Origin of the sequence: Streptomyces sp. NPDC013187, from assembly GCF_042899705.1 — a bacterium.
GTDB classification, from domain to species: domain Bacteria; phylum Actinomycetota; class Actinomycetes; order Streptomycetales; family Streptomycetaceae; genus Streptomyces; species Streptomyces hawaiiensis_A.
Window position 1 is genome coordinate 277256 of sequence record NZ_JBIBAF010000011.1, and the last position, 45614, is coordinate 322869.

A 45614-nucleotide genomic window follows, 5' to 3' on the forward strand; every position below is an offset into this window, starting at 1 on the left:
ACAGCACCGAACACGAAGGGGGAACGGCTCGATGAGCAGCCGCGCAGCGGGGGACACGGCATGGGTGCTCGAACCGGTCCTGGAGGTGCCGCACGTCGTGGCCGCCGCCCTGCTCACCCGGGACGGACTCGTCACCGGTTACACCGACGCGCTGTCGCGGCCGTCGGCGGAGCGGGTAGCGGCCATCACCAGCACCGTGCAGGGCGCCTGCCGTACCGCGGCGGCGGCGTTCGCCGACACCGACCGGGCGGAGATCCGGCAGGTCGTCATCGAATCGGACCACGGCTATGTGCTGATCGTGCCGACGGACCACGGCACCTGCGTCGCCGCGTACGGCGATCCCGAGGTGCGGCTGGACCTGCTCGCCCACCGGGTGCACTCGCAGGTCGCGCGGCTGGGCGAGAAGGCGATGGCCGCCGGGCCCCGAGGTGCCGACGGCGGCACGCCGGCATGACCGGCCGCCGAGGCGGCCGTCCCCTGGTTCCCGCGTACCTGTCGACCGGCGGGGTGGCGCGGCCCAGCCGTGCGCATCTGGAGCGGCTGTCGGTCCTCACCGGCAGTGGTGAGCCGGCCCCCGCCGAACTGCCCGCCGCCCAGGCGGCCCTGCTGGAGGAGCTGGAGTACGGCTCGCTGACGGTGGTGGAGGCCGCTGCTCTGCTGCGGCTGCCGGTCTCCGCGGTGCTGGTACTGGCCGCCGACCTCCTCGACCGCGACCTGGTGCTGGCCCGTGCGCCGATCCCGCCCGCCCGGCGCTTCGACCCCGACCTGCTGAAGAGAGTGGCCGATGGCCTCCGCGACCTCAAGCACCGTTGACGCCGAGCCGGGGGGTGCGGGCGTCCACCTGCCGGACAGCGCCCAGGACTTGGTGAAGATCCTCGTCACGGGACCGTTCGGGGTGGGCAAGACGACCCTGATCCGCTCCGTCTCCGAGATCCGGCCGCTGCACACGGAGGAGCAGCTCTCGGAGGCGTCCGCACAGGTCGACGATCTCGCCGGGGTCCGGGACAAGTCCACCACCACGGTCGCCATCGACTTCGGCCGGATCAGCCTGCCGGGCGGCATCGTGCTGTACCTGTTCGGCACGCCCGGCCAGGAACGTTTCCGGCCCCTGTGGGACGACGTCGCCTACGGGGCGCTCGGCGCGCTCGTGCTGGTCGACGCCCGCCGGATCGACGCCTCGTTCGACGTGCTGGGGCTGGTGGAGGAGTCGGGCCTGCCCTACGCGGTCGCCTTCAACACCTTCCCGGACGCGCCCCGCCAGCACACGCCCGAGCAGCTGCGCGCCGCCCTGGACCTGGAGCCCACGACTCCCATGGTCACGTGCGACGCGCGGGAGACGGACTCCGCGGTCGACGCCCTGCTCGCGCTGGTACAGCACCTGATCGACCACCACCCCCCGGAGCCCCGGTGACCCACCCCTCCCCCGCCGAGCAGGCCTTCTCCCTCGCGGCGCCCGTCCGCCTCTGGGAGGACGGCTTCGCCCGTGACCCCCACGCCTACTACGCCGCCCTGCGCGCTCACGGCCCGGTCGGCTGGGCGGAACTCGCGCCCGGCGTCCCGGCCTACGTCGTCACCGACCGGCGGGCGGCGCTGGACCTGCTGCACGACACCGAGACGTTCTCGCACGACCCCCGGCCGTGGGAGGCGACCGTCCCCGACGACTCGCCGGTGCTCGGCATGATGCGCTGGCGCCCCAACACCCTGTTCGCCGACGGCGGCGCCCACCTGCGCTACCGCACCTCGCTGATCGACGCCTTCGATCTGGTGGAGCCGCACGATCTGCGGGCCCGGGTGCACCGCGCGGTGCACCTGCTGGTGAGCAGGATCGGGCCGCGGGGCGAGGCCGATCTGGTGGGCGATTTCACCCGGCCGCTGATGGCTCTGGTGTTCAACAGCCTGTTCGGGCTGCCCGACAGCGCCAGCGACCGGCTGGACACCGCCCTGGGCAAACTGATCGAGGGCGGCGCCCAGGCTGCGGAGGGCGAGGCCGAGTTCGGCGGGTACGTGCTGGAGCTGATCGCCGCCAAGGCCCGGCGGCGGGGCGACGATCTGCCGAGCTGGCTGCTGGACCACCCGGCGGGACTGACCCCCGAGGAGGTCACCTGGCAGGTGTTCCTCACCCTCGGGGCAGGGCACGAGCCGACGGCCAACCTGGTGTCCAACGCGCTGTCCAGGATCCTCGGCAACCCGGCCTACTACTCGACGCTGACCAGCGGCGCCCGCCCGGTGACGGACGCGGTGCTGGAGGTCCTGCACCACGAGACGCCGCTCGCCAACTACGGCATCCACTACGCCCGCACACCGGTCACCCTGCACGGCGTGTGGATCCGCGCCGCGGTGCCGGTGGTGATCTCCTACGGCGCGCTCGCCCAGGCCGCCGAGCAGGAGCGCGGCGCGGAGCGTCACCCGTCGGACGCCTCCCACCTGTCCTGGTCGGCGGGCCCGCACGCCTGTCCGGTCAAGCAGCACACCCTGCTCATCGCCACCGAGGCGATCGAACGGCTCACCCAGTGGCTGCCCGACCTCGAACCCGTCCTGCCCCGCGAGCGCCTGACGTGGCGGCCCGGACCGTTCCACCGCTCGCTGACGGCCCTGCCCGTCCGTTTCAGCCCCCGCTCCCCCGATCAGCCAGGAGGACGACCGTGACCGTGACCGACCGCATCGCCCTGGACCCGTTAGGCGCCGACATCGCCGCCGAGAGCGCCCGGCTGCGTGCCCTCGGCCCGATCGTGCCCGTGGAGCTGCCCGGCGGCATTCCGGCCTGGGCGCCGACGCGCTACGACACGCTGAAGGAGCTCATCCTCGACCCGCGGGTCAGCAAGGACCCGCGGCTGCACTGGCGGCTGTGGCCCGAGATCGCCGAAAAACCGTCCTGGGCCTGGATCCTGGGCTGGGTCGGCGTGGTGAACATGCTCTCGACCTACGGACCTGACCACACCCGGCTGCGCAAGCTGGTCGCGCCCAGCTTCACGCACCGGCGGACCGAGGCGATGCGGCCCCGGGTGGAGGCGATCACGGCGGAACTGCTGGCCGCTCTGGAGGGCGCAGACGGCGAGGTCGTCGACGTCAAGGAAGGGTTCGCCCATCCGCTGCCGATGCGGATGATCTGTGAACTCATGGGTGTGCCCGACGAGTTGCGAGAGGACACCGGCCGGCTCATCGCGGCCATCATGGACACCTCCGACCCGAGCCCGGAGCACGCGGCGTCCGTGCAGCGGCAGATCTGGACGGTGCTGCCGGCGCTGATGGCCCACCGGGCCGCGCACCCCGGGGACGACATGACGTCCGAGCTGATCCGGGTCCGGGACGAGGACGGCGACCGGCTGAGCGACGAGGAGCTGCTGTACACGCTGCTGCTGGTGATCGGCGCCGGTTTCGAGACCACCGTGAACCTCATCGGCAACGCGGTGGTCGCCCTGCTCCGCCGTCCCGAGCAGCTGGCGGCCGTCCGGTCCGGGGAGATCGGCTGGGACGCCGTAGTCGACGAGACGCTGCGCGCCCACCCGTCGATCGCGTCGCTGCCGCTGCGGTTCGCCGTCACCGACCTCGCGGTCGGCGATGTGACGATCCCGGCCGGCGACGCCATCATCACGACGTACGCCGCCGCGGGGATGGACCCCGAGCACTACGGGCCGGACGCCGACCGCTTCGACGCCACCCGCGGTGCCGACGACCATCTGGCGTTCGGGATCGGCGTCCACCGCTGCATCGGGGCGCCGCTGGCCCGGCTGGAAGCCCTCACCGCGCTGCCGGCGTTGTTCGACCGGTTCCCCGGTCTGCGCCTGGCCACCGGCGACGACGGGCTGCGGCAGGTGCCGTCGTTCATCGCGTTCGGCTGGCAGAGGATCCCGGTGCGGCTGCGGGACTGACGCGCCGGGGAGGACGCCGCCTCGCCGGGCAGCGCGCGGGAGCGCGACCGGTCCCCCGTTCCGGTCGAGCCCCCGCGGTGAGTTGAATTTACGTCCCTGTCCGAGGCCTTGTGAACCGTGTCGATGCCCGCTGCACGCTCAACGGGGCTCACCCGTGCACAGCTGAGTCCGGATGGCCCGGTTTCGTCCCGCCCGGATCCGGCCAACCGGTTGCCACGGAGGCAGACTGGCTCACTCCGGGCCCTGCAGGACCGGCAGGTCGAGGTCGCCCACGATCAGGTGCGCCAGGACGACCTCGTACAGGTCGGTGCCCGCGGCGAGCAGCTGGCGTTCCAGGACGGGTTCGGCGCTGCGGACGTGTTCGCGCACGGTCTGGGCGTGCACACCCAGGGCCTGCGCGGCCCGTTCGGCGTTGCCGCCGACGGCTATCCAGGTGCGCAGCGTCCGGCGCGGATTGCGGGCGTCGGCGTCGAGCCGCCCCAGCAGATCCTGACCCCAGGTGCGTACGGCGGGGCCGGACAGCAGGTCGGCGAGCCGCAGATCCGGCTCCCCGGCGACGCCGTCGGCCGGTGCGTCGGGCAGTCCGATCCGGGTGTTGATCGCCAGGTGGACCACGGCCCGGACCGTGAGGTCGGCGAAGTCGGTGCCGAGCAGGGCCTCGACGCGTTCCATGCGGGCGCGGACGGTGTTGCGGCTGACGCCGAGGACCTTGGCGGCGTTGACGGCGGTGAACTCCAGGCCGAGCCGGGTGGTGGCGAGGAGCTCGGCGCGGGTGTGGTGCGGCAGGGTGTCGAGGGGGCGCAGCACGCGGGACGTCCACCCGCGCAGCGCCACCGGGTCCATCAGGCGTTCGGGGTGGGTGCGCTCGGCGTAGACGGCCGTCTTGTCGGGCCGGAAGTGGGCCACGGCCAACGCGCTGACGGCCTGCCCGTAGGCGGTGGCGGTCTGGGCGAGGCTCTGGCGGACGCTGCCGCCGAGGAAGAGGTCCGGGTTGCGTCCGACGAGGGACCGCAGGGCGTCGCCCGTGGTCTCCCTGGGGCCGACGACGATCACGTGCCCGTCCATGGCAGGGCAGCGCACGACCAGGGCGTCCTCGCGGGTGCTGTCCAGGCACTCCTCGGCGACGCGGTCGCGTACCTCGGGAGCGGATTCGACGACGTACACGCACGCCGTATCGGCATCGAGCAGCCCGGGCCAGAGTCCGGCGGCGACGCGGCGGGCGGCGATGGTGTCCTCGACCATCAGCAGCTGCAGGATCGCCAGGCGCAGATCGGAGGTGGCCCGGCGCAGCCGGTGCCCGGCCGCGGTCGACTCGCTCGCCGTCAGCAGCAGTTCGATCACCTGGGCGGTGTGCGTGACGACGCCGGAGGCCCGCCGGTCGAAGGGGTCCTGCCGCGAGACGGCCAGCACGCACGCGTGGGACGGGTGCTCCACCCTGACCAGGCGCAGGTGGCGCTCCCGGCTCTCCCAGGCGGCGGAGGCGATCCGGCCGGCGGTGATGTCCGCGACCAGGTCCTCGTCCAGCGGAAGCCGGTTTCCGGCGATGAGGTTCCCGGCGGCGTCCTGCAGGGCCACGGTCGCGCCCACGGCGCCGGCGAGCCAGGCGACGACTCTGCGGACATCGCGCCCGGCCGGACGCAGGTGCTCGAGCAGTTCCTCCGCCCAGTCCGGATCCGTGCCGGCCTGCGCCTCACGCTGCCGGTTCCCGCACTCTCGGCCAGCCACTCGGCCTTCCCCTCGCTCCTCGCGCCGCCTCCGGCACACCGGTCGGGGACGTTACCTCAGGTCCGCAGGGCGATCCTCCCGGCCCGGACGTCGGACGGCGAGGGGCGGGTGCCCCCGGGCCCGGCCCCCTCCTGCGCCGCCGCCCCGCGCCGGCGGCATAAGCTCGACGGATGGCGAAGTACTACGACGTGCACCCCGACAACCCGCAGGCCCGCACCATCGGCCAGATCGCCGACAGCATCCGCGCCGACGCTCTTGTCGCCTACCCCACGGACTCCTGCTACGCACTGGGCTGCCGTATCGGCAGCCGTGACGGCATCGACCGGATCCGCACGATCCGCAAGCTGGACGACCGGCACCACTTCACCCTCGTGTGCCAGGACTTCGCCCAGCTCGGCCAGTTCGTGCGGATCGACAACGACGTGTTCCGCGCGATCAAGGCGTCGACGCCCGGCAGCTACACGTTCATCCTGCCCGCGACGAAGGAGGTGCCGCGCGTGCTGCAGCACCCCAAGAAGAAGACGGTCGGGGTGCGCATCCCCGACCACGTCGTCACCCAGGCGCTGCTCGCCGAACTCGGTGAGCCGCTGCTGTCCAGCACCCTGCTGCTGCCCGGCGAGGAGGAGCCGATGACGCAGGGCTGGGAGATCAAGGACCTGCTCGATCACGTGCTGGACGGAGTGGTCGACTCCGGCGACTGCGGTACCGAGCCGACGACGGTCGTCGATTTCTCCGGCGGGGAGGCCGAGATCGTGCGGCACGGCGCGGGCGATCCCTCACGGTTCGAGTAAAGCGCGCGCCAAAGGCCGTTCACGGTTCAACCGTGTGTCGGGGGTGGGCGAAATGCCCCGGGACGGGCGTGTCACGATGACCATGATCCGCCCGGTCACGCGGACGGGTTGCAGGCCCCCACCCCCGCAGAGAGGCAGCCCAGCCATGAGCGCCGTACAGGGAACCGCCGTCGACATCCCCACCGAGGACGGCACCGCCGACGCCTATCTGGCCCACCCCGCCGACGGGGCCGCCCACCCGGCGGTCCTGCTGTTCATGGACGCCTTCGGTCTGCGTCCGCAGCTGCGGTCCATGGCGGACCGGCTGGCCGCCGAGGGCTACACGGTGCTGGCGCCGAACGTGTTCTACCGACACGGTCGCGCGCCTCTGTTCGACCTTCCCGAGTTCATCGACCCGGGTGCGCGTCCGGAGATATTCGAGCGCATCGTGCCGGTCATGCAGGACCTGACGAACGAGCGGGCGATGCGGGACGCCGGTGCGTACCTGCGGTGGCTGGCCGAGTCGCCCGCGGTGGCCGACGGTCCGGTCGCGCTGACCGGTTACTGCATGGGCGCCCGCCTGTCGCTGCTCACCGCGGGCACCTACCCGGAGCGGGTCGCGGCGGCGGCCGGCTTCCACGGCGGGCGGCTGGCCACGGACACCCCGGACAGCCCCCACCTGGTGGCCGGCAAGGTCACCGCCGAGCTGTACTTCGGCCACGCCGACCAGGACCACTCCCTGCCCGAGGAGCAGATCGAGCGCCTGGAGGACGCCCTGACGGCGGCGGGCGTGCGCCACCGGTGCGAGGTGTACACGGGCGCGCCGCACGGATTCACGCAGGCCGACACCGCGTCGTACCACCAGGAGGGCGACGAGCGGCACTGGTCGGCGCTGCTGGACCTGCTGAAGCGCACATTCTGACCTCAATCGACTCCTTGGTGACACGAGTTGACGACCTACCGACGGTAAGGGCTTGCTCTCCCGTGATCCCTGCGCGTAGACCTTGCTGAACACCAGTCAGGACTCTGGGGGGAGTTGACTCTTGGACGGTACGGTCGACGGGTTCCGCTACGGTGCGGTGACCCCGGTGGCGGCCTATCTGATGGCCTGCTTGGGAGGGGCGCTCGGGCTGCGGTGCATCGTGCGCTCGCTGCTCAACGCGCAGTCGTGGAAGACGGGCTGGCTCGCGTTAGGCGCCGCCTCCATCGGGTGCGGCATCTGGACGATGCACTTCATCGCCATGATCGGCTTCCATGTGGAGGAGACCCGGGTTCGGTACGACGCGGCCACCACGGTGCTCAGTCTCGTCGTGGCCGTCGCCGTGGTGGGCGTCGGCGTGTTCATCGTCGGCCACCGCGGCACCAGCGCTGTCACGCTGGCCGTCGCGGGGGCGGTCACCGGACTGGGCGTGGCGGGCATGCACTACCTCGGCATGGCGGCGCTGCGGCTGAACGGCGACGTCGGCTACGACCCGGTCGGTGTCGCGCTGTCCGTGCTGATCGCCGTCGGGGCCGCGACCGCCGCGCTGTGGTCGGCCGTCACCATCCGCGGGTTCCTCATGAGCCTCGGTGCGAGCCTGGTGATGGGCGTGGCGGTGTCCGGTATGCACTACACGGGCATGGCCGCCGTCAGCGTCCATGTGCACGACGCGACCGGCGGGACGTGGGCGGGCGAGTCGCCCACGTCCCTGCTGCTGCCGATGCTGCTGGGGCCGGTGGTCTTCCTGCTGCTGGCCGGAGTCGTGGTGATGTTCGATCCGCTGCTGGTGCTGGGCGAGCGGACGTCCGCACGGCAGGACACGCCGACCGCCGGCTCCGCGGCGCCACGTCGCCCGGCATGGCGCACCACGGCCTCGTCCACGCGCGAGCGGTGAGCGGCCCACCCACCGGCGGGGCAAGATCGATTGCTACGGTGCACCGGTGTCCGACTCCTCACGCGATACCGCCGAAGGCGCCGGCTGGGGCACCAGCGAACGGGGCGCGTACACGCGGTTGATGCCGCCGAAGTCCGAGAAGATCTCCTGGCTGAGCCCGAAGATGCTGTGGCTCGCCCGCAACGGCGTGCTGGCCTCCTGGTTCGGGGACCCCACCGGCCGGACGCGCAGCCGGTGGGTGGCACAGCGGGCGGCCTCCGGCGCACCGGCCGACCGGGTGATCCGCCGGGACGACCCGGACCGGTTCTCCTTCCTGGTCATCGGTGACACCGGCGAGGGCGACGACCCCCAGTACGCCGTCGTGCCGGGGTTTCTCAAGGCGGGTCAGGACACCCGCTTCGCCGTGCTGGCCAGTGACGTGATCTACCCGGTGGGCGGTGCGGACGACTACGGCACCAAGTTCTTCCGCCCCTACCGGGACTACCGGGCGCCGATCTACGCGATACCCGGCAACCACGACTGGTACGAGGATCTCGGCGGTTTCATGCGCGTCTTCTGCGACGACGCCCCGCCCCTGCCGCCCGAACCCCGGCCGCGTCCTCTCACCCGGGCCTGGCTGCGGTCGCTGCTGTGGCACCGGCCGCGTCCGGACGCGGGACAACGCCTCGCCGAGGCACGCACGTTGCGCGAGGCGCCCGAGCAACAGGCCGTCCAGCCGGGCCCGTACTGGGCGGTCGACGCCGGCCCGCTGCGGATCATCGGCATCGACACCGGTCTGCTCGGCACCCTCGATGCCGAGCAGGGCGCGTGGCTGCGCGAGGTGTCCCGGGGGCCCCGCCCGAAGATCCTCGTCACCGGCTCTCCCTTGTACGTGGACGGCCGGCGCGAGCCCTGCGCCATCGAAGGGGGCGGCACCGTCGACGACATCGTCCGCGACCCGGAGCACCACTACGTGGCGGCGATCGGCGGCGACATCCACAACTACCAGCGCTACCCGGTCCGGCTGGCCGACGGCCGCACGCTCCAGTACGTCGTCGCCGGCGGGGGCGGCGCGTTCATGCACGCCACCCACACGATCCCGCGCGTCGACGTCGCGGGCGTCACCGAGCAAGACTTCCGCTGCTACCCGCTGCGCGGCGACTCCCTGGCCTTCTACAGCCGGCTCTACGGCCGCCGGCTGCGGATGCGCCGCTTCTTCACCCTCACCGAGGGCGAGGCGACGGCTGTGATCGCCGAGCGGCTCGGCATCAAGCCCACCCGCACCCCGGGCGCCTCGGCCCGACTCACCCGTCGCGTCCGCCTGGTCGCCGGACTGCTCGGAACCAGCCGTCGCCCCGACCGGGCCAAGCGGTTCCGGCTGCCCGTGCGGAAGATCTACACCTCCCTGTTCTCGCCGAGCTCGGCGACGTACGACCCGCCGTTCTTCAAGTGCTTCCTGCGCCTGGACGTCTCCCCGGAGGCGGTCCGGCTGCGCTGCTTCGCGGCGACCGGCAACCGCGCCCAGGAGGTCGCCCCGCCGGTCGAGGACGAGGTGCTGATCCCGCTGCGCTGACCGGGCGGAACGGGAACAGCGAGGGCCGCTCCCGGGTTGGAAGCGTCGTACACCATTGAAAGTTCAATGAGGGAGGGCTCGTGCCGCCGACCCCACGACCGCTGCGCAAGCTGGGTTTTCTGACCATCGGGCTGTTCGACCCGGCGGACCCGCGCCCGGGCCACGAGTCCACCCTGGAGATCATCGAGCTGGGCGAGCGCCTCGGCTTCGACAGCGCGTGGGTGCGTCACCGGCATCTGCAGCACGGCATCTCCTCCCCCGTCGCCGTACTGTCGGCGGCCTCCCAGCGCACGCGCCGTATCGAGCTGGGCACGGCGGTGATCCCGCTCGGGTGGGAGAACCCGCTGCGGCTGGCCGAGGACCTGGCCACCGTCGACCTGCTGTCGGGCGGACGCCTCAACCCGGGCGTGAGCGTGGGCCCGCCCATGCATTTCGACCAGGTCAAGGGCGCGCTCTACCCGGACACGGCCGACGCCGAGGACTTCGGATACGGGAGGGTGGAGCGGCTGCTGGACTTCGTGCGGGGCAAGCCGGCGACGGACTTCAGCGGCGTCGAGGGCTTCGAGGTCTTCTCCGACCGGGTACAGCCGCACTCCCCCGGCCTGGGCCGCCGTCTCTGGTACGGCGGTGGCAGCCTGCGGTCGGCCCGATGGGCCGGTGAGCACGGCATGAACCTCCTCTCCAGCAGTGTCGTGAAGGCCGAAGAGCCCGAAGGTCCCTACGACTTCGCGGAGGTCCAGCTCGCGCAGATCCGCGCCTTCCGGGCCGCCCATCCCGACGGCGAGGCCGCCCGGGTCTCGCAGGGCCTGGTCGTCATCCCCACCGACTCCGCCTCGCCCGCCCAGCGTGCCCGCTACGAGGAGTACGCCGCACAGCGCACTCCCCGCACGGCGACGCCGCAGGGCCCGGCGCGGCTGCTGTTCGCGCCCGACCTGGTGGGCACCTCGGCCGAGATCGCCGAACGACTGCGCGCGCACGCGGCGTTCCGGGAGGTGGACGAGGTGGCGTTCGCCCTGCCGTTCTCCTTCGAGCACGAGGACTACGTGCAGATCCTCACCGACATGGCGACAAAGCTCGGCCCGGCCCTGGGATGGCACCCGGGCACGTAGGGCCTGTCGGTGCCGTCCTCGGCGAAGAGGCTCGGGGACTTGAGCTCGGGACGTGGGCTCGGGGACTTCCAAGCCAACGCGGGAACTTCCAAGCCAAGGGGAGCACGTCGTAGGCGCCCAGTGCGCCCCGGCGGCGCCCACCCGGGCCGCCGTCGGACCCGTCCTGGCAGGTGCCGTGAGCATCTGCCGGAGTCCCATGTCAAAACGTTCATGCAACCCTTCGCGCACCCGGGTCGCATCATCGGTCTGCGTCGTCGCCGACCGAACGAGAGCCGGCGCACCACCCGATAGATTCGGATTTTGCATATTATCCGAGCTTCGCAAAGGCTCTTGCCTTGGTCTCACGCTCTGCAGCTAGCTGGTGATGCGTCCGCTTCCCGGCCGGGTTCCCGATGAGCCCGTCGCCGACCGGCGGCACCTGGGCCCGTTCCCGGCGCTGTCGGTCAGGGAGGCGTTCTGCGAACCTGCACATGAGGAGTGGTCATGAAGAAGGCATACGAGGCACCGACGCTCGTCCGGCTCGGTACGTTCCGGAAGCAGACGGGGCTCCTCGGGCGCTCCGGCAACGACCGGCTGATCCTGAGCAAGAACTGACGACCGACGGTTCTTGACCCGACGTCATGACTGAACTGCACGAAAGTGCGGGGACGGGCCCCGGCGACGCGCACTTCGCGGTCTTCACGGACCGTGCGGACGCGGCCGCCGCGGCCCGCTCCTTCGCCCGCCCCGGAACCCGGACCCTCGCACACGCGTCGGGCCGGCCCTGGCTGGTCGGCCACTGGCACGACGACGACATCGTCACCGCGAGCGTCGGCGGCGCCTCCCTGGCCGTCGTCGGCTGCTGCCCCATCGACGCCGACGAACTGCGGCGCCGGGCCGCACGGTTGCGTGAGCTCACGGAGCTCGACGCACTGGCCCGGTCCCTCCCCGGCAGTTTCCACCTCGTCGGTGCCCTCGACGGTCGGCTCAGAGTGCAGGGCACGGCCTCCGGACTGCGGCTCGTCTTCCACGCGGAGATCGACGGCGTGCGCGTGGCCGCCACCCGCGCCGACACTCTGGCCACCGTCCTGGGCCTGGAGCCCGACGTGGAGGAACTGGCCGTCAGGCTGCTGTGGCCCGCCCCGTACCCGCTGTTCGAGACCTCGATGTGGCGGGCGGTCACCGCCGTTCTCCCACAGGACGCCGTGGTCATCGCCGCGGACGGCCGCAGCGTACGGCACACCCGGTGGTGGACACCGCCGGAGCCGGTCCGGCCGCTCGCCGATACGGCTCCCCTGATCCGGACGGCACTGGAGGAGGCCGTCGGCGCCCGCACCCGTCAGGGGGGCGTGGTGAGCTGCGATCTGTCCGGGGGCCTGGACTCGACCTCCGTCTGCTTCCTGGCCGACCGCTCGCCCGCCCGCGTGCTGGCGAGCACGTGGCCCGGACGGGATCCGGCGGACACCGACCTGATCTGGGCCGAGCGGGCGATGGGGTACCTGCCGGACGTCGAGCACGTCGTCTGGGACGCCGACTCCTCACCGCTGGTCTACGAGGACCTGCTCGGCATCGACGACCTCCTCGACGAACCCACCATCGGCGTCATGGACCGTTCCCGGGTGCTGCACCACCTGCCCGGCCTCGCCGCACGCGGCAGCCGGTTGCACCTGACCGGCATCGGCGGCGACCACGTGGCATGGTGCTCCGAGGCGTACTACCACCGGCTGCTGCGCACCCGTCCGCTGTTCGCCCTGCGCCAGTTGCGCGGATTCCGGGCGCTGTGGCAATGGCCGCTCGGCGGCACACTCCGCGCTCTCGCCGACTCCCGGCCGTACCGGAGGTGGCTCACCGACGCCGCCGGTGACCTGCGGGGCCCGTTGCCCCCGTCCGTCGCGACGGGTCTCGGCTGGGGCATGGCCCCGCGCCTGTTCGACTGGGTGACTCCCGAGGCCGAGCGGATGGCGCGCCGGGCCCTGCTCGACGCGGCGGCGACGACCTCTCCGCTGCATCCGGACCGCGGGCTCCACACCGACCTGGAGCAGATCCGCTCGTGCACCCGCGTCATCCGGCAGTGGGACCGGATGGCGGCCCGCGCGGGCCTGCCGATGGCCTCTCCCTTCCTGGACGACCGCGTCATCGAGGCGTGCCTCTCCGTACGCCCGGGCGAGCGCGTCACGCCCTGGCGGTACAAGCCCGTCCTGAGCGCCGCGATGCGCGGGATCGTGCCCGAGGAGTGCCTGCAGCGCAGCAACAAGGCCACGGCCTCCATGGACGCCTCCAACGGACTGCGCGAACACCGTGCCGACCTCTTGGCCCTGTGGGAGGACTCACGGCTGGCGGAACTGGGCCTGGTGGACGGCGCCGAGCTGCGCCGCCTCGCCCGGCGGCCCGCCTCCCCGGGGCTCTCCGACGCCATCCTCTACTCCACGATCGCCGCGGAGGTGTGGCTGCGCGGGCTCGCCCGCGGCCGCGCCCATGTCCCGCAACCCTGACCGGCACCCCGTCGGACAGCCCGTCAGACACGTCAGAAAGGCCCCCACATGCCCCTGCGGTTCGGCGCCAACGTCTCCACGGCCGAGACCGACTACGGCACGGTTCTGCTGGACGAACAAGTCGGTTCCTACTGGGAATTGAACCCGACGGCCACCTTGGTGGTGCGGACGCTGCTGGACGGCGGCGAGGAGGCGGACGCGGCCGCCGCCCTGGTCCGGGAGTTCGACATCGACCGGGCGCAAGCCCTCCAGGACGTCGAGACGCTGGTCCGCGAGCTGCGTGAGGCGGGGCTCGCCTCATGACGACGCCCAGCGCGCTGGAGCGGCCCACCGGTGTGTCCCTGGCCCGGCGCCTGACCGCCCGCCTCGTCCTGCTCCCCGCCGTCTGCCTCGCTCTGCTGCCGCCCCGCCACATCCGCACCGTGCTCGGCGTCCTGCGGCGCGGCGCCGCACCGGCGACCACCGGGCAGGCCCAGAACGCACGCGACGCCATGTGCGCCGTCAGCCTGCGTTGCGCCGGGCCGAAGGGGTGCCTGCCACGCTCCCTGGGAGCGGCACTGCTGTGCCGGCTCGGCGGAACGTGGCCGACCTGGTGCACCGGCGTACGGGTCACCCCGCCCTTCACCGCGCACGCCTGGGTCGAGGCCGAAGGCCTGCCCGTCGGCGAGGGAGTCCCGCAGGGCTATTTCGCCCGGCTGGTGGCCGTCGCCCCGCTGCCGGGGCCCGCCGACCGATGACCGGCGCGACCGTCCCGCACGGCGGCCGGCCCCCGGCCGCCGGAACCGAATCCGAGACCGAGACCGAGACCGAGACCGAGACCGACAAGTCCGCTACCGGCAAATCCGCTACCGACAGATCCACTCTGACTGCGGTGGCCACCATGTACCGGCTCACCGCCGGGCATCGCAGCGCCATCGCCGTGGCCAGCGTGCTGACCCTCGTCGGCTCCGCCCTCGGGCTGGCCCAGCCGCTCGTCGCCAAGCACGTCGTGGACGCGAGCGGCCGCGGACAGGTGATCTGGCCGCTGCTGGCCCTCCTCGGCGCGCTGTTCGTCGTCGAGGCGGGGACGGGGGCGGCGGGGCGCTTCCTTCTGGAACGGATGGGCGAAGGCGTCGTACGCCAGCTCCGGCACGGGCTGGTGGGCCGGCTGCTCCGCCTGGAGATGAGGGAGTACGACCGCCACCGGAGCGGTGACCTCATCTCCCGGGTGACCGCCGACACCACCTTGCTGCGGGAGGTCGTCTCGCAGGCCCTGGTCGATCTCGTGACGGGAAGCCTGGTCGCGGCCGGGGCGATCGCCCTCATGGCGTGGCTGGACCCGCTGCTGCTGCTCCTGGTCGCCGTGACCGTGGCGGCGTCGGCCGTGGTGGTCGCCTCACTGCTCACGGGCATCAGGAACGCCTCCGAACACATGCAGGGCTCGGTCGGTGCCGTCGCCGCCGATCTCGAACGCGCCCTGAGTGCCCTGCCGATGGTCCGTGTGCACCGGGCCGAGGAGCGGGAGGCGGCCGGCATCGGCTCCCGCGTGGACGCGGCCTACGGCGCGGGGGTGCGCACCGCGAAGCTCGCCTCCGTGATGAGCTCGGCGGTGGAACTCGCCGTGCAGGGCTCCTTTCTCATCGTCCTGGTCGTCGGCGGCCTGCGCGTCGGCGGTCACGCCGGTTCCCTCGGTGACCTCGTCGCGTTCCTGCTGTACGCCTCGTACCTCGTCCTCCCACTGTCCTCCGTCTTCCGCGCGGTCGGCCTCGTCCAACGCGGGATGGGCGCCTACCAGCGCATCGACGAGGCACTCCACCTCCCGGTGGAACCCACCGCACCACGGAACCCGACGGACCACGCACCGGCACCGCAGCCGACCGGACCGTCCGGGACTCGTGAACAGCCCGTCCTCGCCCTGCGCGACGTCCACTTCGGCTACGAACCGGAGCGGCCGGTCCTCCGCGGTGTGTCGTTCACCGTCCCGCAGCGCCGGCACGTGGCCCTGGTGGGCCCGTCCGGAGCCGGTAAGAGCACGGTGTTCGCCCTGGTCGCGAGGTTCTACGAGCCGAATGCGGGCACCTTGCTCTTCGGCGGGCGGCCGGCGACCGAACTCACTCGTGGTGACTGCCGCCGGGGCATCGCCGTGGTCGACCAGAACACTCATGTGGTCCACGGCACCTTGCGCGACAACATCACCTACGCCGTGCCCGACGCCACGGATGCGGAGATCCGGCGCGTCGTCGAACTGGCCCGGCTCGAAGAGGTCGTCGACCGGCTGCCCGGCGGCCTGGCCACCGTCATCGGTGAACACGGCTGCAACCTCTCCGGCGGCGAACGTCAACGTGTCGCCCTCGCACGGGCGTTGCTGGCCCGGCCCGCGCTGCTCCTCCTGGACGAGCCCACCTCGCACCTCGACGCGATCAACGAAGCGGCGCTCACCACGGTCATGAAGGACGTCGCCCAGGAGTGCGCCCTGCTGGTCATCGCCCACCGTCTGTCCACCGTGCAGCACGCCGACCACATCGTGCTGCTCCAGGACGGCCGCACGGTTTCCGGCGGGCGTCACGAGGAGTTGCTGGCCGGCAGTGCCCTCTACCGCGAGCTGGCCGCGAGCCAGATGCTCCGGGCGGGCGGGGCGTCCCGGGGCGGTTGAGGACCACGTTCACCGACGAGCGGCCAACACAGCCGCGAGGCCCTCTTGCAGGTCCTGGACGAAATACTCAGGAACCTCCAGCGACGGGAAATGGCCCCCTCGTTCGGGCGACCCCCATCGGACGATCTGCCGGTACCGCTCCTGCGCCCAGGGGCGCGGACACCTCTCGACGTCGCGGGGATACACGGTGATCGCCGACGGGACGTCGACCCGCAGTTCGGGATCGAGCGAGTTGTGGCTCTCGTAGTAGATGCGGGCCGCCGATGCGCCGGTCCGCGTCAGCCAGTACAGGGTGACGTCGTCGAGAACGCGGTCCCTGGAGATCGTCTCGAACGGGCTGTCCTCGGTGTCCGACCACTCGGCGAACTTGTCGAGGATCCAGGCGAGAAGCCCGACCGGTGAGTCGACGAGCGAGTAACCGATGGTCTGCGGCCGGGTGGCCTGCTGCTTCGCGTACGCCGCGCGGTGCCGCCAGAAACGGCGGGTTTCCTCGGCCCACTCGCGCTCGACCGCGGTCAGCCCGTCCGTCGTCAACCCGGGTGGTCCCTCCGCGAACGTGGTGTGGATGCCGAGAACGTGCGCCGGGAACCTGCCGCCGAGAACCGTGGTGATATTGCCTCCCCAGTCGCCGCCGTGGGCCACGAACCTGTCGTAGCCGAGCCTTCCCATCAGTTCCACCCATGCGGCCGCGATCTTTTCTGTTCCCCACCCGGTGGTGGCCGGCTTGTCGCTGTGACCAAATCCTGGCAGCGAGGGAACCACGACGTGGAACGCCGGCGCGTCCGCCTTTCCCGGATCGGCCAACTCGTCGATCACATCGACGAATTCAGCGATACTGCCCGGCCAGCCGTGCGTCAGGATCAAAGGAGTGGCGTCCGGGCGCGCGGATCGGCGGTGCAGGAAGTGGATTCCCAGATCATCGATGGTCGTGCGGAACTGGCCGATGCGGTCAAGGCGCTCTTCGAACGACCGCCAGTCGTATCCGGTGCGCCAGTAGTTCACCAGATCGACGAGGTCGGCGAGCGGAACGCCTTGTTCCCATCGGCGAGGGTCGGGCGCGGCGCGGTGGACCGTCTCGGCCTCCGGCAGTCGCGCCGCGGCCAGTCGGGCGCGCAGATCGTCGAGGTCGGCGTCGCTCGCGTGGGCTTCAAACGCTTGCACGTCGCTGGTCGGACGGAGCATGAGACCTCCAGGCCATCGCGGAACCGGCTTAGAAGGTTCTAGCAGCCCTCGGAGTCATGCCGCAACCTGCTAAGGTGGTTCCATGCGTGGTGAGTTCCCTGACTTCCGCCTCGGCAGCGTGCTGGCGACCAGCTTCACAGGGACCCTGTCGGAGCGTCACGGCAACGCCGTGGAGCGCATTCCCACGCCGCGACGACTCGTCGACTGGCTGACGGTGAACGGCCTCGCCGTGGACTCCTGCACCACTGCACAGCTCGACCTCGCCCGGGAACTGAGGGAGTCGATTCACGCCGCCGCGACAGCGGCCGCAGTGCAGGACCCTCTCCCCGCGTCCGCTGTGCATGTCATCAATGACCGCAGCGCTCAGGGCCGGGCCGCGGCCATTCTGACGCCCGAGGGCGAGCGGCGATGGCAGCTCAGCTCGGCTTCCTGCGTGGAGGACGCTCTCGGCGTGATCGCCGCCGACGCGATCGGCATCATCGCCGGCGAACGAGACGGAAAACTGGCCTTGTGCGCATCACCGACCTGCCGAGCGGCCTTCTTCGACACCAGCCAGAGCCGCACCCGCAAATGGTGTGACATGAACACGTGCGGGAATCGTCAGAAGAAGGCGCGGTTCATCGCCAAGCAGCGCAACAACCCCGAACCGGCGGAGTGATCGTTCCTCGCTACGTCCCTGTGGGTTCCAGGCAGCCCGCCCCCGCCCGCCGACGAGGGCGCATCACTGCCCGGTCCACCGGCCCGCACCGGGCCGCGGTCACCAACGGCCGGGCGCGGTCCCGGTGATCGGCTCCGACGGCTTGCCGTCCACCCCGACGGGTACGTCCCCGGCGAGCATGACGCGGTGCATGATCCGGGGATGATCGAGATGGGCGGTGTCGCCGGGGGCGAGGTGCATGGTGGCGCGGTTGTCCCAGAACGCCACGCTGCCCGGCTCCCAGCGGAACCGGACGGTGTGCTCGGGCCGGACCGCCTGCTCCAGCAGCATTTCCAGGATCGCGCCGCTCTCGGGCCGGGAGAGGCCGTCGATCTGCTCGACGTAGTAGCCGTTGACGTACAGGATCCGCTCCCCCGTCTCCGGGTGGACGCGCACCAGGGGGTGCAGCGAGGCGACCTGCCGGTCCAGCAGATGCCGGACGTACGCGTCGTCGCCGGGCCGTGGCTGGTAGCCGACGCCCAGCCGGTGCTCGGCCCGCAGCCCGTCGACGAACTGCCGCAGCGGCGCGGAGAGTCCGGCGTACGCCGCCGCCAGGTTCGCCCAGGTGGTGTCGCCGCCGTAGGGCGGTACGGTCTCGGCGCGCAGGATGGTCGCCGCGGGCGGGTCGACGCGGGCGCCGTGGTCGCAGTGCCAGCCGCGCAGCAGGGTGTGGCGGCGGCGCCGCAGCCACTCGTCGTGCTCCATTCCGAACCGCCCGCCCAGCTCCAGCCGGTCGGCGGTCGTCTCGATCTCCGGGAAGTCCGGGGGCGAGGCCTTGCCGCGCCGCGGCAGCACCACCGGCTCCCCGAACCGCCGCGCCAGGGCCACATGCCCGGTGTGGTCCAGCCGCTGCCCACGGAAGAACACCACCTTCCACCGCAGCACCGCCGCCCTGATCGCGGCGACCACGGTGTCGTCGAGGTCCGCCGCCAGATCGACCCCGCCGATCTCGGCCCCGATGTACCCGGCGACCGGTTTCACCTCCACCCCGGCGTCCCGCACTGCCTGGTCCGTCATCGGGCTGTCCGTCGTCATGAGCGCTCCGCTGGTCGTGGGCGTGGTCCGGCCTTCCCGAAGATCGTGACAGTGATCTGCGTCGAGGGCGACCATGCCGTGACCGGCCGGTCGCGGCTGCCGGACAACCGGTCCGCCCTACATCCTGAACTCGCGGATCACGGTGTTCCGGAACACCGCCCCGCCGTCGACCGTGTAGAGCGCGAGCCCCGTGTCGACCAGGTACGGGAAGGCCGCCGACGAGTGCACGTACCGGCCGTCGTCCACGAACATCTCCACGGAGGTGCGGTCGACCAGAATGCGCAACCGCACCTCGCGCCGAGCCGGGTCGAAGGGGCTGTGGCTCTCCTGCCACCTGCCCGTCATGTCGGGCGACACGGTGGGGCGGCGGTTGAGGTAGGCGTAGTCGCGGTGGACACCGGCGTCGATGTGCCGGACGCCGTCAGGGGAGCGCCTCAGCTGCACCCCCGCCCCTGTGAGCCGGTCCCAGGTGACCTCACAGGTCAGCTCGTAGGCGGTGCCCCGGTAGTCGAGGAGGCGGGTGCCCTCGACCTCCAGGTCGCCGAGCCGCACCGTGCGGGAGACGTACCGGTCGAGCGCGGCGACCGGCCGGGACGCCAAATAGTAGGTGCCGTCGCCCGCGCGCTTCAGTGTGATCTCACGGACGATCGAGTCGGTGCCGTTGAAGCCGTCACCGTCGATGGTGGGCGTGATGTGGGCGTAGTCCCAGTTGTTCAGCCAGCCGATCGCGTAACGGGCCCCTTCGTCCAGGGTGCCGTCGGTGCCGCGCTTGTCGAAGGTGACGGCCCCGTACCAGTCCCAGCCGTGGTCGAGCCACTGCGGATCGGTCGCGTCGGCGGTGAAGGTGCTGCCGTCGAAGCCGCCCGTCCAGTACGCGTAGGTGTTCGGCAGGCCGGTGGCCTTACCGTTGGCGCTCACGCCGAGCACCCACTTCACGGTGCCGTCCCCGGCGCGGATCCGGAACAGGTCGGGGCACTCCAGCACCCCGATGCCGCTCCTGATGAACCCGCTCGCGTACGTCCAGGCCTTGAGGTCGGCGGAGTGGTAGAAGCCCACCTTGTCGTTCTCGGCGAGCGCCATCACCCACCGGCCGCGTTCCTCGTCGCGGATCACCTTCGGGTCGCGGAAGTCACGCACGCCGGGGTTGGGCAGCACCGGGTCGGTGCCGTGCGGGGTGAAGGTGCGTCCGCCGTCGGTGGAGTAGTACAGGTACTGCGCCTGGTCGGCCGGGCCGTCGTGCGGTGACATCGTGGCCAGCACGACGACCGCGCCCGCCCCGAAACCGGCCGTGTCGTGCGTGTCGACCACCGCCGACCCCGACCAGACGTCGCCGCCCGGCGTGGTGTCCTTGGGCACGGCGGTCCCCCGGTCCGTGAAGGAGACCAGGTCGGTGCTGGTGGCCAGGCGCCAGGCGGTGCCGATCTCACCGGCCAGGTAGTCGGCGTTGTGCAGGTAGTAGTAGTGATAGCTGCCGTCGATCCAGACCGGCCGCTGCGGGTCGTTCTTCCACTGCTCGGGGACGGTGAAGTGGTACCCGGCCCGGTAGCTCGCCCGGACCGTCCTGCCGGGCCCGGCCTCGGCCCGCCGTGCTGCCGGCAACACGGCGCCCGCCGCGCCCACGGCCGACCCGGCGAACAGCGTCCTCCTGGTGATCCCGCCCATCACACACCTCGTTCGTCTCGTCGGAAACGGCGGCTCATGGGATCAGGACTCTCGGACCTAACTCGTTAAAGGTCAAGCGGTCGCACGCCTTGACAGGCCCGTTCCGCCCTCACATCATCTGGGGCATCAACCCACGGCTAACACGAGTTAGGCCCCACACGATGACCAACTCGCACCTCACCCGCCGCGCCCTGCTGCGGTACGGCGCCTATGGCACGGGAGCCGCCGCCCTGGCCGGCACCGCCGCGAGCTGGGACCGGCTCACCGGAGCCGACATCCCCGGCCGGGACGACGGCTCCCTCGTCGTCGCCACGCTGGGTCCCGCCTACGGGCCGGAGGCCATCCGCGCGCTCAGCGAGGGCTTCGCCGAGCTGCACCCCGACATCAAGCTGCGGATCAACGCGGTCCAGGCCGTCGACTGGTCGGACTTCTTCGCGAAGATCCTCACCCAGGTCGCCGCCGGCAGCGCCCCCGACCTCGTCTACGTCGCCACCGAGGGTGTGCAGCTCTTCGCGCAGCGGCTCGGGGTGGCCCTGGACCACTGGGTCAAGCGGGACGCGGCCGAGCTGAAGGAGTACTTCGCCGACGTCCATCCCTCGCTGGTGGAGTCGATGATGTACGAGGGCAGCCTCCACCAGCTGCCGGTGGAGTTCAACGCGGCCGACATGTACTTCAACCGCCAGGTGCTGCGCCGGGCGGGGGCGGACTTCCCGCCGGCCGACTGGACCCGGGACGACTTCACGGCACTGCTGCGGGACATGAAGAAGTCGAGCGGCGCCCGCTTCACGCCGTACTTCTGGACCAACCGGCTCTGGGGCGGTGTGGTGCCCTGGCTGTTCGCGAACGACACCAACCTGCTCGCCGAGTCCAAGGCGCCCGGCGGCGACTGGCTGTGGAACGGCTTCTATCCGGCCGCGCAGCGCAAGGGCCGGGGCGGGGGCTTCCGGTGGACGACGCCGCAGGCCTCGCACGACCGGGTGGAGGAGGTCTACGACTACCTCGCCTCCCTGATCCAGGACGGCCTGTGCACCCGCCCCGAGGGCGGCAACGGCCAGAACCTCATCGGGGTGTTCTCCACCGGCCGGGTCGGAGTCACCCCGGCGGGCGGCTTCTGGGCGGGCGGCCTGCACCTGGCCGGGATGGAGCGGGACGGGTTCGACGTGCAGTACTTCCCACGCTGGCGCACCCAGCGCATGCAGTACGGAGCGGCGGGCTACGCCCTGCTGCGCACCTCCAACATGCAGGACGAGGCGTGGGAGTTCATCAAGTACGCGGCCCGCAAGGACACCCTGGAGCGGCTGTTCGCCACGAACCAGACGACCCCGGCCCGCCGGTCCCTGCTCACCGCCGACCGCTACGCGCAGACCGGCCCGGCGCACTGGCCGGTCTTCTACGACACCCTCGACCGGTTCCCCGACACCGGACCGATCCCGGCGCCGCCGCAGGTCGCCGAGGTCGAGCAGGTGCTGCTGAAGCACACCGGCACCGCCCTGGCCTCGGCGCGTTCGGTGCGTCCCGCGCTGCGCCGGATGCAGGGCGACCTGGAGAAGGCCATGGAGCGTGACGTATGACGAACACCCAGATACCACCCGCGCGCGCCGAACGCCCCGCGGCCCCGCCCGTCCCGGCGCCGAAGGGTCCCTCGGCCCGTGACCGCGGGACCCGGCTGCTGGCCACGCTGTTCCTGGCGCCGACGATCGTCGGCATCGTGGTCTTCACGGTCGTGCCCATCGTCGGCTCGGTGGTCCTCAGCCTCTTCCACTGGAACGTCATCGACTCGCCGTCCTACGCCGGGCTCTCCAATTACGGCGAGGTGTTCGGCGACGAGACCGTGCTGGTCTCCTTCCGTAACACGCTGGTGTTCATGGTGTTCGCCGTGGCGCTGCAACTGCTCGTCGCGCTGGCCCTCGCCCTCACGCTCAACGGGCGGATGCCGGTGTGGCTGCGGTCGGTGTTCCGCTCGGCGTTCTTCTTCCCCCTGGTGCTGTCCGCCGCGTCGATCTCGGTGGTGATGAAGTACCTGTTCAACCAGGACTTCGGGGTGATCAACTGGCTGCTCGGCTTCGTCGGGATCGCGCCGGTGCCGTGGCTGACGTCGGAGAACGCGGCGATGGCGACGGTGGTCCTGGTCTACGTCTGGCAGCAGTTCGGCTTCTCGTTCCTGCTGTTCGTCGGCGGGCTGAACAACATCCCGAAGGAGATCCACGAGGCCGCCGCCCTCGACGGAGCGACGGGCCTGCGCAAGCACCTGGCCGTCACCCTGCCGCTGTTGTCGCCGACGCTGCTGGTCACATCGGTCGTCGGCATCATCAACGCGCTCCAGGTCTTCGAGCAGCCGTACGTCCTCACCAACGGCGGTCCCGGTGACTCCACCCGCACGGTCGTGATGGTCATCTACGAGACGGCGTTCGAGCAGCTGCGCTTCGGGGAGGCGTCCGCGGTGGGTGTGCTGCTGTTCGTGCTGATCATGGCGGTCACCGCCCTCCAGTTCCGGCTCAGCCGGCGTTTCGTCCACTACCAGTGAGCCGGGTGAGTCCTCCCATGAGCCAAGCAACCCTCTCCTCCAGCCGTGGGCGGCACGGCCTTGCGCCGTGGGCGCGGATCGCCGGACTGGCTGTGTGCGCGCTGCTCACCCTCGGTCCGGTGGTGTGGACGGTCTCCACCTCGCTGCGCACCCCGGCCGAGGCGTTCGACCTCCCGCCGCAGCTCATCCCGTCGAACCCGTCCACCGAGGCCTACCGCGGGGTCTTCGACCAGATCGACGTCTGGCTGCTCGCGCTCAACTCCACTCTGGTCACGGCCCTCATCGCGGTCGGCCAGATGATCACGGCGGGCCTGGCCGGATACGCCTTCGCCCGGCTGGAGTTCCGCTTCAAGAAGCCGCTCTTCGGTCTGGTCCTGGCGACGATGATGGTGCCGTTGCAGGTCACCATCGTGCCGGTGTTCCTGGTGCTGAAGTCGATGAGCCTGACCGACACCCTGCTCGGGCTGATCATCCCGGCCTTCCCGACCGCGTTCGGCACGTTCCTGATGCGCCAGTACTTCCTCGGCATGCCCAAGGACCTCGGCGAGGCGGCGATGCTGGACGGGGCCGGGCCCTGGCGGACCTTCCGGTCGGTGTACGCCCCACTGGCCGCGCCCGGCCTCGCGATCGTCGGCGTCCTGGCCTTCAACTACCACTGGAACGAGTTCTTCCGCCCGCTGATCCTGGAGACGTCGGGCCAGAACTACACCCTGCCGCTGGGCCTGGTCTCCCTCCAGGGCAACCTCGGCACCGGTTCCATCTCCGTGGTGCTGGCCGGTGTCGTCCTCTCCATGATCCCCGCCGTCGCCGTGTTCGTCGTCGGCCAGCGCCCTCTGCGGGAGGGCATCACGTCCGCAGGAGTCAACCGTTGAGCCTCGCCGCTCCCCCGCAGGACCCCAACGCCCCGCGCTTCCGGGTCCGCCCGCCCGCCAACTGGATGAACGACCCCAACGGCCCCTTCCGCTGGCGCGGCCGCCACCACCTCTTCTACCAGCACAACCCGGACGCCCCGGTGCACGCCAACGTCCACTGGGGCCACGCCTCCAGCGCCGACCTCGCCCACTGGGAGCACCATCCGATCGCCCTCACGCCCACCCCGGGCGGCCCGGACGAGGCGGGCTGCTGGTCGGGCTGCGTGGTCGACGACGAGGGCGTTCCGACGGCCGTCTACACCGGGGTGGACCGCGATCACACCGGGCTCGGCACGATCTGCCTGGCCCGGGCGGCGGACCCGGACGACCCGGCGCTGGCCGATTGGACGCCTCTGCCCGTCCCGGTGGTCACGGGCCCGCCCGATGGCCTCGATGTGGTGATGTTCCGCGACCCCTTCGTCTTCCGGCACGACGGGCGCCGCTGGGCCCTGGTCGGCGCGGGCCACGCCGACGGCACCCCTTCGGTCCTGCTCTACGACTGCGACGACCTGACCGACTGGCGGTTCGCGGGTGTGCTCCTCGACGGCCACGACCCGGTGGCCAGGGCGGCGTTCGGCGGCCGGGCGACCGGCTGGGAATGCCCGCAGCTGTACGAGGCGCAGGGCGGCGAGCGGGTGCTGGTGGTGTCGCTGTGGGACGGGCACCCGTGGACCACCGGGTACCTCACGGGCCGCCTCGACGCGGACCTGCGCCTCACCCCGCGCACCGGCGGCCTGCTCGACCACGGCCGCGACTTCTACGCGCCCGCCGTGCTCCAGGAGCCGGACCGCGTCCTGCTGTGGGGCTGGTCGTGGGAGGCACGTGAGCAGGGCGAGGCCGACTGGGCCGGTGTGCTGAGCGCACCCCGTGTCGTCGACGTCCATCCGGACGGGGCGCTGCGCGTGTCCCCGGCGCCGGAGCTGCGGAGGCTGCGCGCCGCGGAGCCGTTCGTGACGGCCCCCGGCCGGGCCGGGCTGCCGGCGGCCTACGACCTGACGGTCACCGCCCGCGAGCACACCACCGTCGGTCTGCTGCGGTCGGCCGAGGGAGCCCGGCTGACGCTCCGGCTGGACCCGGACGCGGGCACCGTGACGCTCGACCGCGACGACTGGCCCCGCAAGGAGGCAGGGGCACCGATCGTCGTCCCGGTACCGCCGGCCGAGCAGCTGACCGTGCGCGTCCTCGTGGACGGCTCGCTGTACGAGCTGTTCGTCGGCGACCGGGCCACGGTCACCGAGCGCGTCTATCAACGGACGGACGACGTCAGGGAGTTGAGCGTGACGCCCGGCGCGTCCGTCACCGGGTGGGCGCTGGTCCCACCGACGCGCGGCTGATCACCGGGCAGGCCAGGCGCCGCACCGTCGCGGGCGGTGTCCGGCCGGTGCCGATGGCGTCGAGGAGGAGACGCGCGGCCGTCTCCCCCATGGCCCGGTGGGGCAGGGCGACGGTGGTGAGGGGCGGCGCGAGGTGGGCGGCCATGTGCTCCTGGTCGTCGTAGCCCACCACCGACAGGTCGCCGGGGACGGCGATGCCGAGGCGGGTCGCGGCGTGCAGGACGCCCGCGGCGACCCGGTCGTTGTAGGTGAAGATCCCGGTGGGCCGGACCTCGGGCGGCGCGCCGTCGAGCAGGCGCGTGGCGCCCTCGTGGCCGCTGGAGATCTCCCCTCCGGTCCGCACGACCCAGTCCCGGGGGACGGTGATGCCCTCGGCGCGCAGCGCGTCGCGGAAGCCGCGCAACCGCTCCGCCGAGGCGATGTCGTCATGCCCTCCGACGATCGCGACCCGCCGGTGCCCCTGCTCCAGCAGCAACCGGGCCGCGCTGCGCCCGCCGGCGCGCTCGGCGGGGATGACGGCGGGCAGTGAGCCGTCCTCGGGCAGGCAGTTGGCCAGGACGGAGTGGGTGCGGTGCAGGCCCTCGGGGACGCGGAGGCTGCGCAGGGACATGGCCGCGTAGATGATGCCGTCGACGCGCCGGTCGAGGAGTTCGGCGACCGCCGCGTCCTCCTTGGCCGGGTCGCCGCCGGAGTCGACCGTGAGGACGAGGTGTTCGCGGGCCCAGGCGGTGTCCATGGCGCCGCGCAGCAGCCGCCCGGCGAAGGGCGAGGAGGCGATCTCGTCGGTGACCAGGCCGATCACGGCCGTACGGCTGCGGCGCAGGCCCCGGGCGACGGGGTCGGGCCGGTAGCCGAGCTGGGCGGCGGCCTGCCGGATGCGTTCCTGGGTGGCGGGCGAGAGATTGCCGACGGCGCGGCCGTTGAACACGAAGGACACGGCGGTGTGCGACACGCCGGCGAGCCGCGCGACGTCCCGCGAGGTGGCACGCCCCGACCCCGTCACCGGCTTCTCCTCGGCGCTGCCCATGCCGTCCGCCGTCCTCATCCCCCATGTGTCCGGTTGATCATCACTCACCTTATCCGTGACGCTGGAGGGGCGACACAGCCGTACGCACACTCGACGGGAAGGTCCCACGGTGATCAGCATCCCGACCCATACGCTCAACGACGGTACGACGCTCCCCGCCCTGGGCCTGGGCACCTGGCCGCTCGGCGACGACGAGGCGCAGCAGGCGGTGCTCTCGGCCCTGGAGGCCGGCTACCGCCTGATCGACACGGCGACGAACTACCGCAACGAGACGGGGGTCGGCCGCGGTGTGGCTTCCGGGGTGGTGCCGCGCGAGGAGGTCGTCGTGACGACGAAGCTCCCGGGCCGGCACCACGGCTACGAGGAGACCCTCGCCTCCTTCGAGGAGTCCCGGGCCCGCCTCGGCCTGGAGTACGTCGATCTGTACCTGATCCACTGGCCGCTGCCGCGCGTGGACCGGTACGTCGACTCCTGGAAGGCCATGATCAAGCTGCGTGAGGAGGGGCTCGTCCGCTCGATCGGCGTCTCGAACTTCACGGCCGGGCACATCGAGCGGCTGGAGCGTGAGACCGGGGTGCTGCCCTCGGTCAACCAGATCGAGCTGCATCCGCTGCTGACCCAGGACGAACTGCGCGCCTTCCACGCGGCCAAGGGCATCGTCACCGAGAGCTGGAGCCCGCTGGGCCGGGGCACGCCCCTGCTGGAGGATCCCGCCGTGGCGCGGATCGCCGAGACGCACGGGGTCTCGCCCGGGCAGGTCGTGCTGCGGTGGCACACGCAGCTGGGCGCGGTGCCCATCCCGAAGTCGGCGAACCCGGAGCGGCAGCGCGCCAATCTCGACGTCTTCGGCTTCGAGCTGGACGAGGACGAGATGCGGGCCGTGGCGGACCGGGGGCAGCGGCGGGTCGGCGGTGACCCCGAGGTGCACGAGGAGTTCTGACGGGTACCCGGGGGCGCGCGAGGCGGGAAGGAGTCGCACGTGGCTGACCGGGACCGGCTGCGGGACTACCGCGGCAAGCGCGACTTCGACCGGACCGGGGAGCCCCGCGGGCGGGGTGCGTCCGCCGGGGACGAGCCCCGGTTCGTGGTGCAGATCCATGACGCGAGCACGATGCACTTCGACTTCCGGTTGCAGGTGGACGACGTGCTGAAGTCCTGGTCGATCCCGAAAGGCCCCTCGGCGGACCCGAAGGACAAGCGGCTGGCCGTGCCCACGGAGGACCATCCGCTGGAGTACGAGCAGTTCGAGGGCGTGATCCCCCGCGGCGAGTACGGCGGCGGCACGGTGATCGTCTGGGACCACGGCACGTACGAGCCGCTGAGCCACGACCGCGCGGGCCGGCCCGTCGACTTCGCGGAGTCGCTGGAGCGCGGGCACGCCACGTTCCGGCTCAGCGGTTCCAAGCTGCGCGGCGAGTACGCCCTGACCCGGTTCCGCGGCGGCCGGGGCGGCGACGGCGAGGAGGCGTGGCTGCTGGTGAAGCGGACCGGGGACGCGGCCCGTACGCGAGGGGCTCCCGATCCCCGCCGCGCGCGCTCGGCCAAGTCCGGCCGCACGCTCGCCCAGGTCGCCTCCGACGCGGCCGGGGAGTGAGGTCAGAACAGCGGGGTGAGCGCCTGTTCGCACCAGATCGTCTTGCCCCGGGTGGTCTGCCGGCTGCCCCAGCGCTGGGTGAGCTGGGCGACCAGCAGCAGACCGCGGCCGCCCTCGTCGTCCTGGTGCGCCCGCCGCAGGTGCGGGGAGGTCGAACTGCCGTCGGACACCTCACAGATGAGGGTCTGGTCCCGGATCAGGCGGAGCTGGATGGGCGGGGCGCCGTACCGGATGGCGTTGGTGACCAGTTCGCTGACGACGAGTTCGGTGACGAAGGCCGTCTCGTCCATGCCCCACGCGGTGAGCTGGTCGGTGGCGGCCTGCCGGGTGGCGGCCACCTCCGCGGGGTCCGGGATGACGTCCCAGGTGGCGACCTGGTCGGCGCCCAGCGCCCGGGTCCGGGCCAGCAGCAGGGCCACGTCGTCGCTGGGCTCCTCCGGCAGTACGGCCTTCAGCACGGTGTCGCACAGGGCGTCCAGCGAGTCGGCGGGCACCGTCAGGGCCCGGCACAGCTCGTCGGTGGCGTGGTCGACGTCGCGGTCGCGGTCCTCGATGAGCCCGTCTGTGTAGAGGGCGACGACGGAGCCCTCGGGCAGCTGGAGCTCCGTCGCCTCGAACGGCAGCCCTCCCACGCCCAGCGGGGGCCCCGCGCTCATGGGGATCAGCCGGGTGGATCCGTCGGGCAGCACCAGGGCGGGTGCGGGATGCCCGGCGGCGGCCAGGTTCAGCCGGCGCACGACGGGGTCGTAGACGGCGTAGAGGCAGGTCGCGCCCAGCTCGGCGACCTCGTCGCCCTGGTCGTCCGAGGCGAGATGGGTGACCAGGTCGTCGAGGTGCGTGAGGAGTTCGTCCGGCGGCAGGTCCACGTCGGCGAGGGTGCGGACGGCCGTGACCAGCCGGCCCATGGTCGCAGTGGAGGGGATGCCGTGCCCCACGACATCCCCCACGACCAGCGCGACACGGCTGCCGGACAGCGGGATCACGTCGAACCAGTCGCCGCCGATACCGGCCGCCGAGCCGGAGGGTAGGTAGCGGTGCGCGACCTGGACGGCGGCCTGGCCGGGCAGGCCCCTGGGCAGCAGGCTGTGCTGGAGGGCGAGGGCGGTGGTGCGTTCGCGGGCGAAGCGGCGGGCGTTGTCGACGCAGACCGCGGCCCGGCTGGCGAGTTCCTCTGCGAACACGGCGTCGTCGTCGGCGTAGTCGTCGGGCTGCGCCACGCGCACGGCCACGGCGACGCCGAGCGTGGTGCCGCGGGCACGCAGCGGTACGGCCATCATCGAATGGACGCCCATGCGGTAGGGACGTCCTTCCGGGGCGCGGGAATTGCGCTCGGCGACCCAGCGCATGAACGCCGGCTCTCCCGCCTGGCTGATGATGGCCCGGCCCTCCCGCATGGCGCGGGCGATCGGCGAGAACGAGGGATAGACGTCCACTTCTCCCACGTGGACGGCCGCTTCCGGAGTGCCCTCGGTGACGGATCCGTGGGCGACCCGCCGCAGGGTGATCTCCTCCGCGGACGCGGCAGGTGCCTCGTCGGCCCCGAGCACCCAGTCGAACAGGTCCACGCTCGCGAAGTCCGCGAACCGGGGCACCACGACCCCGATCAGTTCCTCGGCCGTGCGGACCACGTCCAGGGTGGTGCCGATGGCGGCGGCGGCCTCGTTCAGCAGGGCGAGGCGCTGCCTGGCCCAGTACTGCTCGGTGCTGTCGAACGCGGCCAGGGCGGTCCCCACGAGTTCGCCGTCGGCGTCCCGCACCGGCCACATCTCGGTGACCCAGGCGTGCTCCCGGTTGAGGGCCGGTGCGCCGGTGTAGCTCTCGTACCGCAGCGGCCGGCCCGTCTCGACGACGTGCCGCAGGTGCCAGTTGAAGCCGCGGCTGTGCTCCGCCTCCTCCACTGTCTCGGGGAAGTGCCGGCCGAGCAGCGTCTCCTCGGACACGCCCATCACATGGCACGCGGCGTCGTTGAGCCGCAGGTAGCGCTGCTTGACGTCGAAGACGGACATCGACATGGACGCCTGCTGGAAGGCACGGCCGGCGAGGGACGTCTCCCCGGGGCCGGGCGACGCGGCGGTGATCACGTACCCGCTCGCTTCGCCGTCCGGGCCCGTCACGGCGCAGGCTCTGACGCGCAGCCCGACGAGGTAGCCGTCGCGGTGCCGCACCATGACCGTGCCGGACCGCGCGGACATCGCCTCGGGCGGCACGGCCTCGGCGAGCAAGTCCCGCGCGGCACGGCCCAGGGCCTCATGGGCGGGGTAGCCGGTCAGCCGCCGGGCTCCCTCGCTCCACCCCGTCAGGATGCCGCGGGCGTCGATGATCGCAGCAGCGGAGGCGTCCTCCATATCGTCCAGGATTATCCCTTTGCCGCCCTGTATCAACCGCGACGCGGCATTCGTGGCCGTGTCAGGGCCGGTGGGCGCGCAGCGCGGTGAGCGCCCGGTCGGCGTGCGCGTTCATGCGCAGTTCGCTGCGTACGACGTCGAGGACGGTGCGGTCCTGCGCTATGACGAACGTGGTGCGCTTGGTGGGCGCCAGGGAGAAGCCTCGTTTCACTCCAAACCGTTCGCGGACCGTGCCGTCGGCGTCGGACAGCAGCGGCATGCCGAGGCCGTGCCGGCCGGCGAACTCCTGCTGCCGCTCGACGTCGTCGCCGCTGATGCCCACGGGCCGGGCGCCGACGGCCGCGAACTCGGCGGCGAGGTCGCGGAAGTGGCAGGCCTGGGCGGTGCAGCCGGGGGTCAGGGCGGCCGGGTAGAAGAAGAGCACGACGGGGCCCTCGGCGAGCAGCTCGGACAGGCTGCGGACGGTGCCCGTCTCGTCGGGCAGGGAGAAGTCCTCGACCTTGTCCCCGGCCTCCACGCGCGCGGTCACGACCTGCCCTCCGCGTTCCGGGCGACGCCGCGGGCCCACAGCACCAGGGGCACCTGCAGGGGCAGGCGTCCGAAGGCGGCGGCCTTCTGCGGGGTGGGGCGGTGGCGCCAGTCGGCGGCCATCTTCACGTTGGCGGGGAACACCCCGACGAAGAAGGCGGCCGTGGCCAGCGCGGCGGCCTTGCGGGTGCGCGGCAGCGCCAGGCCGGCGGCCAGCGCGAGCTCGGCGGCGCCGCTGGCGTAGGTCCAGGTCCTCGGTGTGCCGGGCAGGCCGCGCGGGATGGTCGCGTCGAACGGGCGTGGGGTGGCGAAGTGGGCGACGCCCGCGGTGGCCAGGAGGCCGGCGAGCAGCAGGGGCGAGCGTTCGGACCGGGGCACGGTTCCTCCTCTGAAGGCCTGCCGCGCATTATTACCGGTCGGTAGACAGGTCAGTTCACCGGGTCCCGGGAGTGCCCGTGATGTCGGCCCGGCGTGTACCCGAAGGAGCGGCGGAAGACGCCGATGAAGGCGCCGGCGGAGGACCAGCCGCAGCGGTGGGCGACGGTGGTGACGGGCAGGCCGTCGGCCAGCATCCGCAGGGCGTGGTAGAGCCGCGACTGGGTGCGCCACTGCGGGAACGTCATGCCGAACTGGCCCCGGAAGAGCCGGCTGAGGGTCCGCTCCCCCACCCCGGTCGCGGCGCCCAGCTCGGCGAGGGTGCGCACGTCGGCCGGGTCGGCGTGCACGAGCGCGCACACGGCGGCCAGACGCGGGTCCGCGGGGGTGGGCTGCGCGCCTCTCCCCTGCGGGTGGTCCCGGCCCTGGCGGGGGCGGCGCTGTGCGCGGCGGCGGTGCGCTCGGCGGGCTTCGGCGCCAGGAATGCTGCCGCGTCCGCCGCCGCGGGCGAGGACGACTGAGGGTCCTTCCTGCGGCTGTCCGGGGCGGTGGTCTGCCGCTCCGTGGTGTTCGTGGGCTTGGGCACGTTCGTCGCGCTGTACGTGCGGGAGCGCACCGGCGGCGGTGCGGCGGCCGGTACGGCGGCCCTGTTCGTGCTCTACGCCGGCGGCGCGGCCGGCACGCTCGTCGGGGGCCGGCTGGCCGAGCGGTACGGGCGAACAGCGGTGGTGCGCCGGTCGTACGCCCTGACCGTCCCGGCCGTTGCCGGGCTGGTCCTGGTGCCCGGGCCGCCGGTGTACCTGTTCGTGGCGCTGACGTCGGCGGGCCTGTACGTACCGTTCTCGCTGCACATCACGCTGGGCCAGGACTTCCTGCCCCGGCGGGCGGGGACCGCGAGCGGGGTCACGCTGGGCCTGGCCGTGAGCGTCGGCGGTCTCGCGGCCCCCGCGCTCGGGGCGCTGGCCGACGCGACGTCTCTGCGGTCGGCCCTGCTGCCGCTCATCGCGCTGCCCGCGCTGGGCCGGCTGCTGCTGTGCGGCCTGCGCGAACCGGCGCCTCCGAGAGCGGCGGATGCCGTGCGGGCGGATCCGCGCGACCCGGCCGCACCGGTGACCGGGGGTCAGTCCGTCCCGGCCGGGGCGGACGGAGGTTCGCCCTCCTCGCCGGCGTAGGCGAGGAAGTCGTCGACCATGCGGTGGAACAGCGTGGCGAGCTGCCGCAGCTCGTCGGGCGACCACTCCGACAGCGCCATCTGCATGCCGCGGACACCGGCGTCACGGACCTTGGCGATGGCCTCGCCGCCGGCGTCGGTGAGCTCGATGCGCTGGGCGCGGCGGTCGTCCGGGTCGGGGACGCGGGTGACGTACCCGGACTTGTGCAACTGCTGCACCGTGCGCGTGACGTGCGAGGCCTCCACGCCCAGCCGCGCGGCGAGCTCCCCCGGCCGCAACGGCTCCGAGTCGGCGATCTGCCGCAGCAGCGCCACGGCGGCGCGGTCCAGCGGCACGCCCGCCAGGGCCATCAGCCGGTCGTGCCGGCGGGCGCGGGTGCCGAGGTAGGTGATGCGGGTGAGCGCGCGCTCGATGTCGATCACTTCCGGGGAGGGGACGCCGGGGAGTGGTGGTGTGGACATGAGCGCCACGCTACCATCTCGTTGCGTAACTCAAGTAAATCGGGCGGGTCCGCCGCACGTGCCGCGGTCGGCGCCGTTCAGGGGAAACAGCCGGGAAACACGCGTGAGGACCGGCCGGTTCGTCGACACCTCCCCCGTGGACCTGCCGCTGATCCCGCCCATGCTCGCCACGTCCGGCGCCCTGCCGCCCGCCGCGCAGGACGCGCGGTGGGCCTACGAGACCAAGCAGGACGGCCAGCGGGTGGTGGTCTATCTGCCCGGGGACGGCAGTGTGCTGCTGCGCGCCCGCTCCGGGGAGGACATCACCGCCGCCTATCCGGAACTCCGGCCGCTGGGCACCGCCCTCGGCACCACGGCCGCCGTACTGGACGGCGAGGTCATGGCCCTGGATGCCGAGGGCCGTGCCAGCTTCCAGTTGCTGCAGTCCCGGATGGGCCTGGCCCACGCACCCGCGAGGGCCGCGCGGCGGGCGGCGGAGGTCCCGGTCCATCTCGTGCTGTTCGACGTGATGCATCTGGAGAACCACTCCCTCCTGCGACTCCCCTACGCACGCCGCCGCACGACGCTGGAGGACCTCGGCCTCGCCGGACCGTCGTGGTCCACCCCGCGGGCGCTCGTCGGCCACGGCGCCGAAGCCCTGCGCGCCACCAGGGAGCACGGCCTGGAGGGCCTGGTCTGCAAGCGGCTCGACTCCGTGTACGAACCGGGGACGCGCTCCCGGGCCTGGATCAAGATCCGCAACATGCGCACCGAGGACGTCCTGGTCGGCGGCTGGCAGCCCGGCAGGGGACGGCTCACCGGCCTGCCGGGCGCGGTGCTGGTCGGGCAACGCGCCGCGGGACGGCTGCGCTACGTCGGCAGCGTGGGAACGGGCTGGAGCGAGGCCGAACGCACGGAACTCGCCGCGCTGCTGCGGGCCGCCGCGACGGGCGTCTGCCCCTTCGATCCCGCCCCGCGCGCTCCGGGGGCGCACTGGGTCGTGCCCCGCCTGGTCGGCGAGGTCCGCTACAGCACCCGCACCCGGGAGGGGCTGCTGAGGCAACCGTCCTGGCTGCGGCTCCGGCCCGACCTGGCACCCGAGGACGCGGCGGCGGACATCCCGGACGACCTGGTCTGAAACGACGGCCCGTGGTCAACTGTTGGGCTTTGATTCACTGTTGAGATCCTCCACCCCTCTTGGCATGGACGCGTTCAGCCTGGAAGCTGAACCTCCCTTTCCCCCACAGCCGTTGGGCTGCGCCCGGACCAAGGAGGACGCAGTGTCGTCACGCCCGTTCGCCCACCACCGCAGGAGATGGCTCACCGGAGCGGCCGGTGCCGCCGCCCTCGTCCTCGCGGTCCCCGCCACGGCCCACGCCGCCCCGCCCCCGGCGCTGCCCGCCAACGCGGACACGCTGGAGCGGACGTACCAGCCCGCCTACGACTACGACACCGACGGCTGCTACTCCACGCCCGCGATCGGCCCGGACGGCACCGTGAACGGCGGGCTCAACCCGACCGGCGCCCTGAACGGCAACTGCCGGGACGCCTCGGACCTCGACAACACCAACGGCTACGCGCGCTCCAAGTGCAACAACGGCTGGTGCGCCATCCTGTACGCCCTGTACTTCGAGAAGGACCAGGCCGTGGCCGGCAGCAGCATCGGCGGCCACCGGCACGACTTCGAGCACGTCGCGGTGTTCGTACAGGACAACCAGGTCAAGTACGTGTCGACGTCCAACCACGGCGGGTTCACCGTGCACGCGGCCTCCGCCATCCGCTTCGACGGCGCGCACGCGAAGATCGTCTACCACAAGGACGGCGTCAGCACGCACTGCTTCCGCGCCGCGAACGCGAACGACGAGCCGCCGGAGAACCACAAGCACACCTGGCAGTACCCGGCGCTGGTCGGCTGGAACGGCTACCCGGCCGGGGTGCGCGACAAGCTCACGTCGTACGACTTCGGCAGCGCCAACTTCGGCCTGAAGGACGGCAACTTCGCCAACCACCTCGCCAAGGCCAAGCCGTCCGGCATCGCCTTCGACCCGTACGCCTGACGCGCGCGGTCCGGCCGCGGGCGGGCTCGGGGCGCAACCACCCGTCGAGGTGGTCCAGGGCGCCCCGGGCCTGTGGCCGGGTCCGGCTTCCGCCGGCGCCCGGCGGGCCGTGGGGACGCCGCACAGCGGGGTGATCCGCTCGTGCCGAACTGACGTTCCGCGCCCGGCGGTCGGGGGAGGTAGGGCACGAACTCCCCCGCGAGAGGGTCTATCGTGTCGGCATGTCCGTCCCCGAACTGATTCGCATCGTCTCCCGCGACTCCCCCATGGCCCTCGCCCAGGTCGAGCGCGTCCGGGCCGACTTGGCCACCGCCCATCCCGGAGTGCGCACCGAGGTCGTTCCGGTGAAGACCACCGGCGACAAGTGGATGGGCGATCTGTCCCAGGTCGAGGGCAAGGGCGCGTTCACCAAGGAGGTCGACGCGGCGCTGCTGGCCGGCGAGGCCGACCTCGCGGTGCACTGCGTGAAGGACGTGCCCGCCGACCGGCCGCTCCCGGCGGGCACGGTGTTCGCCGCGTTCCTCAAGCGGGACGACATCCGCGACGCCCTGATCCACCCGGGCGGGCTCACCCTGGACGAACTGCCGGCCGGCACACGGATCGGCACCTCCTCGGTGCGCCGCGTCGCGCAGCTGGCCGCCACGCATCCCCACCTGGAGTGCGTGCCGTTCCGGGGCAACGCCAACAAGCGGCTCGCGAAGCTGGCCGCAGGGGAGGCCGACGCCCTGCTGCTCGCGGTCTCCGGCCTGGAGCGCATCGGCCGCGAGGACGTGATCAGCGAGATCCTCTCGACGGAGACGATGATGCCGCCCATCGGCGCGGGCGTGCTGGCGCTGCAGTGCCGTGAGGACGACACCGCGCTGATCGACGCGGTGAGCGGTCTCGGCGACCCGGACACCCACCGGGAGACCACCGCCGAGCGCATGTTCCTGCATGTGCTCCAGGGGCACTGCAACAGCCCCATCGCCGGGTTCGCGCGGGTGGACCGCAGCGGCGAACTGTCCCTGCGGGCCTGTGTGTTCACCCCGGACGGCAAGACACGCCTCAACGCCCACGAGTGGGCGGGCAGGCTGGACCCGGCGACGCTCGGGACCTCGGTCGCCGTGGCCCTGCTGCGTCAGGGTGCGCGCGAGATCATCGACGGCATCCCGCACTGACCCCCCGCGACGGCGTGACGCCGGATCAGGCGGTGCCTTCCTCCGCCTGTTCCCGCAGGAAGACGCTCACCTGGTGTGCCAGGCTGTCCCGCACCGCGCCCTGCTGACCGCCGGCGGCCCCCTCGTGCGCGCCGATGCCGCCCGACCACAGCCGGCGGTCGGTCCACTCCTCCTCGACGCGCAACTGCACCTGGACGTCCACCAGGCTCAGGGACGCCTCGGCACCGGCCGCGTACAGCACGGCGGTGGCCCGGCGCAGCGGGTAGACGTCGAAGCCCTCGATGAACTGCGAATTGCGCCAGTCGATGAAGGCGCTCTCTCCGTCCGGACCGAGGCGGACGTCGATCTGGCCGTCCTCCAGGTGCACGCCGAGATGGCGGCTGCCGCGGTTCTCGACCGTCACGCGGAGGCAGAAGTACGTCAGCCCCTCGGCGGCGTCGTCCCGGCCGCGGGGCGGCTCGGCCGGTTCCAGACGGTGGACGCGGACGCGCAGACCGGCATGCTCGTCGTACTCCTGCCAGTCCCCGACCACGTTCGGCTCGTACACGCTGCACCCTCTCGACCTCTGGAAGCTGCTTCCTATCTGTGGTCTCAGCGCACTGTCAAATGGGCAGAATGCGCTGTGGCCTGGCAGTTCATCCTTTTTGATCGGTGATCAAGCCGTGCCCAGCGGTTATCCGGAAAGAGTGGGAGAAAGCGCTTGCCCGGGCGTGCCGCACATCACTTCCACGAGTGAAGATCAACGGGCCAGACGACCCAGCAGCGCCGAGGCCGCCGTGACGCCGAGCGCTGCCGCGATGACCAGCACGGCGAGATCGGACGCCAGATGGTGGGGTGTGCCGAGGAGGAGGCCGCGCAGGGCGTCCACCTCGTAGCTGAGCGGGTTGACCTTGCTGACGGCCTGGAGCCAGCCCGGCATCACGGACACCGGGTACAGGGCGTTGGAGCCGAAGAACAGCGGCATGGTGATCGCCTGCCCGATGCCCATGAGGCGGTCGCGGCTGAGGACGATGCCCGCGATGGTCATCGACAGGCAGGAGAAGAAGGCCGAGCCGAGGACCACGACGGCGGCGACGGCGAGCAGCTTGAGCGGGTTCCACGTCAGGGCCACGCCGAGCAGCGCCGCGATCAGGAGCACCACGAGGGCCTGGACGAGCGACTTCACCCCGGCCGCGAACGCCTTGCCGGTGATCAGGGCCGACCGCGGAGTCGGGGTGACGAGGAGCTTGTTGAGGACACCGGCGTCGCGCTCCCAGATGATCTGGATGCCGTAGAAGATGGCGATGAACATCGCGGACTGGGCGATGATGCCGGGTGCCAGGTAGTCGACGTAGGGGATGCCGCCGGTGGGGATCGCCTTGATGCGGGTGAAGGTCTGACCGAAGATCAGCAGCCAGAGAGCGGGCTGGACCGCGCGGGTGTACAGCTCGGTGCGGTCGTGCCGCAGCTTCTGCAGTTCGACCGCGCACATCGCGCCGACGCGGGCGGGCAGCAGCCGCCAACCGGCTCGGGGCGCCGGGGGTTTGAGCAGCAGGTCGATGCCGTGGGGGCGGGCGGGGTCAGCCGACACGGCGCGCGGTGCGGCGGGTGCTTCGGACATCGCGGAAATCTCCTGCCTCGTCGTCGAGACCGCTGCCGGCCACGTCCCGGAAGACGTCCTCCAGCGTCGGCAGCGTGCTCTGGGGCGCGCCCGCGGCGCGGCGGCGGGCGCCGAGCCCCTCCCGGAGCTCGGCCGGGGTGCCGAGGGCCTGGATCCGGCCGCGGTGCATCAGGGCGACCCGGTCGCAGTACTGGTCGGCCTCGTCCATGTAGTGGGTGGTCACGAGCACGGTCATGCCGGTGGCCCGGCGAACGGCGCCGATGTGCTCCCACACGCCGGTGCGGGCGATCGGGTCCAGGCCGATCGTGGGCTCGTCCAGAATCAGCAGCCGGGGGGCGCTGACCAGCGCCTGGGCGAGTTCGAGCCGGCGGACCATGCCGCCGGAGTACGTGGCGGCCAGCCGGTCGGCGGCGTCGGCGAGGTCGACGGCGGCCAGCGCCTGGGCGACGCGCTCGGCGCGTTCCCCGCGGGGTACGTCGAAGACCCGGGCGAACAGGGCGACGTTCTCCCGTCCGGTGAGTCCGGCGTCCGCGGACAGTTGCTGCGGTACGTAGCCGAGCAGGCGGCGTACGGCCATGCGGTCCACGGCGGCGTCGTGACCGAAGACGCGGACCGTGCCGGCGGGCACGGGCAGCAGAGTGGTGATGCAGCGGATGGCGGTGGTCTTGCCCGCGCCGTTGGGCCCGAGCAGGCCGAAGACCTCGCCCTGCCGGACGGTGAGGTCGAGTCCGTCCACGGCGTTGGTGTCGCCGAAGGCGTAGGCGAGCCCAGTGCAGGCGACGGCGTCGGCCCGGGGGCCGTTCCCGTCGGCCCCGGAATCGGGCGCGTCGGCCTGGAGGCCGGTCCGGTCGGCCCCGGAATCGGGCGCGTCGGCCTGGAGGCCGGTCCCGTCGGCCCCGGAATCGGGCGCGTCGGCCTGGAGGCCGGTCCCGTCGGCCCCGGAATCGGGCGCGTCGGCCTGGGGGCCGGTCCCGTCGGCCCGGTGTGGGGCGGTGTCCCGTGTCATGACTCCTCGGCCTCCTCGCGCAGGGTGTCGGCCAGCTTGCGCAGGGCCGGGATCGCCGCGTGCAGCGCCTGGCGGTCCGCTTCGTCGAGGCGCGCCACCTGGCGGCGTACGAGCTCGGCGCGGAGCCTGCGCCACTCCCCCAGCCGCGCCTCGGCGGCCGCGGTGGGCAGCAGCCGGGCGGCCCGTCGGTCGGCGGGGTCGGTCTCGCGGACCAGATAGCCGGCCCCCGCCAGCCGGTTGACCAGGGTGGACACCGAGTTGGCCGCCAGAGCGAGGTCCTTGGCCGCGTCGGAGATACCGACGCCGGGCCGTGCCACGACCAGGCGCAGCAGTTCCACCTCGGCACCGCGCAGCCGCGGGTCGGGCATCCGCGGCCGCAGGCGCCGTCGGATCAGCCGCTGAACGCCGACGAGCGCGTCGGCCAGCTCTTCGGGGAAGGTCTCCGGCTCCATGCGGCCGAGATTAGCTCTGTAGCAGAGCTAATCGGTCCAAGGCGAGGTCAAGAGAGGTCAAGAGACGCACTGGAAAGGGCAGCGACCTTGAGAGCGCCCGCGTCCCCCAAATGCCGTATTGTCTGAATTGCCAGTGCTTCGGACAGGAGGCACGTATGTGGGGAGCCGGCCGCCCGGACTCCCGATGCTTCCCGTGAGGTCCGAGGCCGCGCTTCCCACGGTGTCTGTCCCCATTCAGCACCTGCTCAGGGAGGTGCGCACCATGCGTATCGCCGGCAGCACCCGAACGCACTCCCACGACGACGCCCCCGACACCGCGGCGGCGTTCGCGCGTCTCGCGCGACTGCCCGCAGGGCCCGAGCGCAAGGCCCTGCGGGACGAGCTGGTCGAGGCCTGGCTTCCCATGGCCGAGCGGATCGCCGTCCGTTTCCGCGGCCGTGGCGAGTCCCTCGAGGACCTCTACCAGGTGGCGGCCCTCGGCCTCGTGAAGGCGGTGGACCACTACGACCCGGCCCGTGGCAACGCCTTCGAGGCGTACGCGGTGCCGACGGTCACCGGCGAGATCAAGCGCCACTTCCGCGACCACATGTGGACGCTGCACGTGCCCCGCCGGGTCCAGGACCTGCGCAACCGGGTGCGGCACGCGGTCAAGGAGCTGTCGCAGACCACCCCGGGGCGCGCCCCCACGGTCGCCGAGATCGCCGAGTACGCACAGCTCACCGACGGTGAGGTGCGCACCGGCATGGAGGCCCTGGAATGCTTCTCCGCGCTGTCGCTGGAGGCCGAGATGCCAGGGACCGACGGCTACGCCCTCGGGGACGCGATCGGCGGACCCGACCCGGCTTTCGACATCGTCGTCAACCGGGTGGCGGTCCGGCCCTGTCTCGAGGCGCTGCCGGAGCGCGAGCGGATCATTCTGTATCTGCGGTTCTTCAAGGGCATGACGCAGAGCCGTATCGCCGAACAGCTCGGCATCTCGCAGATGCACGTCTCCCGGCTGCTCAGCAGCTGCTTCGCCCATCTGCGTGAGGAGCTGCTGGCCGAGGCCCGATGAGGCCGGGGCGACCGGCCCGCGCCTGCGGGGATCACCCCTCCGGCGGTGATCCGGGGATCTGCGTGGGTCCGGCGCGGTCGAGGGCGTCCTCCAGTACGGCCCGGATCTCCTCGGGCATCACGCCCGTGCGTCCCCAGACGAGGATCAGTTCGGCGACGTTGCGCAGCTTGATGTTGGTGTGCTGGGAGACCTCCTTCAGCACGGCCCACCCCCGGTCGGGGGAGATCCGGCCGAGCGCCACCACCATCCCGATCGCCTGGTCCACGACGGCGTGGGAGACGACCGCCTCCTTCAGCTGCTGGACCTCTTCCTGAAGTTCGAGGATCCGATCCGAGCCCCCGTCCGTGGGCATGGTCACCTCCGGGTCCGGTGCGCCGCTGCGCCAGAGGTCCCACCGGATGCTTGAGTACCTTGACGCAGTGTCCGACCCATCCATCGTCGTCACTCGGTCCGCCCGGTGCCACCGGGGCGGACCAGGCCGGACGCCGTTTCGGCGCCCCCGCCGGGGTACTCGGCAGGCGCCCACAGCGGTTCCGGTTGGACACTGGTGTCAATCCTCCGGTGGCTGCCAGGCCGACGAGATCAGGACGCGACTGCCATGAACCACGACATGCCCACCTCCTCCGGCACGAAGGACGTCGTCTCATCACACTCCGTGTTCGGTGCACCCTGCTGGGTGAGCCTGACCAGCCGGGACGTCAAGGCGACGGAGGAGTTCTACGGGGCTGTGCTGGGCTGGCAGTGGCGGCCGGCCAAGCTCGGCGACCGGTTCCGGATCGCGCTGGTGGACGGTTCGCCGGTGGCCGGCATCGCGGGGGTGGCGACCATGTGGCAGATGGCGGTGGCGTGGACGCCGTACTTCGCGGTGCGCAGCGCGGACGAAGCGGTGGCGCGGGTGCAGGAGCGCATGGGCACGGTCGCGGTCGGGCCGATTTCCCTGCCGCCGGGGCGGGCGGCGCTGCTGGCCGACCGGGACGGGGCGACCTTCGGCATCTGGGAGGGCGACCTCTTCACCGACTGGGAGACCTGGCGCAACGCGCAGCCGGCCTTCATCACACTCCACACCCGGGACGCCTTCGACGCGGCGATCTTCTACGGCGAGATCCTCGAGTGGGCGACCCAGCGGCCGGGCTGCTGCGAGGTCCATTACGAGGGCGGCGAGGTCGTGCTGCGCAGCCGTGGGGACGTGGTGGCCCGGATCGAGTCGGGGGCCCTGGAGGCGGCCCCCGACCCCACGATCCGGCCGCACTGGCAGGTCCACTTCTCCGTCGACGACGTGGAGGCCTGCGCCCGTGCGGCGGAACTCCACGGCGGCAGCGTCCTGTCCAAGGGCAGCGACGAGGCGGTGCTGCGGGACCATGACGGCGCCCAGTTCACGGTGACCGCGCGCCGCGACCGCTGATCCCCGTCACCGCCGCCCGCCCGGCGTCACCCCTTCTCGCGTGACGCCCGTGCCGGCCGGGACAGCAGGACCAGGCTGCGGGCGTCGACGGTGAGGCCCGTCCCCGCCTTGTGCTCGGACTCGTCGGGGGTGCCCCCCGGGTCGGCCGTGTCGATGAGGGCCTTCCAGCGTTCGCCGTAGGAGGCGTCGGGGAGACGGAAGTCGACCGGTTCCCAGTGGCTGTTGAGGAGCAGCAGGAACGAGTCGTCGACGACCGGGCGCCCCCGCGGATCGGGTTCGGCGATGGCGTCGCCGTTGAGGAAGACACCGACGGAGTGCGCGTCGCCGCGCTCCCAGTCGTCGTCGGTCATCTCGCGGGCGTCCGGCGCCAGCCACACCAGGTCGGGCAGCGGCTGGTCCGCCCGGGTGAGGGTCTCGCCCAGGAAGAAGCGGCGCCGGCGCAGTACGGGATGTCCCGTGCGCAGCCGGATGACGTACCGGGTGAACTCCAGCAGATCGCGCTGCTCGTCGGTGAGCCGCCAGTCGATCCAGGAGATCTCGTTGTCCTGGCAGTAGGCGTTGTTGTTGCCGCCCTGGGTGCGCCCGAGTTCGTCCCCGTGGGAGAGCATCGGGATGCCCTGGGACAGCAGCAGCGTGGCGAGGAAGTTGCGCTGCTGACGTGTGCGCAGTTCCAGCACGGCCGGGTTGCGGGTCGTGCCCTCGGCGCCGCAGTTCCAGGACCGGTTGGTGCTCTCGCCGTCCTGGTTGTCCTCGCCGTTGTCCTCGTTGTGCTTGTCGTTGTAGGACACCAGGTCGCGCAGGGTGAAGCCGTCGTGCGCGGTGACGAAGTTGACGCTGGCGCGGGGTCGGCGCCTGCTGTGCTGGTACAGGTCGGAGGAGCCGGTGAGCCGGGAGGCGAGCTCGCCGAGGGTGTGGTCCTCGCCGCGCCAGAAGTCCCGGACCGCGTCGCGGTACATGCCGTTCCACTCCGACCACAGCGGCGGGAAGTTGCCCACCTGGTAGCCGCCCTCGCCGACGTCCCATGGCTCGGCGATCAGTTTGACACGGCTGATCACCGGGTCCTGCTGGATCAGGTCGAAGAACGCCGACAGCCGGTCCACCTCGTGGAACTGCCGGGCCAGCGTCGCCGCGAGGTCGAAGCGGAAGCCGTCGACGTGCATCTCGGTCACCCAGTACCGCAACGAGTCCATGATCAGCTGGAGGACGTAGGGGTGCCGCATCAGCAGGCTGTTGCCGGTGCCGGTGGTGTCGTAGTAATGCTCCCAGTCGCCGTCGACCAGGCGGTAGTACGAGCAGTTGTCGATACCGCGGAAGGACAGCGTGGGGCCCATCTCGTTGCCCTCGGCGGTGTGGTTGTAGACCACGTCGAGGATCACTTCGAGACCGGCCGCGTGCAGGGTCTTCACCATCTGCTTGAACTCGGCGACCTGCTCGCCGCGCGTGCCGTGGGCGGCGTAGCCGTTGTGGGGCGCGAAGAAGCCGATGGTGTTGTAGCCCCAGTAGTTGACCAGTCCGCGGTCGTGCAGCACCCCGTCGTGGACGAACTGGTGGACCGGCATCAGCTCCACGGCGGTGACGCCGAGGGAGGTCAGGTGCTCGACGGCAGCGGGGTGGGCCAGCCCGGCGTAGGTGCCCCGGAGTTCCCCGGGCACCTCGGGATGGGTGCGGGTCATGCCCTTGACGTGTGCCTCGTAGATCACCGTGTCGGCGTAGGACCGGCAGGGCCGCGCGTCGTCGCCCCAGTCGAAGGCCGGGTCGGTCACCACGCCGAGCATCGTGTGCCCGGCGCTGTCGGCCGGGTCGGGGCCGTCCGGGTTGCGCTCGTAGAGCGAGGGGTGGTTGTCGATCTGCCCGTCCACCGCACGGGCGTACGGGTCGAGCAGCAGTTTCGCCGGGTTGCAGCGGTGGCCCGCGGCCGGGGCCCACGGCCCGTGTACGCGGTACCCGTAGCGCTGGCCGGGCCCGACGCCGGGGAGGTAGCCGTGCCACACGAAGCCGTCGACCTCGTTCAGCGGCACCTGGGTGTGGGTGCCGTCGTCGTCGACGAGGACCAGCTCGACGCGTTCGGCGACCTCGCTGAACAGCGCGAAGTTGGTGCCCTCACCGTCGTGGTCCGCCCCCAAGGGGTAGGGGCGCCCGCCCCAGGCGGACGCCCCTTTCCGTGACGGCCGGCGCGTCACCGGGCGTCCTCCAGGACGTCGGCCGGGATGCTGGCCGGCCCGGCCAGCTGCGTGATCCGCTCCTCGCGGGGCACGTCGAGGCCCTCGCTCTCCCGCGGGGCGGGGGCGGTCGGCACGAGCGGGACGCGTTCACCGGCGCGGGCGCGCTGCGAGAACCAGATGACCTTGCTGCCGGTCTCGGTCGCGCAGCAACCCCAGCCGTCGCTCATGGCCGCCAGGTGCTCCAGGCAGCCTCGCAGCTCCTGGTCCGGGCGCAGGGCGCGGTCGTTGTCCCCGATGGCGGTGATCAGGTGCTGCCCGTTCCACCACATCTCGATCGACGTGTTCTTGTCCGTGGCGTGTTCGTCGATGGCCTTGAGCAGCATCTCGGCACCGCCGCAGACGGGCTGGACCAGGTTGTCCAGGTCCCAGAACTTCAGGTGAGCGGCCAGAATGCGGCTGACCTGTCCCACCCGTTCCGGGCTGACTTCCACGTCGAGGTGGTAGTAGCAGGGCACTGCGGTCTTCATCGGTCGGCTCCTCACCGCGAAGCTCAGCTCCTTCTCGCTCCCGCGGTCCTGCGGGACGAGCCCCGAACACGGAACGTGAGCGTCTATCGCTTCTGAGTCACACTCAGCCTGAGGGTGATAGCCCGTTCGTGCAACACGAGCGCACAACTGAGGCGGTCGTACACACAAGTGAGCGGGTTCGGTTGACCTGAACGGCCCAGGAGAACCCTTGATGGTTGAAGATCCAACAAGACGTTGCGTCGCCGCGCGTGCACCATGTGTGAAGAACTCGATCGCCGTCACGGATCCGTGTCGCTGTGCGCACGGCCGCCGTCCGACCGTCGGGAGACCGTGCCCCTCGAGCCCCGAAAGGTGATCGGCGCCATGCTGCTACCCGCCAAAGCCGAAGTCGCCCGGCAGTTGCGGCGTTACCGGGCCTGGGAACGCGTGATGCTCGCGGCACCGAACGACCGCACGGTGCGGACCACGTTCGAGGACTCCGGCTACACGCTCTGTGTGCTGATGGGCAAGCGCTGCGCTCGGGAGGCCGCGGACGCGGCCGAGCGGTACCTGCGCACGAACCACGTCACCTACCTGCAGGAACAGCAGATCACCTGCCTCCAGGAGCAGCACGTCACCTGTCTGCAGGAACCCGGCGAACGGCCTCGTCCGGCCACGGCGGTCCGACGCAGACCGCCGGCGGCGGAGCGGAGATCCCCGGCTGCCGAGCGCAGATCCCCGGCGGGAAGGTAACCGCCTTCCCGCACATCCCGTCCCCCGACCGGGCCCCGCGGCCCGGCTTTCGAGCACGCTGGAGGTGAGGACGATGAGAAGGACCCGGGCCATCGGCCGAATCCCGGTACGGGACGTCCGCCCGGCCGTGGAGAGCGGCAACCGGCCGGCGAAGGCGGTCGTGGGTGAAACGTTCGAGGTCACCGCCACCGTGTTCCGGGAGGGGCATGACGCGGTGGCCGCCAATGTCGTGCTGAAGGACCCCGAAGGCCGCCCCGGGCCGTGGACGCCGATGCGCGAGCTCGCTCCCGGCAGCGACCGCTGGGGTGCCGAGGTCACGGCGAACGCCGTCGGCCGCTGGTCGTACCGGGTGGAGGCGTGGAGCGATCCGGTGGCCACCTGGCGCCACACGGCGGGCATCAAGATCCCGGCGGGCATCGACCCGGGCCTGGTCCTGGAGGAGGGCGCGGAACTGTACGAGCGGGCAGCGGCCGGCGTGCCGAAGGGAGCCGGGCGCACCGTGCTGCTCACCGCGGCGAAGACCCTGCGCGACGACTCCCTGTCCGCGGCGGCTCGTCTGGCGGCGGCGCTGACGCCGGAGGTGGACGCGGTCCTGGCCCGGCATCCGCTGCGTGACCTGGTCACCAGCAGCGAGCCG

46 protein-coding genes and 2 pseudogenes (1 of these 48 cut by a window edge) are annotated in these 45614 nt (G+C 72.0%); 31 read left to right on the forward strand and 17 right to left on the reverse strand.

Going from position 1 to position 45614, the window contains the following annotated elements; translation table 11 throughout:
• The 6 genes in view from ACFY5B_RS24975 to ACFY5B_RS25000 are tightly spaced (each overlapping or abutting the next) and all read left to right on the forward strand, a layout consistent with a single transcriptional unit that may run on beyond the window.
• Positions 1 to 35: the end of an ATP-binding protein gene (locus tag ACFY5B_RS24975; protein WP_389972668.1), read on the forward strand. It extends 1720 nt beyond the left edge of the window; the window shows 35 of its 1755 coding nt (coding positions 1721-1755); its start codon lies off the left edge, out of view; the stop codon is at positions 33 to 35.
• The gene (locus tag ACFY5B_RS24980) at positions 32 to 454 is read left to right on the forward strand and encodes a roadblock/LC7 domain-containing protein (protein ID WP_344459551.1); all 423 of its coding nucleotides are present in this window, start codon (positions 32 to 34) and stop codon (positions 452 to 454) included. Before ACFY5B_RS24975 ends, ACFY5B_RS24980 begins: the two co-directional genes overlap by 4 nt.
• Complete coding sequence (locus tag ACFY5B_RS24985) at positions 451 to 813, forward strand: DUF742 domain-containing protein (RefSeq protein ID WP_184565291.1); 363 nt, start codon at positions 451 to 453, stop codon at positions 811 to 813. The genes ACFY5B_RS24980 and ACFY5B_RS24985 overlap by 4 nt, the downstream gene beginning before the upstream one ends.
• Complete coding sequence (locus tag ACFY5B_RS24990; protein ID WP_389972670.1) at positions 785 to 1411, forward strand: ATP/GTP-binding protein; 627 nt, start codon at positions 785 to 787, stop codon at positions 1409 to 1411. Before ACFY5B_RS24985 ends, ACFY5B_RS24990 begins: the two co-directional genes overlap by 29 nt.
• Positions 1408 to 2646, forward strand: coding sequence for a cytochrome P450 (locus ACFY5B_RS24995; RefSeq protein ID WP_389972672.1), 1239 nt, complete (start codon positions 1408 to 1410; stop codon positions 2644 to 2646). The genes ACFY5B_RS24990 and ACFY5B_RS24995 overlap by 4 nt, the downstream gene beginning before the upstream one ends.
• Positions 2643 to 3869 (forward strand): cytochrome P450, encoded by a 1227-nt coding sequence (locus ACFY5B_RS25000; protein ID WP_389972674.1) that lies wholly within the window; start codon positions 2643 to 2645, stop codon positions 3867 to 3869. Before ACFY5B_RS24995 ends, ACFY5B_RS25000 begins: the two co-directional genes overlap by 4 nt.
• 231 nt (positions 3870 to 4100) lie before the next feature.
• Here ACFY5B_RS25000 and ACFY5B_RS25005 read toward each other — a convergent pair whose 3' ends face one another.
• Positions 4101 to 5594, reverse strand: a complete 1494-nt coding sequence (locus ACFY5B_RS25005) for a helix-turn-helix domain-containing protein (protein ID WP_389972676.1) — start codon at positions 5592 to 5594, stop codon at positions 4101 to 4103.
• A 170-nt stretch (positions 5595 to 5764) separates the two neighbouring features.
• On the opposite strand from ACFY5B_RS25005, the gene ACFY5B_RS25010 reads away from it, so the two are divergent.
• From ACFY5B_RS25010 to ACFY5B_RS25055, 10 genes are all read left to right on the forward strand, one after another.
• Complete coding sequence (locus tag ACFY5B_RS25010; RefSeq protein ID WP_053672481.1) at positions 5765 to 6385, forward strand: L-threonylcarbamoyladenylate synthase; 621 nt, start codon at positions 5765 to 5767, stop codon at positions 6383 to 6385.
• A gap of 145 nt (positions 6386 to 6530) precedes the next feature.
• Positions 6531 to 7286, forward strand: a complete 756-nt coding sequence (locus ACFY5B_RS25015; protein ID WP_389972678.1) for a dienelactone hydrolase family protein — start codon at positions 6531 to 6533, stop codon at positions 7284 to 7286.
• 121 nt (positions 7287 to 7407) lie between these two features.
• Positions 7408 to 8238, forward strand: a complete 831-nt coding sequence (locus ACFY5B_RS25020) for an MHYT domain-containing protein (protein ID WP_389972680.1) — start codon at positions 7408 to 7410, stop codon at positions 8236 to 8238.
• A 46-nt stretch (positions 8239 to 8284) separates the two neighbouring features.
• Entirely contained in the window at positions 8285 to 9790 is a 1506-nt protein-coding gene (locus tag ACFY5B_RS25025) for a metallophosphoesterase family protein (protein ID WP_389972682.1), read from the forward strand.
• Between the two features lie 80 nt (positions 9791 to 9870).
• A complete protein-coding gene (locus tag ACFY5B_RS25030) occupies positions 9871 to 10899 on the forward strand; it encodes an LLM class flavin-dependent oxidoreductase (RefSeq protein ID WP_389972684.1) in 1029 nt (342 codons plus the stop codon).
• 483 nt (positions 10900 to 11382) lie between these two features.
• Entirely contained in the window at positions 11383 to 11493 is a 111-nt protein-coding gene (locus ACFY5B_RS25035) for a keywimysin-related RiPP (protein WP_389972686.1), read from the forward strand.
• 26 nt (positions 11494 to 11519) lie between these two features.
• Positions 11520 to 13370 carry a lasso peptide isopeptide bond-forming cyclase gene (locus ACFY5B_RS25040; RefSeq protein ID WP_389972688.1) on the forward strand — a complete coding sequence of 617 codons (1851 nt, stop codon included), beginning with the start codon at positions 11520 to 11522 and terminating at the stop codon, positions 13368 to 13370.
• Between the two features lie 48 nt (positions 13371 to 13418).
• The gene (locus tag ACFY5B_RS25045; protein ID WP_389972690.1) at positions 13419 to 13673 is read left to right on the forward strand and encodes a lasso peptide biosynthesis PqqD family chaperone; all 255 of its coding nucleotides are present in this window, start codon (positions 13419 to 13421) and stop codon (positions 13671 to 13673) included.
• On the forward strand, positions 13670 to 14107 hold the full coding sequence (locus ACFY5B_RS25050; RefSeq protein ID WP_389972692.1) for a lasso peptide biosynthesis B2 protein: 438 nt from the start codon (positions 13670 to 13672) through the stop codon (positions 14105 to 14107). Before ACFY5B_RS25045 ends, ACFY5B_RS25050 begins: the two co-directional genes overlap by 4 nt.
• Positions 14108 to 14250: 143 nt before the next feature.
• Positions 14251 to 16002 (forward strand): ABC transporter ATP-binding protein, encoded by a 1752-nt coding sequence (locus ACFY5B_RS25055; protein WP_389972777.1) that lies wholly within the window; start codon positions 14251 to 14253, stop codon positions 16000 to 16002.
• 9 nt (positions 16003 to 16011) lie between these two features.
• Here ACFY5B_RS25055 and ACFY5B_RS25060 read toward each other — a convergent pair whose 3' ends face one another.
• Entirely contained in the window at positions 16012 to 17184 is a 1173-nt protein-coding gene (locus ACFY5B_RS25060) for an epoxide hydrolase family protein (protein ID WP_389972694.1), read from the reverse strand.
• A gap of 82 nt (positions 17185 to 17266) precedes the next feature.
• On the opposite strand from ACFY5B_RS25060, the gene ACFY5B_RS25065 reads away from it, so the two are divergent.
• Positions 17267 to 17842, forward strand: coding sequence for a CGNR zinc finger domain-containing protein (locus ACFY5B_RS25065; RefSeq protein ID WP_389972696.1), 576 nt, complete (start codon positions 17267 to 17269; stop codon positions 17840 to 17842).
• 99 nt (positions 17843 to 17941) lie between these two features.
• Here ACFY5B_RS25065 and ACFY5B_RS25070 read toward each other — a convergent pair whose 3' ends face one another.
• On the reverse strand, positions 17942 to 18916 hold the full coding sequence (locus tag ACFY5B_RS25070; protein WP_389972697.1) for a TauD/TfdA dioxygenase family protein: 975 nt from the start codon (positions 18914 to 18916) through the stop codon (positions 17942 to 17944).
• 117 nt (positions 18917 to 19033) lie between these two features.
• On the reverse strand, positions 19034 to 20578 hold the full coding sequence (locus ACFY5B_RS25075) for a glycoside hydrolase family 32 protein (protein WP_389972699.1): 1545 nt from the start codon (positions 20576 to 20578) through the stop codon (positions 19034 to 19036).
• Between the two features lie 161 nt (positions 20579 to 20739).
• Here ACFY5B_RS25075 and ACFY5B_RS25080 point away from each other — a divergent pair, with 161 nt between their 5' ends.
• Genes ACFY5B_RS25080 through ACFY5B_RS25095 form a run of 4 tightly spaced genes read left to right on the forward strand, consistent with a single transcriptional unit; the run spans position 20740 to position 25347 of the window.
• On the forward strand, positions 20740 to 22149 hold the full coding sequence (locus ACFY5B_RS25080) for an extracellular solute-binding protein (RefSeq protein WP_389972701.1): 1410 nt from the start codon (positions 20740 to 20742) through the stop codon (positions 22147 to 22149).
• Entirely contained in the window at positions 22146 to 23102 is a 957-nt protein-coding gene (locus ACFY5B_RS25085) for a carbohydrate ABC transporter permease (protein WP_389972703.1), read from the forward strand. The genes ACFY5B_RS25080 and ACFY5B_RS25085 overlap by 4 nt, the downstream gene beginning before the upstream one ends.
• Before the next feature lie 17 nt (positions 23103 to 23119).
• Entirely contained in the window at positions 23120 to 23974 is an 855-nt protein-coding gene (locus ACFY5B_RS25090) for a carbohydrate ABC transporter permease (RefSeq protein WP_389972705.1), read from the forward strand.
• On the forward strand, positions 23971 to 25347 hold the full coding sequence (locus ACFY5B_RS25095) for a glycoside hydrolase family 32 protein (RefSeq protein WP_389972707.1): 1377 nt from the start codon (positions 23971 to 23973) through the stop codon (positions 25345 to 25347). The genes ACFY5B_RS25090 and ACFY5B_RS25095 overlap by 4 nt, the downstream gene beginning before the upstream one ends.
• On the opposite strand, the gene ACFY5B_RS25100 is transcribed toward ACFY5B_RS25095, so the two are convergent.
• Positions 25310 to 26374: a LacI family DNA-binding transcriptional regulator gene (locus tag ACFY5B_RS25100; RefSeq protein ID WP_389972779.1), complete on the reverse strand. Its 1065-nt coding sequence runs from the start codon at positions 26372 to 26374 to the stop codon at positions 25310 to 25312. The genes ACFY5B_RS25095 and ACFY5B_RS25100 overlap by 38 nt on opposite strands.
• 109 nt (positions 26375 to 26483) lie before the next feature.
• Between ACFY5B_RS25100 and ACFY5B_RS25105 the strand changes: the two genes are divergently transcribed.
• Together ACFY5B_RS25105 and ACFY5B_RS25110 are read left to right on the forward strand one after the other, a co-directional pair.
• Positions 26484 to 27314 (forward strand): aldo/keto reductase, encoded by an 831-nt coding sequence (locus tag ACFY5B_RS25105; protein ID WP_389972709.1) that lies wholly within the window; start codon positions 26484 to 26486, stop codon positions 27312 to 27314.
• A gap of 39 nt (positions 27315 to 27353) precedes the next feature.
• On the forward strand, positions 27354 to 27968 hold the full coding sequence (locus ACFY5B_RS25110; protein WP_389972711.1) for a DNA polymerase ligase N-terminal domain-containing protein: 615 nt from the start codon (positions 27354 to 27356) through the stop codon (positions 27966 to 27968).
• A 2-nt stretch (positions 27969 to 27970) separates the two neighbouring features.
• Here the strand turns inward: ACFY5B_RS25110 and ACFY5B_RS25115 are convergent, their stop codons facing one another.
• The 4 genes and pseudogenes from ACFY5B_RS25115 to ACFY5B_RS25130 all read right to left on the reverse strand — a co-directional run.
• On the reverse strand, positions 27971 to 30313 hold the full coding sequence (locus tag ACFY5B_RS25115) for a SpoIIE family protein phosphatase (RefSeq protein ID WP_389972712.1): 2343 nt from the start codon (positions 30311 to 30313) through the stop codon (positions 27971 to 27973).
• A 61-nt stretch (positions 30314 to 30374) separates the two neighbouring features.
• A complete protein-coding gene (locus ACFY5B_RS25120; RefSeq protein ID WP_389972714.1) occupies positions 30375 to 30842 on the reverse strand; it encodes a peroxiredoxin in 468 nt (155 codons plus the stop codon).
• Complete coding sequence (locus ACFY5B_RS25125) at positions 30839 to 31219, reverse strand: DoxX family protein (protein WP_389972716.1); 381 nt, start codon at positions 31217 to 31219, stop codon at positions 30839 to 30841. The genes ACFY5B_RS25120 and ACFY5B_RS25125 overlap by 4 nt, the downstream gene beginning before the upstream one ends.
• A gap of 50 nt (positions 31220 to 31269) precedes the next feature.
• Positions 31270 to 31611 (reverse strand): annotated as a pseudogene (locus ACFY5B_RS25130) (helix-turn-helix transcriptional regulator); the annotation flags it as partial.
• Here ACFY5B_RS25130 and ACFY5B_RS25135 point away from each other — a divergent pair.
• Positions 31603 to 32388: pseudogene (locus ACFY5B_RS25135) on the forward strand (MFS transporter); the annotation flags it as partial. The pseudogenes ACFY5B_RS25130 and ACFY5B_RS25135 sit on opposite strands and share 9 nt — an antisense overlap.
• Here ACFY5B_RS25135 and ACFY5B_RS25140 read toward each other — a convergent pair.
• A complete protein-coding gene (locus ACFY5B_RS25140) occupies positions 32337 to 32849 on the reverse strand; it encodes a MarR family winged helix-turn-helix transcriptional regulator (protein WP_389972717.1) in 513 nt (170 codons plus the stop codon). The pseudogene ACFY5B_RS25135 and the gene ACFY5B_RS25140 sit on opposite strands and share 52 nt — an antisense overlap.
• A gap of 136 nt (positions 32850 to 32985) precedes the next feature.
• Here ACFY5B_RS25140 and ligD point away from each other — a divergent pair, with 136 nt between their 5' ends.
• The 3 genes from ligD (at position 32986) to hemC (ending at position 36042) form a co-directional block, all read left to right on the forward strand.
• Complete coding sequence (gene ligD, locus ACFY5B_RS25145; protein WP_389972780.1) at positions 32986 to 33966, forward strand: non-homologous end-joining DNA ligase; 981 nt, start codon at positions 32986 to 32988, stop codon at positions 33964 to 33966.
• Between the two features lie 142 nt (positions 33967 to 34108).
• The gene (locus ACFY5B_RS25150) at positions 34109 to 34885 is read left to right on the forward strand and encodes an NPP1 family protein (RefSeq protein ID WP_389972719.1); all 777 of its coding nucleotides are present in this window, start codon (positions 34109 to 34111) and stop codon (positions 34883 to 34885) included.
• 221 nt (positions 34886 to 35106) lie between these two features.
• The gene (gene hemC / locus ACFY5B_RS25155) at positions 35107 to 36042 is read left to right on the forward strand and encodes a hydroxymethylbilane synthase (RefSeq protein ID WP_389972721.1); all 936 of its coding nucleotides are present in this window, start codon (positions 35107 to 35109) and stop codon (positions 36040 to 36042) included.
• 25 nt (positions 36043 to 36067) lie between these two features.
• On the opposite strand, the gene ACFY5B_RS25160 is transcribed toward hemC, so the two are convergent.
• From ACFY5B_RS25160 to ACFY5B_RS25175, 4 genes are all read right to left on the reverse strand, one after another.
• Positions 36068 to 36589 carry a hypothetical protein gene (locus ACFY5B_RS25160; protein ID WP_389972723.1) on the reverse strand — a complete coding sequence of 174 codons (522 nt, stop codon included), beginning with the start codon at positions 36587 to 36589 and terminating at the stop codon, positions 36068 to 36070.
• A gap of 192 nt (positions 36590 to 36781) precedes the next feature.
• Entirely contained in the window at positions 36782 to 37642 is an 861-nt protein-coding gene (locus tag ACFY5B_RS25165; RefSeq protein ID WP_389972725.1) for an ABC transporter permease, read from the reverse strand.
• Positions 37602 to 38648: an ABC transporter ATP-binding protein gene (locus ACFY5B_RS25170; RefSeq protein WP_389972727.1), complete on the reverse strand. Its 1047-nt coding sequence runs from the start codon at positions 38646 to 38648 to the stop codon at positions 37602 to 37604. The genes ACFY5B_RS25165 and ACFY5B_RS25170 overlap by 41 nt, the downstream gene beginning before the upstream one ends.
• Positions 38645 to 39100, reverse strand: a complete 456-nt coding sequence (locus ACFY5B_RS25175; protein ID WP_389972729.1) for a MarR family winged helix-turn-helix transcriptional regulator — start codon at positions 39098 to 39100, stop codon at positions 38645 to 38647. The genes ACFY5B_RS25170 and ACFY5B_RS25175 overlap by 4 nt, the downstream gene beginning before the upstream one ends.
• Before the next feature lie 262 nt (positions 39101 to 39362).
• Here ACFY5B_RS25175 and ACFY5B_RS25180 point away from each other — a divergent pair, with 262 nt between their 5' ends.
• The gene (locus tag ACFY5B_RS25180; RefSeq protein ID WP_389972731.1) at positions 39363 to 40154 is read left to right on the forward strand and encodes an RNA polymerase sigma factor SigF; all 792 of its coding nucleotides are present in this window, start codon (positions 39363 to 39365) and stop codon (positions 40152 to 40154) included.
• Positions 40155 to 40185: 31 nt separating this feature from the next.
• Here the strand turns inward: ACFY5B_RS25180 and ACFY5B_RS25185 are convergent, their stop codons facing one another.
• Positions 40186 to 40506 (reverse strand): ANTAR domain-containing protein, encoded by a 321-nt coding sequence (locus ACFY5B_RS25185; protein ID WP_344459485.1) that lies wholly within the window; start codon positions 40504 to 40506, stop codon positions 40186 to 40188.
• Between the two features lie 246 nt (positions 40507 to 40752).
• Here ACFY5B_RS25185 and ACFY5B_RS25190 point away from each other — a divergent pair, with 246 nt between their 5' ends.
• Entirely contained in the window at positions 40753 to 41556 is an 804-nt protein-coding gene (locus tag ACFY5B_RS25190) for a VOC family protein (protein ID WP_389972733.1), read from the forward strand.
• A 26-nt stretch (positions 41557 to 41582) separates the two neighbouring features.
• Here ACFY5B_RS25190 and glgX read toward each other — a convergent pair whose 3' ends face one another.
• Complete coding sequence (gene glgX / locus ACFY5B_RS25195; protein ID WP_389972735.1) at positions 41583 to 43736, reverse strand: glycogen debranching protein GlgX; 2154 nt, start codon at positions 43734 to 43736, stop codon at positions 41583 to 41585.
• Positions 43733 to 44245, reverse strand: a complete 513-nt coding sequence (locus tag ACFY5B_RS25200; protein WP_389972737.1) for a pep a2 — start codon at positions 44243 to 44245, stop codon at positions 43733 to 43735. Before ACFY5B_RS25200 ends, glgX begins: the two co-directional genes overlap by 4 nt.
• A gap of 363 nt (positions 44246 to 44608) precedes the next feature.
• Between ACFY5B_RS25200 and ACFY5B_RS25205 the strand changes: the two genes are divergently transcribed.
• A complete protein-coding gene (locus ACFY5B_RS25205) occupies positions 44609 to 44977 on the forward strand; it encodes a DUF5133 domain-containing protein (protein WP_389972739.1) in 369 nt (122 codons plus the stop codon).
• A 73-nt stretch (positions 44978 to 45050) separates the two neighbouring features.
• Positions 45051 to 45614: maltotransferase domain-containing protein (locus ACFY5B_RS25210; protein ID WP_389972741.1), on the forward strand; the 564-nt coding region annotated here is incomplete at its 3' end.

What these genes read in the sequence shown, in the direction of transcription:
- ACFY5B_RS25165 (WP_389972725.1), bottom strand. Translation starts at nt 37,642, where the DNA reads ATGTCCGAAGCACCCGCCGCACCGCGCGCCGTGTCGGCTGACCCCGCC.
- ACFY5B_RS25090 (WP_389972705.1), top strand. Translation starts at nt 23,120, where the DNA reads ATGAGCCAAGCAACCCTCTCCTCCAGCCGTGGGCGGCACGGCCTTGCG.
- ACFY5B_RS24990 (WP_389972670.1), top strand. Translation starts at nt 785, where the DNA reads ATGGCCTCCGCGACCTCAAGCACCGTTGACGCCGAGCCGGGGGGTGCG.
- ACFY5B_RS25040 (WP_389972688.1), top strand. Translation starts at nt 11,520, where the DNA reads ATGACTGAACTGCACGAAAGTGCGGGGACGGGCCCCGGCGACGCGCAC.
- ACFY5B_RS25070 (WP_389972697.1), bottom strand. Translation starts at nt 18,916, where the DNA reads ATGACGACGGACAGCCCGATGACGGACCAGGCAGTGCGGGACGCCGGG.
- ACFY5B_RS25050 (WP_389972692.1), top strand. Translation starts at nt 13,670, where the DNA reads ATGACGACGCCCAGCGCGCTGGAGCGGCCCACCGGTGTGTCCCTGGCC.
- ACFY5B_RS25055 (WP_389972777.1), top strand. Translation starts at nt 14,251, where the DNA reads ATGTACCGGCTCACCGCCGGGCATCGCAGCGCCATCGCCGTGGCCAGC.
- ACFY5B_RS25060 (WP_389972694.1), bottom strand. Translation starts at nt 17,184, where the DNA reads ATGCTCCGTCCGACCAGCGACGTGCAAGCGTTTGAAGCCCACGCGAGC.
- ACFY5B_RS25075 (WP_389972699.1), bottom strand. Translation starts at nt 20,578, where the DNA reads ATGGGCGGGATCACCAGGAGGACGCTGTTCGCCGGGTCGGCCGTGGGC.
- ACFY5B_RS25205 (WP_389972739.1), top strand. Translation starts at nt 44,609, where the DNA reads ATGCTGCTACCCGCCAAAGCCGAAGTCGCCCGGCAGTTGCGGCGTTAC.
- ACFY5B_RS24985 (WP_184565291.1), top strand. Translation starts at nt 451, where the DNA reads ATGACCGGCCGCCGAGGCGGCCGTCCCCTGGTTCCCGCGTACCTGTCG.
- ACFY5B_RS25085 (WP_389972703.1), top strand. Translation starts at nt 22,146, where the DNA reads ATGACGAACACCCAGATACCACCCGCGCGCGCCGAACGCCCCGCGGCC.
- ACFY5B_RS25175 (WP_389972729.1), bottom strand. Translation starts at nt 39,100, where the DNA reads ATGGAGCCGGAGACCTTCCCCGAAGAGCTGGCCGACGCGCTCGTCGGC.
- ACFY5B_RS25015 (WP_389972678.1), top strand. Translation starts at nt 6,531, where the DNA reads ATGAGCGCCGTACAGGGAACCGCCGTCGACATCCCCACCGAGGACGGC.
- ACFY5B_RS25065 (WP_389972696.1), top strand. Translation starts at nt 17,267, where the DNA reads ATGCGTGGTGAGTTCCCTGACTTCCGCCTCGGCAGCGTGCTGGCGACC.
- ACFY5B_RS25180 (WP_389972731.1), top strand. Translation starts at nt 39,363, where the DNA reads ATGCGTATCGCCGGCAGCACCCGAACGCACTCCCACGACGACGCCCCC.
- ACFY5B_RS25200 (WP_389972737.1), bottom strand. Translation starts at nt 44,245, where the DNA reads ATGAAGACCGCAGTGCCCTGCTACTACCACCTCGACGTGGAAGTCAGC.
- hemC (WP_389972721.1), top strand. Translation starts at nt 35,107, where the DNA reads ATGTCCGTCCCCGAACTGATTCGCATCGTCTCCCGCGACTCCCCCATG.
- ACFY5B_RS24980 (WP_344459551.1), top strand. Translation starts at nt 32, where the DNA reads ATGAGCAGCCGCGCAGCGGGGGACACGGCATGGGTGCTCGAACCGGTC.
- ACFY5B_RS25100 (WP_389972779.1), bottom strand. Translation starts at nt 26,374, where the DNA reads ATGGGCAGCGCCGAGGAGAAGCCGGTGACGGGGTCGGGGCGTGCCACC.
- ACFY5B_RS25185 (WP_344459485.1), bottom strand. Translation starts at nt 40,506, where the DNA reads ATGCCCACGGACGGGGGCTCGGATCGGATCCTCGAACTTCAGGAAGAG.
- ACFY5B_RS25080 (WP_389972701.1), top strand. Translation starts at nt 20,740, where the DNA reads ATGACCAACTCGCACCTCACCCGCCGCGCCCTGCTGCGGTACGGCGCC.
- ACFY5B_RS25115 (WP_389972712.1), bottom strand. Translation starts at nt 30,313, where the DNA reads ATGGAGGACGCCTCCGCTGCTGCGATCATCGACGCCCGCGGCATCCTG.
- ACFY5B_RS25010 (WP_053672481.1), top strand. Translation starts at nt 5,765, where the DNA reads ATGGCGAAGTACTACGACGTGCACCCCGACAACCCGCAGGCCCGCACC.
- ACFY5B_RS25045 (WP_389972690.1), top strand. Translation starts at nt 13,419, where the DNA reads ATGCCCCTGCGGTTCGGCGCCAACGTCTCCACGGCCGAGACCGACTAC.
- ACFY5B_RS25035 (WP_389972686.1), top strand. Translation starts at nt 11,383, where the DNA reads ATGAAGAAGGCATACGAGGCACCGACGCTCGTCCGGCTCGGTACGTTC.
- ACFY5B_RS25170 (WP_389972727.1), bottom strand. Translation starts at nt 38,648, where the DNA reads ATGACACGGGACACCGCCCCACACCGGGCCGACGGGACCGGCCCCCAG.
- ACFY5B_RS25140 (WP_389972717.1), bottom strand. Translation starts at nt 32,849, where the DNA reads ATGTCCACACCACCACTCCCCGGCGTCCCCTCCCCGGAAGTGATCGAC.
- ACFY5B_RS25190 (WP_389972733.1), top strand. Translation starts at nt 40,753, where the DNA reads ATGAACCACGACATGCCCACCTCCTCCGGCACGAAGGACGTCGTCTCA.